This window comes from Actinocatenispora rupis (assembly GCF_016861975.1).
GTDB lineage: Bacteria > Actinomycetota > Actinomycetes > Mycobacteriales > Micromonosporaceae > Actinocatenispora > Actinocatenispora rupis.
The window spans coordinates 171,071-224,877 of sequence record NZ_BOMB01000031.1 but is presented as its reverse complement, the minus strand read 5'-3'; the positions used below and the strand labels follow the sequence as shown (position 1 = coordinate 224,877).

Here is a 53,807-nt window from a genome sequence, read left to right as displayed (position 1 = left end):
GACATCGTGACCCAGCAGCCCGTCGCCGCGGCAAGCGGCGAGTTCGCCCTCGGCGGGGACCTGACCGTGCGCCGGCTCGGCTTCGGCGCCATGCGCATCACCGGCCCCGGCATCTGGGGTCCGCCGGCCGACCACGACGAGGCGGTACGCGTGCTGCGCCGCGCCGTCGACCTCGGCGTGACGTTCATCGACACCGCCGACTCGTACGGGCCGTACGTGTCGGAGGAGCTGATCCGCGAGGCGCTGCACCCGTACCCGGAGGAGCTGGTGATCGCCACGAAGGGCGGCCTGCTGCGCACCGGGCCGAACGCGTGGCACCCGCTCGGCGACCCGGCGTACCTGCGGCAGGAGGTGGAGATGAGCCTGCGCCGGCTCGGTCAGGAGCGCATCGACCTCTACCAGCTGCACCGCATCGACGCGCGCGTGCCGCTGGCCGACCAGATCGGCGAGCTGCGCGCGCTCCAGCAGGAAGGCAAGATCAACAAGATCGGCCTGTCCGAGGTCGGCGTGGACGAGATCCGGCAGGCGCGCGAGATCGCCGGCATCGTCTCGGTGCAGAACCTGTACAACCTGGTCGAGCGGCGTTCCGCCGACGTGCTGGCGTACTGCGAGCGGGAGGGCCTCGGCTTCATCCCGTGGTACCCGATCGCGGTGGCCGAACTGGCCGACGACGGCGGTCCGGTGCACGAGATCGCCGCGGCGCACGACGCGACGCCGTCCCAGGTGGCGCTGGCGTGGCTGCTCGCCAGTTCGCCGGCGATACTGCCGATCCCGGGCACCGGCTCGGTCGCGCACCTGGAGGAGAACACCGCGGCGGCCGCGCTGACGCTGACCGCGGACGAGGTCGGCAAGCTCAGCAGCCGCTGACAGGTCAGGTGGCGCCCGCGTCCCGGGCGGGCGCCACCGCACCGCGGCAAAACCCTCGGTATGCGCCGGAAACGGGCAGCGTGACCAGAGGATTACTCCGGAGGTCACGCACCAACAGTGCGCTCCTGCTGGCACATCCCGCGTACGGTGGGTAGCCGGTCGGCGTCCGTCGCCGGCCGCGACCCCCCGCTCCGGCGGGCGCGGACCCGCTCCGGCGGGTCGCTCCGCCGGGGCAGTACCCGACCCGGGAGACCTCCGCGATGCGTACGTACCGTGCCGTCCCCAGGCCACGCCCGGCACGACACGCCCTGACCGCCGTCGGTGCCCTGCTCGTCGCCGGGCTGGCGCTCACCGGCTGCTCCCGACTGGAGCATCCGACCGGCGACCCGACCCCCGCCGGGTCGGCCGCACCCACCGGCGTCGGCGTCTTCGGCGCGGCGCCGAGCCCGTCCGCCTCGCCCACCCCGGCGCAGCAGGCAGGCGGGACCTGCAAGCTCCTCGACTACGACAGCGTCGAGGCCGCCACCGGCACGCGCTTCCAGGTCGCCGCCGCCAGCACCGCCTCCGGCGCCCGTACGTGTGCGCTCCAGGTGCTCTACTCCGACTACCCGGACCTCACCCTCAGCGTGGTCGACACCAAGGCCGACGCGAAGGCGTTCGGGAAGGCCGCGCCCAGCGACGCCAGTACGGTCAAGGGGCTCGGCAGCGCCGCGTACAGCCGGGTGCTGGGCGCGGGCGACGGCGCCGGACCGGTCGTCGAGGTCACCTGGCTCGGCCAGCACAAGCAGATCGTCTCGCTGCGCTACACGTACCCGAAGGGCACGTCGGCGACCACGGCGGGCCGCTCGGTGTCCAAGCTCGTCCGGTACGCGGGATCCATCGAGGGCAAGCGCTAGCTCGGGTCCGTACAGGCCGGCTGCGCCGGGCCCGTTCGCCGCGTTGTCGACACGACGGTATGCGCACGCACCTCCGCCGTGCGAGACAACGAACGGACTCCGGCGCTGTGCAGACTCGCGCTAGTCGGCCGGCTGACCGTCCGGTCGGCCCGCCCAGCTCTGCAGCCGCGCCACGACCTCCGTCGGGTCCGGCACGCCCCACAGGCTCATCCGCGGGATCCAGCCGCCCGGACCGGGCACGCCGACGAGGATGTTGCCGACCCCCGGCCGCACCTCCTCGATCCGGTACGTCGACGGCGCCTGGTCCGTCGGCGCCAGATCGTCCGGCCCGTACGCCCGGCCGCTGCCGCGCGACGCCCGCACCACCAGTACGCGGCGGTCGGTGATCACGTACAAGAGGTCCGCCACCACGCGCGGTGGTGGCGGACAGGCCGGCTCGGGGATCAGCAGCGCCAACAGCCCGACGACGAGCAGCAGGATGGCGCCCGCCGCGACGAGACCCGCGACGAGCAGTACCGGCATCAGCCACGCGGTGACGTCCGAGCGGACGTCCGACAGCATCGGCAGCACGACCCAGAACGTCACCGCCGTCGCCACACCCGCCACCAACAGCGCCACCACCGGCCGCGTGAACCGGCGCGCCAGATAGCCGCGGCGGCTGCCGCCGGAACTCGGCCGCAACCACCACTGGATCTCTTCGTCCGGCTGGAAGAGGGTGCCGTCCGCCGGACGTACCGGTGCGCTCATCGCTTTCTGGGTACCACGCGGAACCGTTGGTAAAACCCGGATTCCGCGAAGTTGACGCGCACGGCGGATCGACTCGGATGGATGCCGCCGGCACCGTGCCCGGCTCTCGTCCACCGACCGTCCGTACGCCCGCCGGTGGGTCCTCCGCCCCCTTCTCACCCCGCGATCGCCGATCCGCCCGACGCCGGTCCGCGGCCCCGCCGTCGCCACGACACCGTCGTACGTCACCGGCCCGCCGCAGGTACGTGCGAACGCATCGCCCCGGTCGTGGCGCGCGCCGCCGACGGCACGGCGCTGGCGTACCAACGGATCAGAGGACGGTGGGGGGTGGGGAGCACGGCCGACAAGCGTCTGGGGGTGCTGGCGGGGCGAACGGCGCAGGTTTCCGGATACGCGAGCAGCGTGGGCGACCCGGGCGCTACGCGGGGCGTGCCGCCGGGTCGCCGCGGTCAGGTGGTGACGAAGACGCGGCTCGCGACGGACTGGGTGAGCCGCAGCTCCGCGCCGTCGTGGCTGATGGTGACGCTGTCGCCGTCCCGCTCGACGAGGACCTTGGCGCCCGGGTCGATGCCGGCGGTGTGCAGCTTCTCCAGCAGCGTGGCGTCGGTCTGCACGCTCTCGCAGATGCGCCCGACGGTGACCGCCCCGCGGACCTCGGGGTTGGTCAGGTTCCGCTCGGCGAGCTGCTCCTCGATGGTCGGCGCGTCCGGGTCGAACACGTCGAGGCCGGGGATGGGGTTCCCGTACGGCGAGTGGGTGGGACGGCCGAGCAGCTGGTACACCCGCTGCTCGACGTCGTCGCTCATCACGTGCTCCCACCGGCACGCCTCGTCGTGGGCCGCCTCGTACCGCATGCCGATGACGTTGATCAGCAGCAGCTCGGCGAGCCGGTGCTTGCGCATCACGGCGACGGCGTGCGCGCGGCCCTCGGCGGTCAGCGCCAGGTGACGGTCGCCCTCGACGGTCAGCAGCCCGTCGCGCTCCATCCGGGCGACGGTCTGGCTCACGGTGGGGCCGCTCTGGTGCAGGCGCTCCGCGATCCGGGCGCGCAGCGGCGCGACGCCCTCCTCCTCAAGTTCGAGGATCGTGCGGAGGTACATCTCAGTCGTGTCAACCAGGTCGTTCAACACACCCTCCCGGGGCACCATGCTACCTGAAAACGATTGCGGAACACTGGGGCCGTGACCGCGACGACGAACCCCGGACCGCTGGTCGGTCCCGACTGGCTGCGGGATGCGCTCCGGCAGCAGAATTCGTACCAGGAGCCCCTGACAGTTCTCGACGTACGGTGGCGTCTCGGACAGCCGTCGGCGCGCCCGGACTACCTGTCCGGGCACATTCCGGGCGCCGTGTTCCTCGACCTGTCGGCCGACCTGACGGGGGAGCACGGCGCGACCGGCGGCCGGCACCCGCTGCCCGATCCGGCCGACCTCCAGCGCGTACTCCGGGCCGCCGGCATCCGCGCCGACTCCCGCGTCGTGGCGTACGACGACGGCGACGGCCTGCCGGCGGCGCGTACCTGGTGGACGTTGCGGTGGGCCGGGCTCGCCGACGTGTCCGTGCTCGACGGCGGCTGGCGGGCGTGGACCGCGGCCGGCGGCGACACCGACACCGCGGTACCGGAGCGGGCGCCCGGCGACGTCACCGTACGACCCGGCCAGCTCCCCGTACTCGACGCGGACGGTGCGGCCCGGCTCGCCGCCGACGGCGTGCTGCTCGACGTCCGCGCGGCCGAGCGGTACCGCGGGGAGACCGAGCCGATCGACCCCGTCGCCGGGCACATCCCGGGCGCGGTCAACGTGCCCAAGACCGACACGACCGACGCGGACGGCCGGCTGCTGCCCGCCGACACCCTCCGCGCCACGTACGCCGCACACGGCGTCACCGCCGACACCGCGATCGGCGCGTACTGCGGGTCGGGGGTGACGGCGGCGCACACCGTACTGGCGCTGACCGTCGCCGGCTTCCACCCCGCGCTGTACGTCGGCTCGTGGAGCGACTGGGTCAGCGACCCGTCCCGCCCGGTCGCCACCGGCGACTGATCACTTCTTCGTACCGCCGCGGCGGGTCAGCCGGCTGGCCCGCCACGACTTGACCGTCGGCGCGACCGGCCGGTTCGGCACCCGGGCCCACCACTCCCGGCCGGTCTGCAGCGACCAGTTCCGCCCCTTCGGCAGCGTCCAGTTGTACCGGACGCTGAGCAGCCGCAGACCGGCCCCGAGCACGATCCCCGCCACCAGGCCCACCGTCGGCACACCCAGCTTCGTACAGGCCACGACGATGCCGCTGGCGGCCAGCGCGGCCGTCGCGTAGATGGTGCCACCGAAGATCGCCGGTACCTGCCGCATCATCACGTCCCGGGTGGCGCCGCCGCCGACCGCGGTGATCGTGCCGAGGAGTACCGCGGGGAGCCAGCCGAGGCCCACCTGCAACGTCTTCTGCGCGCCCGCCGCCGCCCAGAAACCGAGCGCGAGCGCGTCCGCGCCGAGCAGCGCCACGTTCCAGCCGCGGCCCTCGATCCGCAGCAGGAACGCCACGCCCGCGCCCGCGAGCGCCGTCAGCAGGTACGCGTAGTCGGTCAACGCGACCGGAGTGCCGTGCTGCAGCAGGGTGTCGCGGATCAGTCCGCCGCCGACACCCGAGATGACGGCCAGCGTGACGAACCCGATGACGTCGAGCCGTTCCCGCGCCGCCACGGCCCCGCCGAGGATCGCGCTGGCGAACACCCCGGCCAGGTCGATCGCCCGGGTGACCTCGCCGAGCGCCGTGGAGCCGACCAGCGCCATCCCCTCCCACCGCCGTCACCGGACCAGATACGAGTCTGCCCGCGACGGACGCGTCGCGGGCAGACTTCCGGGCGGAAAGGCGTCAGCGCGGCCCGTGCCCCTGCTGCTGCGTCTGCAGGTACTGCGCGCGGCGCGGGGTGCGCCCGTTGCCGTTGCTGCCGTTGGAGCCGCTGGCGTTGGAACCGTTGCCGGTTCCGTTGGTGCCGTTGCCGTTCGACCCGTTGGTCGACTCGGCCGGCAGCTGCGCGGTGCGGTCGGGATCCGGAGTGATCGGCTCCAGGATCGTGGTGCTGTCGGTGAGCGCCGCCGTCACGTCCGGGTCGGCCGGGTTCGCCGGAGTGGACTCCTCGGCCGCGGCCGGCGCCTCGGCCTGCGTCGCGGTCGGCTCGTCATCGTCGTCGTCGTCCAGCAGCGCCGCGCTGGCCCCGGTCAGCCGGGTCAGCGTCTCGCGCAGGTGGCCGATGTCCTTCTTGATCTGCCGCCGCCGCTCGTCCAGCTCGCCGACCTTGCGCCCGGCCTCGGCGACGACCCGGTCGGCCTGCGCCCGCGCCGTACCGAGAATGGCCTCGGCGTCCCGTCGGGCCGACTCGGCGGCCTGCCGCGCCGCCTCCTCCGCCTTGGTACGGATCGTGGTCGAGTGCTCCTCGGCGTCCTGCCGGAGCTGCTGCGCCGACAACTCCGCCTCGGTACGGACCTGCTCGGCGTACGAGTCGGCGTCCGACCGGGTCTTCTGCGCGTACGCGTCGGCGTCCCCGCGGACGTTGGCGTCGTGCGCGGCGACCTCGTGCCGGATCTGCTCCGCCTCGGTCTCCGCGGCCGTCTTCAGCTCGGCCGCGTGCTGCTCCGCCGCCGCCCGGGTCTGCTCGGCGATCTGCTCCGCCTCGGACCGCACCCGGTCCGCGTACGCCGTCGTCTCCTCCTTGAGCGTGCGCAGCTCCTCGGCGACCGCGGCCCGCTCCTGCTCGCCCTCGCTCCGCAGGGCGGCGACGTCCTGCTCGGTCTTCTCCCGGAGCTTCGCCGCGTACTCCTCGGTCGCGGTGCGCAGCGCCTGTGCCTGCGCCTCGGCGTCGGCGACGAGCTGGGTGGCGTAGTCGGACTTCTCCGCCAGCTCCGCGTCGACCTGCTCGCGCCGGGTCGCCTCGGCCTCCTCGGCCTCGGCCCGTCGCGCCGCCAGCGCCGTCTCGAAGTCCTTCCGGGCCTGCTCGGCCTTCTCGGTCGCCTCCGTGAGCAACCGCTCGGCCTCGGCCTTCTTCTCCGCGATCTCGGAGACCGCCGCCTCCCGGATCACCGCCGACTCCTCCTCGGCCAGGGTCAGGATCTGCTCGACCCGTGGCCCGAGGTGCCGGTACGACGGCTGCTCGTCGACGGCCGCCCGTCGACGCAGGTCGATGAGTTCGGCCTGCAACTGCTGGAGCTGGCCCGACGCCTGCTGCAACTGCGTGTACGCGTCGTTCCGCTCGGTCGCGAGCGCGGTCAGGTCGGCTTCGACCTGGGCAACGAAGCGGTCGACCTGTCGTCGGTCGTACCCCCGGAGCACCATCTCGAAGCTCGCCTCGCCGCGCGAGCTGCCGTCGTTCAAAGAGAAGAGACCCTGTTCCCCGCCTTGCGCCATGGTCCCATCCTCACACGTAACGGCCCGTCACACACGGAAGGCGCCCGGGTGACGGGGCTCGCGTTTTCTTGCCTCGTCACGAAATCGGCCGACAGGGAGCATCACCGTCGGCGCCGACCCGACGAGGGTACACACTTGGTCGGCCGATCGAACAACCGCACCGGACGGCGATCGCCGTCCGGTGCGGTTTCCGTTGTCCCGTAAGGGTTGTCAGCGCGCGGCCGGGATCGCCTGCGTCTGGTCGTCGCTGCCGGACTTCCCGTTGGACTTCGCCTTGCTGCCACTGTCCGACTTCGACGCGTCGTCGTCGGTGGCGGCGACCGCCGCGGCCACCGCCGGTGCGGCGGCACCGATGTTGGCCAGGCCGCCCAGCATCTCGCGGAGCTGACCGAGCTGCGCGGTGATCTGGTCGCGCTGCCGGGACAGGTCCTCCACCTCGCGGCGCGCGGTGGTGGTACTGATCTCGGCCTCGGACCGCGCCTCGGACGTCACCCGGGTCGCCTCGGCGCGCGCGTCCGTCACGGTCTTGTCGGCCAGCGCCTTCGCCTTGTCGACCGTCTCGTTCGCGGTACGCTCGGATTCGAGTCGACGCGCCTCGGCACGCTGCTCGATCTCCTTTGCCCGGTCCTCGGCGGCCCGCGCCCGCTGCTCGGCCTCGCTGACCAGCTTCTGCGTCTGGGCGACGGCGGCGTTGTGCCGCTCGGACTCCTCGCGCTCGGACTTCTCGCGCCGCTCGGCCAGCTCCAGGGCGAGCGCCTGCAGCTCCTTGTCGCGCTTGTCCTTCGCCTCGGCGAGCAGCTTCGCGGCCTCGGCGCGACGCTCCTCGGCCTCGCGCATCGCCTTCGCGCGCAGCTGGGTGATCTCCCGCTCGGCGGTGGCGCGCATGGTGGAGACCTCGCGCTCGGCGGTCGCCTTCAGCTCGGCGACCTCGTGCGCGGTCGCGGTACGCAGCTGCTTGGTCTCGCGCTCGGCGTCGGCACGCATGTTGTCGGACTCGCGACGGGCCTGCACGCGGGTCTCGGCGGCCTCGCGCTCGGCGGCGGTCTTGACGCCGCTGGCCTCACGCTCCGCGGTGGACTTGACGGCGGCCGACTCGGCGCGCGCCTTGTCGGTGATCTCGCGGGCCTCCAGACGGGCCGCGGACAGGATGCCCTCGGCCTCCCGCTTGGCCTCGGCCCGGTGCTCGTTGGCCTGCTCCTCGGCCAGCCGCAGGATGTGCTCGACCTTGGTACCGAGGCCGGACAGGGTCGGTCGGCTGTTCTCCTCCAGCTGCTTCGACTGGTCGCCGAGCTTCTGTTCGAGGGTGGCGTTGCGCTGCTCCGCCTGGCGCAGCCGACGCTGCGCGTCGTTCATTCGCTGCTCGGCCTCGCCCCGCGCGTTCTCGGACTGGCCGAGGGCGGCGTTCAGGCGTTGCACGAAGTCGTCGACCTGGGCCCGGTCGTATCCCCGCAGGACAACGGTGAAGTCGGGCTGGCTGTTGGCTTGTTCGAAGAAGTTCAGGGAGGGCTGCTGCTGGGCCATGGACACATCCTCGCAGACCCCCGGGCTGCCGGGTGGGGCCGCGAGTCCCGGTCCGAACGGGGAGGTCCGAACGGGGGGAGGACCACGACCACCGACACGCGGGGGGATGTCATTGTCGGTTTGCCGGTAATTGGGTGATGATCTGGGGCTTGATCCTACTCGCCCGGGTGCTGCCTACGTCGCGGTCGCGCCACCGCTCTCAGCCGACATAGTCTCCCAACGGTTCGGATGTCACCCCAGGCGGGTCAAGTGACCTTCGCCACTCTAGGTGCGACGCTCCGGTTCCTCCACCCGCCGCGGCCACGTACTCGGGTCGGAACGTGCTCGACCGACGGGTGTGCCACGGCGTACCGGAACGCCGGTGGCGCCCTGTCGCTGACAACGACCCAGCGGGCCGCAGGCCACGGCCGGACGCCGAGAACCCCGGGCCGGACGGCTCGTGACCGCACGGCCCCGTACCACGATGCCCGTTTCGTCCGGAGCGCTCAAGTCCTGTCGGGCGCGGGCGGTTGGACCAGCTCGACCAGGACACCGCCGGCGTCCTTCGGGTGGACGAAGTTGATCAGGGAGCCGCCGGTGCCGGTGCGGGGCTCGTCGTACAGCAGGCGGACGCCGCGGGCGCGCAGCGTGTCGGCCGCCGCCACCACGTCGGCCACCGTGTACGCGAGCTGCTGGAGGCCGGGGCCGCGGGTGTCGAGGAACCGCGCGATCGTCGAGTCGGGCCCGAGCGGCGCGATGAGCTGCAGCATCGTCTCGCCGTCGCCGGCCCGCAGCATGGCCTCGCGTACGCCCTGGTCGGGGTTGGTCTCGGTGTGCACGCAGGTCATCCCGAACGTGTCCGTCCAGTACGCGACGGCGGTGTCGAGGTCGGGGACGGCGAGGCCGACGTGGTCCACGCGCAGGACGCGCAGGCCCGTGGTGAGATGGGTGGCACGGCGGCTCTCGTCCGGACTGGGCATGTCGGTAGTCTGACGGGTGAACGGTCGTTAAGGCGAGGCGCCCCGTCGCCCCGCCCGGGAAGTACGTGGGAGGACATCGCGATGACCAGCGTGCTCGTGCACGGCGCCCGGACGCCGATGGGTCGACTGCTCGGCGGACTGAAGGACTTCCCGGCCACCGCGCTGGGCGGGCTCGCCATCTCGGCCGCGCTGCGCCGCGCCGGCGTGGCACCCGAGCAGGTGGAGTACGTGGCGTTGGGGCAGGTGCTGCAGGCCGGCGCCGGGCAGCTGCCCGCTCGGCAGGCCGCGGTGGCCGGCGGAATCCCGATGACCACGCCGGCCGTGACGATCAACAAGGTGTGCCTGTCCGGGCTGACCGCGATCGCGCACGCCGACCAGCTCATCCGGGCCGGCGAGTTCGACGTGGTGGTCGCCGGGGGCATGGAGTCGATGACCAACGCGCCGCACCTGCTCACCGGGCAGCGCGCCGGGTACAAGTACGGCGACGTGACGTTGCTCGACCACATGGCGTACGACGGGCTGACCGACGCGTACGACAGGGTGGCGATGGGGGAGTCGACGGAGCGGCACAACGGCCGGCTGGGGCTGACCCGGGCGGAGCAGGACGAGTTCGCGGCGCGCAGCCACCAGCGGGCCGCCGTCGCGCAGAAGAACGGCGTGTTCGCCGACGAGATCACCCCGGTGTCCGTACCGCGGCGCAAGGGTGACCCGGTGGTCGTCGCGGACGACGAGGGCATCCGGGCGGACACCACGGTCGAGACGCTGGCGCGGCTGCGCCCGGCGTTCGCGCCGGACGGCACCATCACGGCCGGTTCGGCGTCGCAGATCTCCGACGGCGCGTGCGCGGTCGTGGTGATGCGTAAGGAGAAGGCGCAGGAGCTGGGGCTCGACTGGCTCGCCGAGATCGGCCCGTACGGGACGGTCGCCGGCCCGGACAACTCGCTCCAGTCGCAGCCGGCGAACGCGATCGGGAAGGCGCTGGACCGGGCCGGCAGGAGCGTCGCCGACCTGGACCTGGTGGAGATCAACGAGGCGTTCGCCGCGGTGGCCGTGCAGTCCACCCGGGAGCTGGGCATCGACCCGGAGCGGGTCAACGTCAACGGCGGCGCCATCGCGCTCGGCCACCCGATCGGCATGTCCGGCGCCCGGCTGGCGCTGAGCCTGGCGCTGGAACTGCGCCGGCGCGGCGGAGGGCTCGGCGCGGCGGCGCTCTGCGGCGGCGGCGGTCAGGGCGACGCCCTGCTGCTCTCGGCGCCGGGGGCCTGAGTGCGGGGCACGGTCCCGGTACCGGATCTGGTCGAGCGGGCCAGGTCCGGTGACCCGCGGGCCGTGGCCCGGCTGATCACGCTGGTCGAGGACGACGCGCCGCAGTTGCGGGAGATCGCGGCGGCGCTCGCCCCGGTCACCGGGCAGGCCCGGGTCGTCGGGCTGACCGGTGCGCCCGGGGTCGGCAAGTCCACCACCACCTCCGCGCTGGTGGCCGCGCTGCGCCAGCGCGGCGAACGGGTCGGCGTCCTCGCCGTCGACCCGTCGTCACCGTTCACCGGCGGCGCGATCCTCGGCGACCGGGTACGGATGCAGGAGCACGCCACCGATCCCGGCGTGTACATCCGGTCGATGTCCTCGCGCGGCAACCTGGGCGGGCTGGCCGCCGCGACCCCGCAGGCGGTCCGGATCCTCGACGCGGCCGGCTGCGACACGGTCCTGGTGGAGACGGTCGGCGTGGGTCAGGCGGAGGTGGCCGTCGCGTCCCTCGCCGACACCACCCTGGTACTGACCGCGCCCGGCCTCGGTGACGCGATCCAGGCGGTCAAGGCCGGCATCCTGGAGATCGCGGACGTGTTCGTGGTGAACAAGGCGGACCGGGACGGGGCGGACGCGGCGGCCCGGGACCTGCGCGGCATGTTGGCGCTGGCCCGGCGCGAGCCGTACGAGTGGCGCCCGCCGGTACTGCGCTGCGTCGCGGCGCGCGGCGAGGGGATCGACGAGGTGGTCGAGGCGCTCGACAAGCACCGCGCGCACCTGGCCGAGCACGGGGAGCTGGCCCGCCGCCGGGCCGCCCGCGCGGCGGCCGAGATCCAGGCCATCGCGCTGGCGTCGCTGAGCCGCCGCATCGCGCCGCACGCCAGCGACGTGCTGGCCGACCGGGTCGTCACCGGCGCCCTCGATCCGTACGCGGCGGCCGACGAACTGCTGCGCACCCTGCACTGACCCTGTCCCGTACGCCGGTCGCCGAGTGCGGTGGCCGGCGTTCCGCGTGCCCACGCAACGGTTCGGTCACGGGGCTGAACCGCGCGCTGCCGTAGCGGGTCGAGACAGCAGGCGCGTACGAGCGGAGGAGGCACGGTGGCGGGGTGGCTGGTGACGGTCCGCGGCATCCGGTACCGGTCGGGGCGGTCGCTGGTGGTGTTCCTGCTGGCGGTCGTGGCGACGACGGCGGCGGTGCTGGCGCCGGCGTACACGGGGGCGGCGGAGCAGTCGGCGCTGACCGACACGTTGCGGGCGATGCCGGCGCAGACGTTGGGGTTGACCGTGACCGGCGCGTCCGCGTCCGACGTCGACGTGGCCTCGCTGCACAACCAGGCCCTCCCGCTGGTACGCGAGCGGACGGAGCTGTCCGCGGTGCTCGGCCGGCCGTACGAGGGGGCGACGGGGGCGGCGACGCTGTCGTCGCTGAGCGGTGCGCCGGCGAGCTTCGTGGTGTACCGGTCGGGGGTGTGCGGGCACGTCCGGCTGGTGGCGGGGGCGTGCCCGGCGGCGGGCGGCGACGAGGTGCTGGTGCACGCGGACGTGGCGCGGCGGTTCCACCTGGCGGTCGGCGACCGGCTGGACTTCCGGTCCGGCACGCCGCACCGGATCGCCGGCATCTACCGGGTCCGCGACACCGGCGAGCGGTACTGGTGGGGCGGCGGCCGGTTCGGTACGGACCCGGGCAGCGACTCCGACCCGCAGGAACGCGTACAACCGTTGCTCAGCAACGATCCTGCCGCGGCGGGCTGGAAGGGCGTCGGGTCCGGGCAGTACGAGCTGGACTTCCCGGTGGACGTCGGCGCGGTACGGCTGGCCGCGGTGCCCGCGCTGCGCGCCCAGCTCCGTTCGCTGGACCCGGCGCTGTCCGACGTGTCGATGCGCTCCGGCACCGGGCTGCCGGACGCGTTCACCACCGCGCAGCGCGAGCAGGACGCCGTCACCGGCTCGGTACCGGTGGTCGCGGTGCCGCTGGTGCTGCTGTGCTGGTTCGTGCTGTACCTGATGGTCGCGTCGCTGACGGAGGAGCGCGGGCCGGAGATCGCGCTGGCCAAGCTGCGTGGTTTCCGCGGCCCGGCGACCGTACGGTTCGGACTCGGTGAGGCGCTGGCGCTGATCGTGCTGGCCGCGCCGGTCGGCGTACTCGTCGGGTTGGCCGTGGTGGAGGTGATGGCCGACGTGGCGCTGGCGGACGGGACGCACGTCGCGCCGACCGCGTCGGTGGCGTACGTGGCGCTGGTGGCGCTGGCGGGGGCGGCACTGGCGGCGGCGCTGGCCGCGCGCCGGACGATGGCGTTGCCGGTGATGGCTCTGTTGCGCCGGGTTCCGGCCCGTGGCCGCTGGCGCGCGACGGTCGTGGAGGGCGGTGTGGTGGCGCTGGCCGCGGCCGCGCTCTACCAGGCGCTGTCCGATCCGACGTCCCGGCTGGGGCTGGTCGCGCCGCCGCTGCTGGCGCTGGTCGCAGGCCTGGTTGCGGCCCGGCTGCTCGGCCTGACCGCGGGCCGGCGGCTGCGCTGGTCCCGCGGTCGGCTGCGCCCGCCGGCGTTGCTGGCGGCGGCCCGGCTCGCCCGCCGGCCGCTGACGCAGCGGATCGTGGTGGCGGTGACGGTGGCCGTGTCGCTGCTGTCGTTCGCCGCCGCGGCCTGGGACGTCGCCGGCCACAACCGGGTACGCGTCGCGCAGGACCAGGTCGGCGCGGCCTCGGTGTACACGGTGGACGCGGCGGGGCCGCAGGCGCTGCGCGACGCGGTGGCGAGGGCCGACCCGGCCGGCCGGTACCTGATGCCGGCGATGCAGAGCCAGGTGCACTACGGCGACGGCAACGTGACCGTACTGGCGGTGGATCCGGCGCGGTTGCCGGCGGTCGCGGCCTGGTCGGGGCTGTCCACCGACCGGGTCCGCGCCCTCGCCCGTACGTTGCCGGGAAGGCCGGCGCCGACGCTCACCGTGCACGGCCCGCTGTCGGTACGGCTGACGGCGGGGCACATCACCACGCACCGCCCGGTACAGGTGGTGGCGCTGGTGGCGCGCGCCGACGCCGGCCCGCGCGAGGTACCGCTGGGCACGTTGCGCGCCGGCGACCGGACGTACGCGGCGGCGCTGCCGGGGTGTGGCGGTGGCTGCACGCTGACCGGGCTCGGCCTGTCCCGGTACCCGGGGGACTTCGGCCACCTCGCCGCGACGCTGCGGGTGACGGCCGTGTCGGACGCCGGGCACGCGCTCGACGCCGGGCTCACCGCGCCGGGCCGCTGGCGCAACGGGACCGCCGGCGCGCAGGCGAGCGTCACCCTGACCACCGACGGCGGGCTCGGGATCGCCTGCACCAGCGACGATCCGGCCGACCTGGTCGTCACGTACCACGGGGAGCCGGAGCGGCTGCCGGCGGTGCTGTCCGGTGCGGCACCGGCCGACGACGCGCGCGCCACGCGGTTCGAGTTCCCGGCGTTCGGCGGGACACCGCTGCCGTTCACGGTGACCGGGCGTACCGACGTGGTGCCGCGGGCGGGGCGGCACGCGCTGCTGGTCGACCTGGCGAACGTGCAGCGCGTCCAGGCCACGCAGGTCGACCCGCAGGAGTCCGACACCGGCCCCACGTACCAGGTGTGGGCGGCGGCGGGGACACCGGCCGGCGTACTGGCCAGGCTCGGGGTTCCGGTGCTGCACACCGATTCCCTCGCCGCGGTACTCGACCGGCTGGGCCGGCAGGCGCCCGCGCTCGCGCTGCGGCTGTACCTGGTGGCCGGCGTGGCGGCGCTGCTGCTGTCGCTCGGCGCGGTGCTGCTCACCGCGTACGTCGGGGTCGACGCCCGGCTGTACGAGCTGGCCGCGCTGCGCGTGGTGGGCCTGAGCCAGGCGGACCTGACCGCCGCGGTACGCCGGGAGTACCGGGTGCTGCTGGGGGTGCCGCTGGTGGCGGGGCTCGTGGCGGGCGCGGCCGGCGCGGTGCTGATGCTGCCGGTGATCCGGCTCGTCACGTCCTCCGACGCCGGCGTGCACCGGGTGTACGCGCTGGGGCCGTGGTGGGTGCCGGGCGCCGTGCTGGTGACCGTGGCCGGGCTCGTCGCCGTCGCGTACGGCGTGGCCCGGATGTTCGGCCACGCCCGGCCGGAGTCGCTGCGCGAGGGGGCACGCTGATGCGCCGCACACTGTCGGACACCGCATCCGCGGTCCGCCTCGCCGTCGCCGGCCTCCGGTACCGGGGGACGCGCTCGGCCGTCGTCGGGGTGCTCGCGGTACTCGCGACGGCCGCCGCGGTCCTCGGCCCCGCGTACTCCCGGGCGGCGGAGCAGTCGACGCTGCTGGACCACCTGCGCGCCGCGCCGAGCTGGCTGACCGGGTTCAGCGTGTCGTCGACCGGGGTGGCGGGCGACAACACGCCGGCCGCGGTCGCCGGCGCCCGCGGGCCGTCGCCGACCTCGGACGCGCTCGCCCGGATCCCCGTCGACTACCTGACCCGCAACGCGGCCCGCACCATGCTCGCCGACCGGTACTACGGCGCGCCCGTCGGCGGCGTGCAGTCCACGGTGGCGCTGCCCAGCATCGACGGCGACGTGACGACCGGCCGGCTCGTCTACCGCCAGGGGTACTGCCAGCGGCTGCGTCCCGTCGAGGGCCGCTGCCCGCAACACACCGGGGAGGTGCTGGCGAGCACGCGCTCGCCGTACAAGGTGGGTGCGCGGGTGGTGGTGACCGCCTCGGCGCAGATCGACCCGCAGGTCGGCGATGCCGGGCGCACCACCGTCACCGTCGTCGGCCGGTACGCCGTGCCCCGCGACACCGCCGGCGGCTACTGGTTCAACCACGGGTACTTCGACGCCGCGGTGTTCATGAAGCAGAACGCGGAGTACCGGCGGATCGACAGCTTCTTCGGCAGCGAACGGACGGTGCACGCGCTCGGCGTCGCCGAGTACACGACGATGGCGGACTTCCCGCTGCGCGTCGAGTCGGTACGGCTGGACGACGTGGCGACGCTGCGCGCCGAGCTGTCCGCCGGGCGCAGGCAGGTCGACGCGGCCGGGCTGTCGGTCAGCAGTCCGCTCACCGGCGTACTGTCCGATGTGGACAGTGAGCGGGACCAGGTGACGGTGGCCGCGCTGCTGGTCGCCGTGCAGCTGGTACTGCTGTGCTGGTTCGTGCTGTTCGGCGTGGTACGCGGGGCGACCGACGAGCGCGGCCCCGAACTCGGCCTCGCCAAGCTGCGCGGCCTGTCCGGCTGGCGGGTCGCCGGCTTCGGCCTGACCGAGATCGGGCTGCTCGTCCTCGCCGCCACCCCGGTCGGCGTCGCCGTCGGCCTCGCCGGTACGCAGGTGGTGGCGTGGCTCGGGCTCGCCGCCGGCGTCCACGCCGAACTCCGCCTGCCGGTACTCGTCGCCGCCGTCGCCGCGTTCGCCGGCGCGCTGGTGGCCGCCGCCCTCGCCGTCCGGCGTACCGTGACCGGCCCGGTGATCGACCTGCTGCGCCGGGTACCCGTCCGGGCGCACCGGCTGCGCGCCGGCGTCACCGAGGGCGTCCTGGTGGCCGCCGCCCTGGCCGCCTGCTACGAGCTGCTCACCGGTGCCGGCGGGCGGCTCGGCCTGCTCGCCGGCGGACTCGTCGCGGTCGTCGCCGGGGTGGTCGCCGGCCGGCTGCTGCCGCTCGCGCTGCGCCGAGCCGTGCGTACGGCGGGGCGGCGGGGCCGGGTGCCCGCCCTGCTCGCCGCGGCCCGGCTGTCCCGGCGCGGTCAGGTACCGCGGACCGTCGCGCTGGTCACCGTCGCCGTCGCGCTGCTCTGCTACGGCGTGGTCACCTGGGACGTGGCGGGCCGCAACGAGGCGCAGCGGGCCGGCACCGCGCTCGGCGCCGCCACCGTCTACTCGGTCGGCGCGGAGACCGCCACCGACCTGCGCGCCGCCGTACGCAAGGCCGATCCGTCCGGTACGCAGGCGATGGCCGTCGCCCGCGGCCTGTACGGCAGCGGCGACGGCACCAGCGAGATCCTCGCCGTCGACAGCGACCGCCTCGCCCGGGTCGGGTACTGGCAGTCGTCGTTCGCGGACGTCGCGCCGGACACGCTCGCCCGGCGGCTGCGGCCGACCGCGCCCGCACCGGTCACCGTGGCCAGCGGCCCGCTCGCGGTCACCGTCGACGTCGGCTCCGCCAGCCCCGGACTGGCCCTCGTCGCGCTGCTGTCCGATCCGCACCGCCAGGAACAGGTCGTACGGCTGGGTCGGCTCACCGCCGGCAGGCACACCCTGACCGGCACCGTCGACTGCACCGGCTGCCGGCTCGTCGGCTTCGACCTGTACCGCGGGCCGGACACCCCGGCGGCGATCCGCGGGTCGTACACGCTGGTGTCGGTGCGGCAGCGCGGCGCGGACCTGGTCGGCTTCGCCGGTGGCTGGCGCGCGGTGGAGTCCACGCTCGGCCAGCCGGTGAGCGCGGTGTCCACGTCCGCGAAGGGCGCCGCCGTACGGTTCGACTCGCCCGGCGGCGAGGACCTGCGCGTGCTGTACGGCGACACCCCGTACCCGCTGCCGGCGGTGACCACGGGTCGGCTCGCCACCCGGCACGGCACGTTCCGCGGCCCCGGCCTGTACGGGCTCGACCAGGCGTACCGGGTGGTCGGCTCGGCGCGCACGCTGCCCGCCATCGGCACCGGCGTCATGGTCGACCTGACGTACGCCGACCGGGTGGCGTCGTTCGGCGAGTCGCTGGACACGCCGCTGCGGTTCCAGGTGTGGGCGGCGCCGGACGCGCCGGCGTCGCTGCGGCAGCGGCTCACCGCCGCCGGGCTGACCGTGACCGGCGTCGACAGCATCGCCGCGCGCCGCGACCGGCTCGCCCGGCAGGGCCCCGCGCTCGCCCTGCGGCTGTACCTGATCGCCGCCGTCGCCGCGCTGCTGCTCGCGGCCGGCACCGTCCTCGTCACCGCGTACCTGACGGCCCGGCCCGTCCTGTACGAGGTGGCCGCGCTGCGCGCCGCCGGGGTGTCGCCGCGCCTGGTACGCCGGGCCGGGTGGCGGGAGTACGGGCTGCTGCTCGGGGTGGCGGTGGTGGCGGGCGCGCTGGCCGGTGGCGTCGGCGCGGCGCTGGCGGTACCGCACCTGCCGCAGCTCGCGTCGTCCGGCGGGCCGCCGCCGCTGTGGTGGCCGGGCCCGTGGTGGCCGCTCGGCGCCGTCGCCGGCTCGGCCGTACTGCTCGCCGCGGTGACGGCGGCACTCGTCGGCACCCTCGTACGCCGGGGAGTACCCGGTCGGCTGCGGGGCCCCCAGTGAACGACAGGGAGACAGGCATGACGGTGACCGAGACGGCGGCCCGGGCCGAGGTGGGCATCGGGGTGACGTGTCGCGGGCTGGTCTACATCTACCGGCTGGAGGGCTACGACGTGGTCGCCCTGTCCGGGGTGGACCTCGACATCGAGCCGGGCGAGTCGGTGGCGCTGCTCGGGCCGTCCGGCTCGGGCAAGTCGACGCTGCTGTCGCTGCTGGCCGGGCTGCTGCGGCCGGCCGCGGGACGGCTGCACGTCGGCGAGCACGACGTGGCGCGGGCGACGCCGGCCGAACTGGCCGTGATGCGCTCCACCGACGTCGGCGTGATGCTGCAGGGCGCGATGCGCAACCTCCTGCCGTACGTGTCGGCGACGGAGAACATCCACTTCGCGCAGTCCGGGGTGGCGCCGGCCCGGCGGGACGCGCTGATGACCCCGGACGAGCTGCTCGACCTCGTCGGGCTCGCCGGCAAGGGCCGGCAGCGACCGCCCGACCTGGCACCCGGCGAGCGGCAGCGGCTCGCCGTCGCGTGCGCCGTCGCCAACGGCGCCGGGCTGCTGCTCGCCGACGAGCCCACCAGCCAGCTCGACACGCACGCCCGCGACCAGGTACTCGACGTCCTCGCCGAGGTACGCCGCACCGGCCGTACGGTCGTCGTGGTCACCCACGACCCGGACGTCGGGCTGCGCATGGGCCGCACCGTCACCATCCGGGACGGGCGCGTCGGCGCCGAGGGCCGCCGCGGCGAGGAGTACTCGGTGGTCGGCCGGGACGGCGCCGTGCACCTGCCGCCGGACGTACTCGCCGAGGTCGCCCCGGGCACGCTGCTGCGGGTCGAACTCACCGACGAGGGCGCGGTCCGCCTCGTACCAACCGACGACCCGACGAAGGAGGACCGGTGACCGAGCAGGTAGTCGCCGTCGAGGACCTGACCGTCGCGTACGACGGGCACGCGGTGCTCACCGACATCGTGGTGGCCGCCGAACCGGGCCGGGTGCTCGCCGTGACCGGTCCGTCCGGCGCGGGCAAGACCACGCTGCTGTGGGCGATGGCCGGGCTGATCCGCCCCGCGTCCGGCGCCGTCCGGCTCGGCGACGCCGAGGTACGCGACCGGGACCAGACCGTCGCCGCCGGCGTCGCCCTGGTACCGCAGGACAACGGGCTCGCCGCGATCCTCACCGCCGAGGAGAACGTGATGGTCGCGCTGCTCGCGGCTGGCGTACCGGCCGACGAGGCCGCCGAGCGCACCGCGACCGTACTTGAACAGCTGGGTCTGGCGGGGCAGGCCGACCAGCTCGTCGAGGAACTGTCCGGCGGGCAGCAGCAGCGGGTGGCGATCGCCCGCGGCCTCGCCCAGCGCGGCACCGTCCTGCTCGCCGACGAGGTCACCAGCGAACTCGACGCGCAGAACCGCAAGCTCGTCGTCGAACTGCTCCAGGCCGAGGCGTGGCGCGGCGCCACCGTCGTGTTCGCCACCCACGACCCGGAGGCGGCCGCCGCGTGCGACGCGGAGCTGCACCTGCGGGACGGGCGCGGCGAACTGGTCCGTGCCTGACGTGCCGGGGCCGCGTCCCCGGCACACCGTGACCTGCCGCGGAACCGTGCGCCGATCGGGGGAGCACGGCTCCGCGGCAATTGGTGATCTCCACGGCACGGCCAACCCGGGCGCTGCGTCGTTGGACAGGGCGAACGCGTGGGTGTGTCGGCGGAGTCACGCCAGGACCTCGCCGCCGGGCCGGCACGGCTCGTTGGGCCGCTGTGCCCGGCCCGGTACCCTCGCCTTCGCGTACCACCGGGCCGAGAGGCCGGGTCGAGATCTCCAGGAGAGGGCATGACCGAGACCGAAGCTGGGCGTAACGCGGGATCTCATGCGGGTTCGCGCGGGGGGAAGCCGGCGCACGCCGCGGACGAGCCGGGGCGGCGGGTGAACGGGTCGGCGACGGCGGTCGCCGAGCCGAGCGCGCTGGACTCGACCACGATCATCCCGCGCATCCCGGCCGAGGGTGACGTACCGGTGCCGGTGGCCGCGCCGGTGCCGGCGCCGCGCCCCGGCCGCGCGACCACCCGTACCGCCGCGTCGGAGCAGTCCGGCGACGACCGTCCGGCGCGCCTGCGCGGCACGACGGCCATCGCGGGTGACGTGGTGGAGAAGGTCGCCGCGTTCGCCGCCGAGCAGGTGGACGGCGTGTTCGACCTGGGCGGCGACGTGGCCCGCGCGATCAGTACGGTGCGGGAGCCGATCGACATCGGCGAGGGCACCTCGCGCCGGGGCGTACACGTGGAGCTGTCGGGGCGGCAGGCGCGCATCACGCTGACCCTGGTCGTGCAGTTCGGCCACCCGGCGATGCAGGTCGCCGGCCAGGTCCGGGAGAACGTCATCGCCGCGGTCGAGACGATGATGGAGCTGGACGTCGGCGAGTGCAACGTGATCATCGACGACATCCACGTCGAGGACTGAGCGGTGTCGGTGCTGGTGGCGTTCTCGGTGGCGCCGAGCGGCGTCGAGGGTTCGGTGGCGGACATCGTGGCCGAGGCGGTGCGGGTGGTCCGCGAGTCCGGCCTGCCGAACCGTACGGACGCGATGTTCACCACGATCGAGGGCGAGTCCTGGGACGAGGTGATGGACGTCGTGCAGCGCGCCACCGACGCGGTGCGCGCCCGGTCGTCCCGCGTCTCGCTGGTGTTGAAGGCGGACATCCGGGAGGGTGTCAGCGGCGCGCTGGAGTCGAAGGTGGCGCGGATCGAGGAGCGCCTCTCCGGCGACTGACCGGCGGGCGCCCCCGCTACCGTGAGGGGCGTGGGGAAAGAGCTGAGGCTGCCGTTCGACCCGATCGAGCAGGCCGGCGCGCGGTGGAGCGACGAGTTCGGGCCGAGCCGGGCGATGGCCGTGGCCACCTCAGTGATGCGGGTGCAGCAGCTGCTGCTCGCCGGTTACGACGCCCTCCTCAAGCCGTACGATCTGACGTTCGCGCGGTACGAGGCGCTCGTGCTGCTGTCGTTCAGCCGGCGCGGTGAGCTGCCGATGCGGGTGGTGGGCGAGCGGCTGATGGTGCACCCGACGAGCGCCACGAACATCGTCGACCGGTTGGTACGGCAGGGTCTGGTGACCCGCCGGCGCAACCCGGCGGACGGCCGCGGCGTGCTGGCCGCGATCACCGACGAGGGCCGTACGGTCGCGGCGGACGCCACGCGGGACCTGATGGCCGCCGGGTTCGGGTTGGACGCGCTGGACGACGCGGACTGCGACGCGCTGTTCGCCCTGCTGCGCCGGGTACGGTTGGCGGCCGGTGACTTCACCGAGGCGCCGGTGGCTCAGGACGGCTGAAGCAGCGACCCGATCCGCTCGCGTACGAGCTGGCGGGCGAGGGTGCCGCGGTGCCGGCGCTGCGCCCAGGTGAGCCGGGCGGGATCGCCGTACCGGCGGCGGCGGATGTCGGCGCAGAGTTCGGCGGGCGCACCGCTCGCGGCCAGTACGTCGAGGGCTTCGCCCTTGCTGAGCAGCCGGCCGTCGGCGAGGGTGACGGCGGCGCGGGTGACGGTCAGCGGGCCGGCGTCGACCCACACGTCCCGCAGCCACCAGGTCGGGTGCCGGGTCGCGGGCAGCCACACGGCGGCGAGGTCGGCCCGGACGAAGTCGGCGAGTACGGCGTCGGTGACGTCGGCGACCAGGTCGGCGGGTGGCGGGCCGAGCAGCGTACGGCCGCCGAGCGCGAGTTCGCGCCGCGTCACGGGCGTGACAGTACGGTCGAACAGCCGCCGGTGCGCCCACGTCGGGTGCCGCCGGTCCACGTCCGCCAGCCCGTCGCGCACCAGGTACGAGCAGTGCAGGCCCGCCGCGTACGGCCCGGTGCGGTCGATCCGGCGGTGCAGCGCGCGCAGCCGGTCGCGGTCCGGCGGGGTGTCGAGGACGGCGAGCAGGTCCAGGTCGGACCGTCCCGGCCGGAAGTCGCCGAGCGCGAGCGAGCCGTGCGCCCACACCGCGACCGGCGCCAGGGTCTCCCGCAGGTCCGCGACGAACGTGTCGAGCAGCTCCTGTACCGGTTCGGTGGACATGCGCCGAAGCATGGCACGGCGGCGCGCGACACGGGCGGGGGAGCGCACGGCGACCGGCACCGCCCCGTACTGTCGGTGGTGTGTGGCGTCGATCGGCGGTCCGGCTGCCGCGGACCGAGCGTCCGCCGCTGCGTGAGGTGGCGCGCCGGGTCCTGCTCGCGGTCCTGCTGTTGTTCGCGTCCGCGGTGGTGGTGTGGCTGGACGGGAGCGGTTACCGGGACTCGGCCGGCGGCCCGCTGTCGTTCCTCGACGCGCTCTACTACGCGACCGTCAGCCTCACCACCACCGGGTACGGCGACATCGTCCCGGTGACGCCGGGCGCGCGGCTGCTCACCATCCTGCTCATCACGCCGCTGCGCATCCTGTTCCTGGTCATCCTGGTCAGTACCACTTTGGCGGTGCTGACCGAGCGGGGCCGGGAGCAGCTGCGCGTGGCCCGCTGGAGGTCGTCGGTGCGGGGACACGTCATCATCTGCGGTTTCGGTACGAAGGGGCAGGCCGCGGCGCGCGCCATGCTCGCCGACGGTACGGACCCGCGGCGGATCGTCGCGGTGGACCCGCGGGCGGAGGCGGTGGGCGTGGCGACGGCGATGGGCCTGGCCGCGGTGCAGGCGAACGCGGAGCGTTCGGACACGTTGCGCGAGGCCGAGGTGGCCAACGCCGACCAGGTGCTCGTCACCGTGCACGACGACAACAGCGCGGTGCTGATCACGCTGACCGCCCGCCAGCTCAACGCGACCGTCGACGTCTGCGCCTCGGTACGCGAGGAGGAGAACGCGGCGCTGCTGCGCCAGAGCGGCGCCCGTACGGTGATCACCTCGTCGGAGACGGCGGGCCGGCTGGTCGGGCTGTCGGCGTGCAAGCCGTCGGTGGCGTCCGTCGCGCAGGACCTCTTCTCGTACGGGCACGGGCTGGATCTGGTGCAGCGTCCGGTGACCGGTGCCGAGGTCGGTCGGCCGGTGTCCGCGCTGTCCGAGGTCGTCCTGGCGGTGGTGCGCCGCGGCGACGACACCCCGGTACCGCTGCCCGCGGCGACGGCGCCGCTGGCCGCCGGCGACCAGGTCGTGTACGTCCGCTTCCCGTCCTGACCGGCCCGCCTGACCCGCGGCGTCCCGTGGTCGTTTCGTACCTGGGTGGCGGGTTCGCTGGGAAGTCCGTCTTCGTTCCTTTCCGGGGCCCGCTGGGCACGGGTAGTTGGGCGTCCTAGTATTGGCTGATCGATCGTTAAGGTCAGCTGGGAGGTCCGATGGACGCGGCGGGGATCGGGGCGGGACGCGAGCGCTGGCAGCGCCGGTACGACGCGGCCCGCAAGCGGGAGGCCGACTTCACCACGCTGTCCGGCGACGACCTCGACCCGGTGTACGGTCCGCCGCCCGGTGTCGAGGTCCCCGGCTTCGACCGCATCGGCTGGCCCGGCGAGTTCCCGTACACGCGCGGGCTCCACCCGACCGGGTACCGCGGGCGGGCGTGGACGATCCGGCAGTTCTCCGGCTTCGGCAACGCCAAGCAGACCAACGAGCGGTACAAGATGCTCCTCGGCGCGGGCGGTGGCGGGCTGTCCGTGGCGTTCGACATGCCGACGCTGATGGGTCGCGACTCGGACGACCCGCGCTCGCTCGGCGAGGTCGGGCACTGCGGTGTCGCGATCGACTCGGCCGCGGACATGGACGTGCTGTTCGAGGGCATCCCGCTGGCCGACGTGACCACGTCGATGACGATCTCCGGCCCGGCCGTGCCGGTCTTCTGCATGTACCTGGTGGCCGCGGAGCGGCAGGGCGCCGATCTGTCCACATTGGACGGCACGCTGCAGACGGACATCTTCAAGGAGTACATCGCGCAGAAGGAGTGGCTGTTCGCGCCCGAGCCGCACCTGCGCCTGATCGGCGACCTGATGGCCTACTGCAACGCCGAGATCCCGCGGTACAAGCCGCTCTCGGTGTCCGGCTACCACATCCGCGAGGCCGGGTCGACGGCCGCGCAGGAGCTGGCGTTCACCCTCGCCGACGGCTTCGCGTACGTGGAGCTGGGGCTCTCGCGCGGGCTGGACGTGAACACGTTCGCGCCCGGCCTGTCGTTCTTCTTCGACTCGCACGTCGACTTCTTCGAGGAGATCGCGAAGTTCCGGGCGGCGCGGCGGATCTGGGCCCGCTGGCTGCGCGACGAGTACGGTGCGACGTCCGAACGCGCGCTGTGGCTGCGTTTCCACACCCAGACCGCCGGCGTCTCGCTCACCGCCCAACAGCCCTACAACAACGTGGTACGCACCGCGGTGGAGGCGCTCGCCGCCGTACTCGGCGGGACGAACTCCTTGCACACCAACGCCCTGGACGAGACGCTCGCGCTGCCGACCGAGGAGTCCGCCGAGATCGCGCTGCGTACCCAGGCGGTGCTGATGGAGGAGACGGGCGTGACGAACGTGGCCGACCCGCTCGGCGGCTCGTGGTACGTGGAGGCGCTGACCGACCGGATCGAGGCGCAGGCCGAGGAGATCTTCGCGCGGATCCGCCGGATGGGCGAGGCGCGCACCGAGCCGTCCACCGCCTCCGCGGAGGGAAGTGCGTCGGCGGGACACCCGATCGGCCCGATGACCGCCGGGATCCTGCGCGGCATCGAGGACGGCTGGTTCACCGGCGAGATCGCCGAGGCGGCCTTCCGGTACCAGCAGGCGTTGGAGAAGGGCGAGAAGCGGATCGTGGGCGTCAACTGCCACACCGCCACGGTCAGCCGGGAACTGGACATCCTGCGCGTGTCGCACGAGGTGGAGACCGAGCAGCGGGACCTGCTCGCCGCCCGCCGTACGGCGCGGGACGAGGCGGCCGTGACCGCCGCGCTGGGCGAGCTGGTGGCGGTCGCGCGGGGCGACGGCAACCTGGTCCCGCCGATGCTGGCGGCCTGCCGGGTCGAGGCCACTCTCGGCGAGATCTGCGGCGCGTTGCGCGACGAATGGGGCGCCTACACCGAACCCGCACGCTTCTGAGGCTTGGCTCGCCGGCGCTTGCTACCGTGTGCCGCGGCCCGGCTTTTCCGACCGGGCCGGCGCGCGAGGGGGTTCTGCGGTGGGACTGATCGACAAGATCAAGGGCGAGTTCATCGACATCGTCGAGTGGCTCGACCAGAGTCGCGACACGATCGTGTGGCGCTTCCCGCGGTACGACAACGAGATCAAGATGGGCGCCAAGCTCGTCGTGCGCGAGTCGCAGGTCGCGGTCTTCGTCAACGAGGGCCGCATCGCCGACGCGTACGGTCCGGGCACGTACGAGCTGCAGACCCAGAACATGCCGATCCTGTCCACCCTCAAGGGCTGGAAGTACGGTTTCCACTCACCGTTCAAGGCCGAGGTGTACTTCGTCAACACCCGGCAGTTCACCGACATGAAGTGGGGCACGCAGAACCCCGTCATCGTCCGGGACGCCGAGTTCGGCATGGTCCGCCTGCGCGCCTTCGGTGCGTACTCGATGCGCGTGGTCGAGCCGCGCCGGCTGCTCACCGAGCTGGTCGGCACCGACCCGCAGTTCCGCACCGAGGAGGTCGCGGAGTACCTGCGGCAGATGGTGGTGGGGCGGCTGGGCAGCGCGCTGGCCACCGCCGAGGTGCCGATGCTGGACCTCGCCGCGCACCAGATGTCCATCGGCAACAAGCTCGCCGGCGCCCTCAGCCAGGAGCTGGCCGAGGTCGGCATCGCGATCCCCAAGTTCATCATCGAGAACATCTCGGTCCCGCCGGAGGTCGAGGCGGCGCTCGACAAGCGCACCCAGATGGGTGTGGTCGGCGACATGGACAAGTACACCCAGTTCCAGACGGCGAACGCGATCCAGGACGCGGCGAACAACCAGGGCGGCGCCGGCGAGGGCATCGGCATCGGCCTCGGCATGGCCGCCGGGCAGCGCCTCGCGCAGGGCTTCGGTCAGCCGCAGCAGGGCTACCAGCAGGCGCCGCAGGGGTACCAGCAGCAGGGCTATCAGCAGCAGGCGCCGCAGGGCGGTCCGCAGGGTGGGCCGCCGCCGCTGCCCCCGCAGCAGCAGTGGTACATCGGGGTCGGCGGGGCGCAGCAGGGCCCGTTCGACCAGGCGGGTCTGGCGCAGCAGGCCGCGAGCGGCGCGCTCACCGCGAACACCCTGGTGTGGCGGCAGGGCATGGCGCAGTGGACGCCGGCGCAGCAGGTGCCGGAGCTGGCCGCCGTGCTCGGCAGCACCCCGCCGCCGCTTCCGCCGCAGTCCTGACGGGAACCCCTGATGACCGACCAGGCCGCGTCGCAACAGGCGCCGTCGAGCTACCCGTGTGAGAGCTGCGGGGCGCGGGTCGAGTTCGCGCCCGGCACCAACGTGCTGCGCTGCCCGTACTGCGGGCACGAGCAGCAGATCGCCATCGCCCAGCGGTACGTGCAGGAGCACCGCATCGAGGAGCTGGCGACGCTTCCGCGCAAGCCGGTCGCGCAGCTCACCGCGCACCAGTACGTGTGCCAGAAGTGCGGCGCGCGGACGCAGAGCATGAGCCTGTCCGAGGCGTGCCAGTTCTGCGGTGCGCCGCTGGTCGCGGATCCGCGCGCCACCGGGCAGGTCGTGCCGGAGGCGGTGCTGCCGTTCGCGCTGGACAACCGGGCCGCGCGCGACGCGCTGCGCAAGTGGATCTCGTCGCGCTGGTTCGCGCCGAGTTCGCTGAAGAAGGTCACCGACGCGGAGTCCACCAAGGGCACCTACCTGCCGCACTGGACGTACGACTCGCACACGGCGACGCGCTACACCGGCGCCCGCGGCGAGTACTACTACGTGTCCGAGTCGTACACGGACTCGAACGGGAACCGGCAGACCCGGCAGGTGCGGCGCACCCGGTGGTACCCGGCGGCCGGCGAGGTGCGGCGGTTCTTCGACGACGTGCTCGTGCCGGCCACGCCGCGGCTCGGTGCGAAGCAGCTCGACCAGCTGGCGCCGTGGCCGCTGCACCAGTCGGTGCCGTACCAGCCGGCGTTCCTCGCCGGCTACCACACCCTGCGGTACGAGATCGAGCCCGAGCAGGGGCTGAACATCGCCAAGGGCAAGATGGCCGAGGTGATCCGCGGCGACATCCGGCGCGACATCGGCGGCGACGAGCAGCGCATCAACTGGTCCGACACGCAGTACGCCGAGATCATGTACAAGCTGATGCTGCTGCCGGTGTGGCTGGCGAACTACCTGCACGGCGCGAAGACGTACCAGGTGATGATCAACGCGCGCAGCGGCGAGGTGATCGGTCAGCGGCCGTACAGCGGGGCGAAGATCGCGGCGGCGATCACCGCGGGCGTGCTGCTGCTCGCCGCGATCATCACGCTCATCGTCATCGCCCGCCAGCACTGACCCGGTCGCGCCGGCCCGCGCGGATCCGGGCCGGTACAAGGGATCGCGGGCGTGGGGGTACGGTCGCGGGCGTGGCGGAGTACGAGATCAGGGCGTTGCGGGCGGACGACCCGGTGGTGATCGCGGCGGCGTTCACGGCGCTCGGCTGGGACAAGCCGATGACGCAGTACGAGCGGTACCTGGCGGAGCAGGCGCGCGGCGTCCGCGACGTGCTGGTGGCGACGGTCGGCGGGCGCTTCGCCGGATACCTGACGGTGTGGTGGGAGTCGGGGTACGAGCCGTTCGGCGGGATCCCGGAGATCCAGGACTTCAACGTGCTGCCGGAGTTCCGGCGGCGGGGTGTCGGCGGCGCGCTGATGGACGCGGCCGAGGCGCGGGTGGCGGAGCGGTCGCCGGTGGTCGGCCTCGGCGTCGGCCTGTACGCGGATTACGGTGCGGCGCAACGGATGTACGTCCGGCGCGGCTACCTGCCCGACGGCCGCGGCGTGCAGTACGGCGGGCGTCCGGTGGTGCCCGGGTCGTCGATCCCGATCGACGACGACGCGGTGCTGATGTTCACCAAGCGGCTGCGCTGACGGCGGGGCTCAGATCCAGCCGCGGTGCGCGGCGGCGACACCGGCCTGGAACCGGTTGGCGGCGCCGAGCAGGTCGTGCAGCCGGCGCATCCGCCGCCGCATCGTACGGACGGACCAGCCGAGCTGGCGCGCGATCGCCTCGTCCTTGAGACCGCTGACGAGCAGGGTGAGCAGCGCGCGGTCGTCGTCGTCCAGCGGGTCGGCGGCCGGCTCGGCGGGGCGGTCGCCGACGGCGGGCACGGGCACCGCGCGCGCCCAGTACGAGTCGAAGAGGTCGAGCAGGCCGGCGAGCAGCGTGGACTCGCGGATGAGCGCGGCGCGGACCTGCCGGAAGTCGAGGGTGAGCGGGAGCAGGGCGACGCGCCGGTCGGCGATGCTCATCTTGAGCGCGAGGCCGGGCAGTACGCGGGCCTGCTCGCCGCGGGCGGTCAGGTCGGCGAGTTCGGCGAGGTCCTCGGCGGTGGCGAGCGCCTCGGGCGCGTAGATGGTGCGGAACGCGACGCCGCGGGCGAGGATCTGCGGCTGCACCGGGTTGGAGTCGGCCAGCGCGTACGGCGGGCGGTCGAGGGACAGCACCTCCTCGCGCGCCTCCTGTTGCAGCCGGACGAACCAGTGGCCGAGCGCCTCCCGCCCGGTGAGCAGCTCGACCGCGCCGCCGCCACCGGTGTCCGAGCCGTGCGCCTCGAACAGCGTGACCAGCTCGTCGACCGCCGCGCGCGCCGCGTCCAACTCGTCGGTACGGGCGGACAGCAGCCCGGCCATCCCGGTACGCGGGTGGACGGCGGTGTACCGGCGGCGGCGCCCGGCGAGGCGGTTGACGAGGCCGGCGGCGCGTAACCGGTCGAGCGCGCGGACCACGGCCGGCGCGGCGGTACCGGTCGCGTCGGCGACGTCGCCCGGGGTGGCGGTGCCGGCCGCGAGGACCGCCCGGTACACGCGCTCGTCGAAGCCGCCGACCCCGGCGCCGGCCAGTGCTCCCACCTCGTCCGTCACGCGGCAGATCGTGGCCCATCCGTGCCAGCGTCCGCAATGGGCCAGCACACTCCCTTGCCCCGCGACCCCGCCCGCCACTGGAATCGCGTCGGTGGACGCGGCCCGGCCGACCGGTCGCGTACGCCGGATCCCCGGACGAAGGAGCGGACGATGGGACAGCGAAGAACGGTCGTCGCGACCGTACTGGCGGCGGCGCTGGGCGTCACCGCCCTGGCCGGTACGCCGGCGGGAGCGGCGCCGAGCGGCCCGGCGAGGCGGGTCATCGTCGAGCTGACCGGCGCGCCGTCGGCGGGGCAGCGTACGGCGCTCGGCGCCCGGCACCGCGACCTGGTGTCCGACGCGCGCGCGGCCGGGCTGCACCCGAGCGGGCAGCGCTCGTTCACCACGCTGACGAACGCAGTGGCGATGCGCGTACCGGCGGGTGAGGTGGCGCGGCTGCGCGGCCTGCCGGGCGTACGGCGGGTGGTGCCGGACGTACCGGTGCATGCGGCGGCGGCGGACGACAACGTCGAGGTGATCGGCGCGCCGAGCGTGTGGCGGCAAACCGACGGGCACGGGAATCCGTTGCGCGGCAAGGGGATCACGGTCGCGATCCTGGACACCGGGGTGGCGTACGGGCACCCGGACCTGGGCGGCGGCTTCGGCCCCGGCCACAAGGTCGTCGCCGGGTACGACGTGGTGAACGGCGACGACGACCCGGCCGACGACAACGGGCACGGCAGCCACGTGGCCGGCATCATCGCCGGCTCCGGCGGCGTGACCGGGGTGGCGCCGGACGCGACGCTCACCGCGTACAAGGTGCTGAACTCGGCGGGCGACGGCTACGAGTCGGACATCATCGCCGGCCTGGAACGTGCCGTCGACCCGGCGAACCCGCACCGCGCGGACGTCGTGAACCTGAGCCTGGGCGGCGTCGGCGACGGTCACGACCCGCTCGGCGAGGCCGCCACCGCCGCGGTACGCGCGGGCGTCGTGGTGGTCGCCGCCGCCGGCAACGCGGGCCCCGGCGCCGGCACGGTCGGCACGCCGGCCGCCGCCGACGGTGTCATCGCGGTCGGCGCCTCCACCACCGGCGTACGGCTGCCGACGCTGACGCGGGACGGCGAGAAGGTCCAGGTGTACCGGTCGCCGCTGTCCGCGAACCCACCGGCCGCACCGACCACCGCCGAGTTCGTCGACGTGGGCAACGGTACGGAGGCCGACTACGCGAAGGCCGGTGACGTCCGCGGCAAGCTGGTGCTGACCACCGGCACGATGCCGGCGAGCAGCGACCGGATCACCGCGTCCACCCTGGCGTCGGCGCGGCGGGCCGAACAGCACGGCGCGCTCGCCCTCGTCGGGCACGCGTCCGGCGGCGGACCGCAGCTCGCCGGCACGTACGCGGGGGCCGCGCACGGCCTGGAGTCCGGTGACAGCCTGCGCATGGACTCCGTCGTCGTACTCGGCATGGACGCCGACCAGTACGCGGAACTGGTGCGGCTGGCGAAGGACGGCCCGGTCCGGGCGACGCTCGGTTCGGTGGACGCCACCGACCGGCTCGCCGACTTCTCCTCGCGCGGCCCGACGAGCCGGTACACGCTGAAGCCGGACCTGGTCGCCCCCGGCGTCGAGATCCGCTCCACCGTGCCGACCGACCTGTACGGGCCCGGCGTGTACCGGATGTCGGGTACGAGCATGGCCGCGCCGCACGTGGCCGGCGCCGCCGCGCTGGTACGGCAGGCGCACCCGGACCGGGACGCGGCGACGGTGGGCGCGGCGCTGATCGGTTCGGCGCACGGGCTGGCAGACCTTGGCCCCGCGGCGCAGGGCGCCGGGCGGCTCGACGTGGCCGCCGCGGTCTCCGCCGACCTGACGGCGAGCCCCGCGACCCTGTCGCTCGGCCTGGCCGACCAGTCCGCCCGTACGGTGTCCGGCTCGGCACGGTTGACGCTGCACAACGCGTCGCGGCAGGCCGTACGCACGACGCTGGCGGCGAAGCCCGCACCGGACTCGCCGGGACGGGTCACCGTCACCCCGCCGTCGGTCCGGGTACCGGCGGGCGGCAGCGCCACCGTGACCGTCACGGTCCGCGCCGACACCGACGTCACCGGCGACGCGGACCTGGCCGGCTGGGTGACGGCGGGCGCGCTGCGCGTCCCGTACCTGCTGGCGGAGCGGCCGTTGCTGGTGCGCGCCTCGCCGGACCCGAGTACCGGCAGCAGCACCGCGTTCGTGTACAGCCCGACGCCGCTGGCCGCGCCGCCGGTGGTGACCGTGACGCCGCCGCGCGGGCGGCCCACCGCGGTGACCGCCGTCCTCGACCACGACACCTGGTACCGGGCGCCGCTGTCGGGTGCGGTGCCCGGCGCGTACACGCTGTCGGTGCGGGCGCGGACCGCGGCCGGACCGGTACTGGCCGGGACCGGGTCGTTCGAGGTGACCGCGCCGGACGCGGGCGGCGCCTGGCGACCGGTCGGGCCGAACTCCGACGCGCTGCGCCTGACGACCGACCCGTACCACGACGGGCGGGGGGCGGCGCTCGCCTCGACGTCGCCGGCGGTGTGGCTGACCGACGACCGGGGCGCGCACTGGCGGCGTTCCGGGCGGCTCCCGGTCGCCGACGGCGGCGCCGGCTCCCTCGCGTACGGCCGGGACGCGCTCTACTACGCGGTCAACGGTGCCGGCGGCGGCTCGTTCGGCAGCGTCTACGACCCGACGTACCAGGGGCGGATCCTGCGCTCCACGGACCGCGGCGCCACCTGGACCACCGTGCCGTTCCCCGACACCCACGTGTACTCGGTGGCCACGGCGGGCAGCCGGCTCGTCGCGGTGACCTCCGCCGGGTACGCGGTCAGCGACGACCGCGGCTCCACGTGGACCACGTACCCGCAGACCTGGGGTGACGAGCCGGCCGACGTGGCGCTCGGCTCCGCGGACCTGTTCGTCGCCACCGGCACCGGCGTGTGGGTCGTCCACGACGTCACCGGTACTCCCGGGCCGGCGCAGCGCTCGTACACGGCGCGGGACACGCAGCTGGTGGCGCTCGCCGCGGACGGCGACACGGCGCTGGCGACGCTGCTCGATGGGTCGGTGCTGACCTCCGCCGACGGCGGCCGCACCTGGACCGTCCGGTACGACCTGGGCTCGTCGTACCCGGTGTCGGCGGCGGTGCTCGGCGACCGCCTGTACGTCGGCGCGACCGGCACCGACTTCGCCAGTACGGACGGCGGGGCGAGCTGGTCGAAGCAGCCGAAGCCGGTCAGCGGCACCGTGGACACCGGGTTCGCGGCGTGGCCGGGCGACGACGCGGTCGTCGTGTCGGCCGAACGCGGCGGCCTGTTCCGTACCGCCGACGCGGGCGCGACGTTCCACCGCATCGGCGTACCGGGGCTGACCGTGGACTCGCTCGCGGTGACCTCCGCCGGCGGTACGCCACGGCTCGTCGCCGGCACCGAGTCGGACACGTACGCGACGGACCTGCCGGCCGGTGACCTCACGCCGGACACGCTGGAGTGGGGCCGCGCGCGGGAGGGCCTGATCCAGTCCCAGCCGCAGCTGCTCGCCGTCGACCCGACCGACCCGGCCGTGGTGTGGAAGACGCTCGACTTCCCGTTCGTCGACTCGTACGAGCTGCAACGCAGCACCGACGGCGGCGGCCACTTCACCCGGGTCGACCGCACCCAGGAGAAGGCGTACGCGGTGCTGGTGCACCCGGCCGACCCGAAACGCGTGCTGGTGTCGATGTTCGCCCCGAGCCGCGGGTACGCCCTGCGCCGCACCGTGGACGGCGGCGCCACCTGGAAGAACCTGTACCAGGACCGGAAGTACACGGCGCTGGCCGGTGACCCGGCCGATCCGGACCGGCTGTGGCTCGGCGCCGCCGACGGGCTGTACCGCTCGGACGACGGCGGCGCCACGGTGACCCGGGTGGCCACCGGCGCCGTCACCGCGATCGACGTGTCCGCCGGCCGGATCGTCGTCGGCGGGGACACGATCCGGGTGTCGACCGACGGCGGCCGGCACTTCACCACCGGTTCGGTCGGCGGGCTGCCCGTCCGGGTCTCCGCCCTGGCCGCGACGCACGGCGCGCTCTACGCCGCCACCACCGCGTACTCGGCGAACGGGTTGCCGGTCGGTGGACGCGGCGTGCTCCGCAGCACCGACGGCGGGCGTACCTGGCGGTCGGTGTCCGGCGGGCTGACCGCACCGGACGTGACGAGCCTGGCGGTCGCCCCGGACGGCCACTGGCTGTTCGCCGGTACGAAGGGCGGCGGCGTCTACCGGATGCCGCTGTAACGCACCGGCGGGCGGTCGTACCCGGGCTCCGGGCGCGACCGCCCGCCGCGCCGTCCGTACCGTCGTGTCCGCGCTGTCCGGGTGGCCCCCGGCGGTCGGGCAAGTGTGTCGCCGCCGGAGGAATGCCGCAATCGGGGTGAGGGGTCCGGTAGCGGCACGCCGGGCGGCGGTACGTCGGGGCGGGGTGGAAGACTAGGGGCATGAGTCAGCTCGACCCCCGTTCGATTCCGTCGACGTTCACCCGTGGTGCGGTGGACCTCGGCGCGCTGCGGCCGGCACCCCCGCCGAGCCGGCCGAGCCCGGCGCCGCAGCCGGCACAGCAGACCGCGGCAACGCCCGCGGCCGAGATCATCGAAGTGACCGAGGCCAACTTCCAGGCCGAGGTATTGCAGCGCAGCCTCCAGGTACCGGTCGTCGTGGACTTCTGGGCCGAGTGGTGCGGGCCGTGCAAGCAGCTCTCGCCGATGCTGGAGAAGCTGGCCGCGGAGGCCAACGGCAGCTGGGTGCTCGCCACCGTCGACGTGGACGCCAACCAGGGTCTCGCCGCGGCGTTCCGGGTCCAGTCCATCCCGACGGTGTACGCGGTGGTCGGCGGTCAGCCCGTCGACGGGTTCACCGGCGTCATCCCGGAACAGCAGCTCCGGCAGTGGATCGACGCGGTCCGTGCCGCGGGCGGCTCCGCGCCGGCGGAGCCGGAGGTCGACCAGCGGATCGTCGACGCCGACGACAACCTGGCCGCCGGCGACCTCGACGGCGCCGAGGAACTGTTCCGTGAGGTACTGCGGGAGCGGCCGAGCGAGCAGCTCGCCACGTCCGGTCTGGCGCAGGTGGCGCTGATGCGCCGGGTGCAGGGCGCCGACGCGCGCCGCGCGCTCGCCGACGCGCAGGCCCGCCCGGACGACCCGCGGGCGCAGGCGCTGGCCGCCGACGTCGAGGTGATGAACGGCCGCGCCGAGGAGGCGTACGCGCGGCTCGTCGACGCGGTGCGCCGGATGCGCGGCGACGACCGCGACCTCGTCCGACGGCACCTGCTGGAGCTGTTCGACGTGGCCGGGCCGGACGACCCGGCGGTGTCGGCGGCCCGGCGCGACCTGGCCTCGGCGCTGTTCTGATCGCATGACGGCGGACAACGGGGGAGTACGCCGGATCGCGGTGCTCGACGCGCCGTCCAACCTCGGGCTCCAACCGCCCACCCCGGGATCCGTCCCGGGGTGCGCGAAGGCGCCCGGAGCCCTGCGGGACCACGGCCTGGTCGCGCGGCTCGGCGCGGCCGACGCCGGCTGCGTCACCGCCCCGCGGTACGACCCGGGTGACTGGGCGCCGGGTGACGGGGTGTGCCAGGCCGGCGACATCGTCGCCTACTCGCGCACCCTGGCCGACCGGCTGGAGGGTCTGCTCGCCGCCGACCACTTCCCGGTCGTACTCGGCGGCGACTGTTCGGTCCTGCTCGGGTCCGCGCTGGCACTGCGCCGGCGCGGGGCCGCCACCGGCCACCGGTACGGGCTGGTCTTCATCGACGGGCACACCGACTTCCGCCACCCGGGCAACGCGGAGTTCGTGGGCGCCGCGGCCGGCGAGGACCTGGCGCTGGTGACCGGCCGCGGCCAGCCGGTGCTCACCGACATGGACAGCCTCCGCCCGTACTTCCACGCCTCGGACGTCGTGGTGCTGGGCATCCGCGAGAGCGACGAGTACAAGATGGACATCACGGCGGCGGGGATCCCGAGCCGCACGGTGCCGGTGCTGCGCGCCGAGGGCGCACCCCGCACCGCGGCGTGGGCCGCGCGGATGCTGTCCGACACCGCCGGCTTCTGGGTCCACCTCGACACCGACGTCCTCGACCCCACGGTACTGCCCGCCGTGGACGCGCCGAGCGACGGCGGCATCGGGTACGGGGAGCTGGAGACGCTGCTCGCCGACCTCGTCGCCGCACCCAACTGCCTCGGCGTCGAGGTGACCGTCTTCGACCCCGACTACGACCCCACCGGCCGGTACGCGCGGGAGCTGGCCGACGCGCTCGTCGCCGGGCTGCGTCCACTGTGGACCCGGTGGGCGGACGCCCGGCCCCGCGCCACCTCGGTGTCCGGCGCCGTCGCCGCCCGCCCCACCGTCACCCTCCCGGTACCGGACGCGCCGGTGCCGCTGCGCCCGCTCGCCGACGCGCACCGGCTGCTACGAGCCGTCGCGGATCCGTACCGCCACACGGATCCCGCACACTCCACTGTGGACCCGGACGCCGCCGTACCGGTCCCGGCGTCCGCTGTCGCCACGTCCGCCGCGGATCCGGACGCCACTGCGAAGCCGGACGCCACTGTCGGACCGGACGCACCTGTTGAACCGGACGCCACCGTGGACGCGGACAGCGACGGCGCGGGGTCCGGCGCGGGTGGTACCGACGGTGCCGGACCGCTGGCGTCCACTGTGGACGCCGCGTCGGACGGGCCGCCCGCGGACGACGCCGCATCGCCCTCCGTGGCCGACGAATCCGCCGCCGACGCCGCTTCCCCTTCCGCGGCCGGTGAATCGGCGGACGATGCCGGTTCGTTTTCCGCGGCGCGTGAATCGGCGGACGAGGCGGGCGCCGCGGACGAGGCGGACGGCGCGGCCGACTCCGACGAGCCGGGCGCGGCCGGCGGGTCCACCGCGGCGGACGTACGCCGGGGGACGCCGTTGGGCTGGCCGGAGTCCGAGTCGGCGGCGCGGCTGGACCGCGGCACGGCGACCGGCCTCGGCTGGCCCTCCTGACGTACGGGCGGGTGTCCGGCGTCCGCCGCGACTCCGACCGGCTGCCCGGCCTGATGCGGGCGGTCGTTGCCGGTGATGGAGGTGGCGGTCCCGCCGCGCGGTCGCGAGCCTGGGTGGGCGATGACGATCCGGCGACGGGCTTCGGCGTGCCGCGCCGGCTGATCGCGCGGTGAGCACTCGACCGGTCGCGTGGTGAGCACTCCGGACCGGCTCGTCCGGTCGCGCGGCGAGTGCTCTCGGGCTGGCTTGACCGTTCTCGCGGCGCCGCACGAAGGCGCGCGAGTGCTCCGATCAGCTCGGCCGGTCGCGTGGCGAGTGCTTCGGGCGGGCTCGACCGTTCGCGTGGTGGGTACTCCGGGCCGGCTCGACCGTGGTGCGCGGTCCCGGCGGGTGTGGCTGGTCGCATGGTGGGTGCTCCCGGGCAGCCCGCGGCGGGAGGCTGCGCGGGTCGTCCGCCACGACGAGACGGCGCGGTCGTGACGGCTGGCGCGGGGTGGTCGTCCCGCCTGCTACGGCGTCACTCTCGGCATCTGGGACCGCTCCTGTGGCCTTGGTCTCCACCCGCGATGCGGTGTGTCACCTGACGGCTGACGCATCGTGACCTCCCCGGTCGTACGCGGTTGGGTACGGCGGCGGATCCGTGCCCGCGCCAACGGATTCACCGGGTCATCCGGCGGGGTGTAGTCGGACCGGTACCTGGCGCGTCGGGTTGCCTCCGCGTGGTTCGGTACGGCCGGGAGGTCATAGGGTGGAGGCGAATGACCCACAGCGTGGTGGGCGAGGGGAGTGGCACCCATGAATCGCCGTTCGTCGGCCGATGTCGCGGCAGGCAGCGAGTCGGACGAGGTTTCCGGGGACATGCCGGACGTGCCGGTTGAGGTGGACGATCCGTCCGGGGCGCGGCGGGACGCGACCGCCGTCACCCACGGTGAGGCGGGGCTCGACGACAGTGGTGTCGACGACGCCGGTCTGCAGGACGCGGTGGAGAACCGCGAGGTGCTGCTCGCCGAGGCGGCGTCGAGGGCCGGCGCGGACACCGAGCTGGCCGACCTCGTCAAGCTGTACTGGCGGCTCGTGCCGGACGAGGAGCTCGTCGGCCGCACCGCGGCGGAGCTGTTCGAGACGACGTGCCAGCACCGGAAGCTGGCGGCGCAGCGGGACGCCGGCGAGCTGCGGGTCGAGCTGCGCAATCCCGCGGACGAGGGGCACACCGTGCTGTCCATCGTCGTCGACGACATGCCGTTCCTGGTCGATTCGGTGACGGCGGCGCTCGCCTCCCGCGGCCTGGAGATCCATCTGGTGGTGCACCCGCAGGTGGTGGTGCGGCGCGATCCGGCCGGCCGGCTCGTAGCGATCCGCCCGGAGGTCGAGGCGGACGACGCGACGTCCGAGGACACGGTCGAGAGCTGGATGACCTTCGAGGTGGACCGGCAGCAGGACCCGTCCGCCGTGGAGGACCTGCGCGCGGACATCCGCCGGGTGCTCACCGACGTCCGCGAGGTGGCCGAGGACTGGCCGCGGATGCTGGAGCGCGCCCGCGAGCTGTCCGTCGCGCTGCGCGACGCGTCCCTGCCGGTACCGGAGTCCGACGTCACCGATGCCGTCGACCTGCTGAAGTGGCTCACCAACGACCATTTCACGTTCCTGGGGTACCGGGAGTACGAGCTGACGAGCGACGGTGGGGAGCAGATGCTCGCCGCGGTGGACGGGTCGGGCCTGGGCATCCTGCGGGCGGACCGGACGCAGCCGCGGAGCCTGTCGTCGATGGCGCCCGAGGCGTACGCGAAGGCGTTGGAGAAGCGCCTGCTCACCATCACGAAGGCGAACTCGCGGGCCACCGTGCACCGCAACGCGTACCTGGACTACATCGGGATCAAGACGTTCGACGCCGCGGGCAACGTGGTGGGGGAGAAGCGGTTCCTCGGCCTGTTCACCTCCGCGGCGTACGTGCAGTCCGTGCGGGACCTGCCGGTGGTGCGGCGGAAGGTGGCGACGGTGCTGCGCCGGTCGGGGCTGTCGCCGCGCAGCCACTCGGGCCGCGACCTGATGGACATCCTGGAGACGTACCCGCGGGACGAGCTGTTCCAGATCTCGACCGACGAGCTGTTCCGCACGGTGATGGGCGTGCTGCGGCTGGCCGGGCGCCGGCAACTGCGGCTGTTCGCGCGCCGCGACGCGTACGGGCGGTTCATCTCGTGCCTGGTGTACCTGCCGCGGGACCGGTTCTCGACGCGGAACCGGCTGCGGATCCAGGAGATCCTGCTGGAGCGGCTGAACGGGGTGGGTCTGGACTACTCGACCCGCGTCACCGAGGGGCAGCTGGCCCGCATCCACGTCACGGTGCGTACCGATCCGACGAACCCGCCGGCCGACGTGGACGTGGACGCGATCCAGCACGAGCTGGCCGAGGCGACCCGGTTGTGGGACGACGACTTCCGTGTCCTGCTGGACCGCAAGCTCGGTGACGAGCAGGCCCGCTACCTCTACGACCGGTACGCGGACGCGTTGCCGCAGACGTACAAGGACGAGCACAACCCGTACGAGGCGTCGAAGGACCTGGCGAAGCTGGAGCTGCTGGACGAGCCCGGCGAGCTGGCGATGCATCTGTACCGGCGCCGGAAGAACGACGACGACCTGCGGTTCAAGGTGTTCCGGCTGGGCGAGCCGATGATGCTGTCGGCGCTGCTGCCGGTGCTGCACTCGCTCGGGGTGAAGGTCGCCGACGAGCGGCCGTACGAGATCGCCCGCGCCGACGGCACCGTCTACCTGTACGACTTCGGCCTGCGTCCGCCGGCCGACGCGCTGGACATGGGCACCGTGCGGGCCAAGGTGGAGAACGCGTTCTCCGCGGTGTGGCGCGGCGAGTCCGAGGTCGACGGCCTCAACCAGCTGGTACTCCGGGCCGGGCTGACCTGGCGCCAGATCGTCGTCCTGCGCGGGTACGCGAAGTACCTGCGGCAGGCGGGCACGGTGTTCAGCCAGGAGTACATGGAATCGACGTTCATGGCGTACCCGGGGATCGCGACGCTGCTGGTCGCGTTGTTCGAGACGCGCTTCGACCCGCGGATCCAGCTGTCCGACGAGGGGCGCGAGCAGCACGCCGAGCACCTCGTCGAGGCGATCAACGAGCAGCTCGACGACGTCACGTCGCTCGACCAGGACCGGATCCTGCGCAACTTCCTGACGCTGATCCTGGCCACCCTGCGCACGTCGTTCTTCCAGCGCGCCACCGCCGGCCGGCCGAAGCCGTACGTGGCGTTCAAGCTCGACCCGCAACGCATCCCGGTGCTGCCCAAGCCCCGCCCCAAGTTCGAGATCTTCGTGTACTCGCCGCGCTTCGAGGGCGTACACCTGCGGTTCGGTGCGGTCGCGCGCGGCGGGCTGCGCTGGTCGGACCGTCGGGAGGACTTCCGTACCGAGATCCTGGGCCTGGTCAAGGCGCAGATGGTCAAGAACGCCGTGATCGTGCCGGTCGGCGCGAAGGGCGGCTTCGTGTTGAAGCAGGCGCCGCCGCCAACGGACCGCGAAGCGTACCAGGCCGAGGGCGTGGCCTGCTACCAGATGTTCATCTCGGCCCTGCTGGACATCACGGACAACATCGACCCGGACGGCGCGGTCCTGCACCCGACCGACGTGGTACGCCACGACGCCGACGACACGTACCTGGTGGTCGCGGCGGACAAGGGCACCGCGACGTTCTCCGACATCGCCAACCAGATCGCCATCGACTACGGCTACTGGCTGGGCGACGCGTTCGCGTCCGGCGGTTCGGTCGGCTACGACCACAAGAAGATGGGCATCACCGCCCGCGGCGCGTGGGAGTCGGTGAAGCGGCACTTCCGCGAGCTGGGCGTGGACTGCCAGACGGAGGAGTTCACCGCGGTCGGCGTCGGCGACATGTCCGGCGACGTGTTCGGCAACGGCATGCTGTGCAGCGAGACGACGCGGCTGGTCGCGGCGTTCGACCACCGGCACGTGTTCGTCGACCCGGACCCGGACGCCGCCGTGTCGTACGCGGAGCGCCGGCGGATGTTCGACCTGCCGCGGTCGAGCTGGGCCGACTACGACACGTCGACGATCTCCGCGGGCGGCGGCGTGTGGCCGCGGGACGCGAAGGCGATCCCGGTGTCCGCGCCGATGCGCGCGGCCCTCGGCATCGACGACGGGGTGGAGACGATGTCCCCGCCGGAGCTGATCCGGGCGATCCTGACCGCGCCGGTCGACCTGCTGTGGAACGGCGGCATCGGCACGTACGTCAAGGCGACCACCGAGTCCAATGTGGACGTCGGCGACAAGGCCAACGACCCGGTCCGGGTCAACGGCTCCGACCTGCGGTGCAAGGTCGTCGGCGAGGGCGGCAACCTGGGCCTGACGCAGCTCGGCCGGGTCGAGTTCGCGCTGGCCGGCGGCCACATCAACACCGACTTCATCGACAACTCGGCGGGCGTGGACACGTCCGACCACGAGGTCAACATCAAGGTACTGCTGAACCGGGCGAAGGCGGCCGGCGAGCTGACCGAGGACGAGCGCCGCGCGGTGCTCGCGTCGATGACCGAGGAGATCGGCCAGCACGTCCTGCTCGACAACTACGACCAGAACACCGCGCTCGGCTGCGCCCGCTCCCAGTCGCACCCGCTGCTGCCGGTGCACTGCCGGCTCATCACCGACATGGAGAAGTCCGGCCGGCTGGACCGTGCGCTGGAGGGCCTCCCCACCGACAAGGAACTGGCGGCCCGCGCGGCCGACGGCGGCGGCCTCTGCTCGCCGGAGTTCTCCGTCGTCCTGGCGTACGTGAAGATCGCGCTGGAGGACGAGCTGCTCGACTCGGCCCTCCCGGACGAGCCGTGGACGCACGACACGCTGGTCGACTACTTCCCGACCGCGCTGCGCGAGAAGTACGAGACGGCCATGGCCGACCACCCGCTGCACCGCGAGATCGTCACCACGATGCTGGTCAACGAGACCGTCAACCGTGGCGGCACCTCCTTCGTGTACCGGGCGGTCGAGGAGACGGGGGCGACGGCGCCCGACGTGCTCCGGGCGTACGTGATCACGCGTGAGGTGTTCGGGCTCGGTGAGCTGTGGCGCGACCTGGAGGCGCTGGACAACAAGGTGGCGACGGCGGCACAGACCGACGCGCTGCTGCGGACCCGGCGGGCGCTCGACCGGGCGGTCCGCTGGATCGTGCAGAACCGGCGCAGCCCGCTGTCGGTGACCGACGAGATCGACCGGTTCCGGCCGGGCGTGTCGGCGCTGCTGCCGAAGGTCGGCGAACTCTACCGCGGCTCCGAGCACGAGGCGTACGACAAGCACCGGGACCTGCTGGTCGCCGAGGGCATCCCGGCGGAGCTGGCGGACCGGGCCACCCGGGTGCTGTGGGGCTTCGGCCTGCTCGACGTGGTCGAGGTCGCGCACCACATCGACCGGGACGTCACCGAGGTCGCCGACATGTACTACGCGATGTCGGAGCGGTTCCGGGTGGACGAGATCCTCGACCGGATCTCCGAGCTGCCGCGCGAGGACCGCTGGCAGACCCAGGCCCGCCAGGCCCTCCGGTACGACCTGTACGCGGCGCTCTCCGCACTCACCGCCGAGGCCCTGGTCGGTACGGATCCCGGCCTCCCCGCCACCGCCCGCGTCGACGCCTGGGCGGAGGAGAACGCGACGACGATCGGCCGCGCGCTCAACGCGATCGGCGAGTTCGGCGGTTCCCGGGCCGACCTGGCCGCCCTCTCCGTACTCCTGCGCCAGATCCGTACGGTGGTGCGGACCTCGGCGCTCGCCGCGACCTGACCCGAACCCCCGCGTCCGGGAGATTCCCGGACGCGGGAACCGGGGTCGGTGCGGCATGCTGGACCGATGCGGACCGACACGATCGACGCGCACCTGCGCGCCCTGGCCGCGGTACTTCCCGGCCCGGCGCGCGCCCGCGCCAGCCTGCTCGGCGAGGCGCGGGACGGTCTCGTCGACGCGGCCACCGCGTACCGGGCGGCGGGGATGCCGGCCGACGAGGCCGAAGCGCGCGCCGTCGCCGACTTCGGCACCGTCCGCGAGCTGGCCGCCGAGTACCGGGGGGAGCTGGCGCTGTCGCAGGGGCGCCGCACGCTGCTCGTCACGCTCGGCGCGCAGCTCGGCGTGTGGCTGTGCTCCGAGGTGTCGTGGCGGCTCGGCCGGGACGAGCTGTGGGCCGGCACGACCCCGTCCGAGTCGTACCGGATGCTGGCGCGGGTGGTGGACGCGGCGCAGCTGGTGCCCGCCTGCGCGGCCGTACTCGCCGTGGCGCTGGCGTTCACCTGGGGGCAGCGGTTCTTCGCGCGGGCCGACCTGCTGGCGCGGATGTCCGGCATGTTCGGGCTCGGCGTGGCCGCGCTGATGCTCGCGTCGTGCGCGGTGATGTCGGTGGCGACCCCCGGCCTGGCGACGGTCGGGTCGGTGGCGGGATCGCTGCTGCTGTCCGCCGTACCGGCGGGGTTGATCGCGATGAGCGCCCGCCGGTGCCTCGTCGCCGCCCGCCCCTGCTGACCCCGACGCGCCCGTCCCTGCCGGGTTCACCGGGCCGCAAAACCCTTGCGTACCAAGCGGATCCGTCGCTGACGCCGCGTGGAAACCAGCGCCCGACCGCAGGGCGGCAGTCTCCGTGGGGCGCTGGGGGGTCAGGGGGTGCCGAGGACGCCTTCGATGGCGGCGCTGAAGTCGCGCCAGTCGGCGCGTTCGGCGGCGAGGAAGCGGGCGCCGGCGTCGGTGAGCCAGTACGTGCGGCGCTTGCGGCCGGCGACGGTGGCCCACTCGCTGCGCACGTACCCGGCGCGTTCGAGGCGGCGGAGGGCGGGGTAGAGGGTGCCGGTGGGCATGGCGACGGCGCCGCCGCTGCGGGTCGCCAGCGCTTCGGCGATCGCGTACCCGTGGCGGGGGCCGTCGTCGAGGACGGCGAGGACGAGCGCGTCGAGGTGCCCGCGTAGCCGGTCCGCCTTCATGCCGTCAACCTACCCATCCAGTGCCGGCGCCGCCCAGCGGCTCCGGGACATCCCGGGGTTGCATGTCGCTTATCTACATGTAGCCTGTCTACACGTAGAGAGTCAACGCAGTGGAGGCGTCCGTGACCGCCGTCGACCTGGCCCGGGTGCAGTTCGCGCTCACCGCGAACGTGCACTTCCTGTTCGTCGTGCTCACCCTCGGCCTGACCCCGCTGATCGCCGTCATGCAGACGCGGTACGTGCTGACCGGCCGCGCCGTGCACCTCGCCATGACCCGCTACTGGGGCCAGCTGTACGTGGTGAACTACGGGCTCGGCATCGTCACCGGGCTGGTGATGGAGTTCCAGTTCGGGCTCGCCTGGACCGGGGTGAACCGGGTCGCCGGGCAGGTGTTCGGCGCCCCGCTGGCGATGGAGACGATGGTCGCGTTCTTCGCCGAGGCGACGTTCCTGGGCATCTGGATCTTCGGTTGGGGCACCCTGCCGAAGGTCGTGCACCTCGCGTCGTTCTACCTGGTCACGATCACCGCGTACGCGTCGGCGGTCTTCGTACTGGTGGCCAACGGCTTCCTGCAGCACCCCGTCGGGTACGTCATGCGGGGCGGCGAGGCGCGGATCACCGACTTGGGCGCGCTGTTCGCCAACCCGGAGGCGGTCGGCGCGTTGCGGCACCTGCTGCCGGCGGCGCTGATGCTGGGCGGGATGGTGGTGGCCGGGATCAGCGCCTGGCACCTGCGGAAGCGACCGGACGACACCGACGTGTTCCTGCGGTCGTGGCGGATCGGCGTGGTGGTGGGGCTGGTCGGCGCGTTCCTGACGTTCATGTTCGGGTGGGCGCAGCTCGACTACCTCAAGCTGGACCAGCCGGGCAAGGTCGACGCGATCATGCCGTCGAAGGGCGGGGCGCCGGTGGCGGACCGGCCGCCGGGTTGGCTCGGGGTGCCCTTCTCGATCATGCAGCAGTTCGGGGAGTACTCGACGTATCTGGGGTTGTTCCTGCTGCCGTTCCTGATCCGGCGGTGGGTGGTACGCCGGCGGATCCTGCTGCGGGTGATGACGTGGTGGATCCCGCTGCCGTTCGTCGCGGTGGTGTGCGGCTGGCTGGTACGCGAGGTCGGCCGGCAGCCGTGGGTGATCTACGGCGTGCTGCGTACGGCGGACGCGACCTCGCTGTCCACCGGGCAGGTGGCGGTGTCGCTGGCGCTGTTCGGCACGCTCGTCGTCGGCCTCGCCGTCACGAACTGGTGCGTACTGCTGACGCTCGCGCGCCGTGGCCCGCGCCGGATGGCGCTCGGCCGCACGCTCGCGGCCGACGAGCCCGCCCCTGTCGTACCCGCCGTCGTCTGAAGGAGTGTCCACAGTGGACGTTGCGCTGTCCGCCCTGCTGGTGTTCCTGCTCGCCGGCTGGTTCGTGCTCGACGGGTACGCCCTGGGCGCCGGGATCCTGCTGCACCGACTCGCCCCGCCCGGCTGGCCGCGTCGCCGGGTACTCACCGGCGTCGGCCAGGTCGTCCTCGCCACCGAGATGTGGCTGGTCGCCGCGGGCGGGCTGCTGGCGGGCGAGTTCCCGGCCGCCGAGCACGTGCTCGCCGCGGCGTACCCGGCGGTGGTGCCCGGTCTCGCCGCCTGGGTGCTGCGCGACGCGGGCCTCTGGCTGCGCGGCCGGCGCGACTCGGCCCGCTGGCGCGCCGGCTGGGAGTCCGCGTACGCCGTCGGCAGCCTCGTCTTCGCGTTCTGCTGGGGCATGCTGCTGGGCGACCTCGCGCTGGGCCTGCCGCCCGCCGCCGGGCTCACCGACCCGCTGCTGGCCTGGTTCCCGCCCGCCTGCGGTGCCGCCCTCGTCCTGGTACTCGCGGCGCACGGGGCCGCGGTGACCGCCGTCCGGGTGCCCGCGGCCGCCGACGCCGCCGTACGGCTCGCGCACCGGCTCACCGTGCCCGCCGCCGTGGTGACCGCCGTCGTGGCGTGCGCCGCCCCGGCCCTGCCCGCGGTACGCGCGCACCTCGCCCCGCCCGCCGCCCTCGTCCTGCTCGCCCCGGCCGGGCTGCTCGCCGCCCGCCGCGCGCTGACCACCGGGCGCCGGCGTACCGCGGTGGTGGGGACCGCGGTGGCCGCCGCCGCGCCGGTACTCGCCGTCGCCGGCTGCGCCGCGCCCACCCTGGCCCGCCTCGCCGGCGACTCCACCGCCGTCGGCACCGTACTGCTGGCCGCGGTGCCGGTCGTGCTCGTACACCAGGGGCTGCTGTGGTGGCTGTTCCGGCGACCCGTCACCGACGCCACCGTGGCCTTCTTCTGATGCGCCGCCACGGAAAGCGACTCACCGCCCTGCCCGGGGTACGCCGCGGCCTCGGCTGGGGTCGGGTCACCGCCGTCGCCCTCGCCGTCCTGCTGGTCGGGCAGCTCGACCTGCTCGCCCGGCTGATCGTCGCGGTCCTGTCCCGATCCCCCGCGGTACTCCCGCTCGCCGTCGCGCTCGCCGCCGTCTCCGTCGCCCGCGCCGTCCTCGCCGGATGCCGCGAGGCGTCGGCCGGGCGTACGGCGGCGCGGGCCACCGCCGCGCTGCGGTACCGGATCCTCGCTGCGGCGCAGGCGCTCGGGCCGCGCTGGATCGCCGGGCGCCCCGTCGGCGAACTGGTCACGCTCGCCGACCGCGGCGTCGACGGCCTCACCCCGTACCTGCGGGACCACCAGCCCGCCGTCGCGCTCGCCGCCGCCGTACCGGTCTGCGTGCTGGTCCGGCTCTGCTGGGCCGATCCGGCCTCCGCGCTGACCGTCGCCGCGACCCTGCCGTTGGTACCGCTGTTCGGCGCGCTCGCCGGCCGGCACGCCCGCGCCGCCACCCGCCGCCAGTGGCGCCGCCTGTCCGTACTCGGCGGGCACTTCCTCGACACCGTCCTCGGCCTGCCCACCCTGCGCGCCTTCGGCCGCGCCGACACCCACGCCGTACGCCTGCGCCGCGTCGCCGACGACCACCGCCGCGCCACCATGTCCGCGCTGCGCGTCGCGTTCCTCACCGCCCTCGCCCTCGAACTCGTCGCCGCGCTGTCGCTCGCGCTCGTCGCCGTACCGGTCGGGCTGCGGCTGCTGGCCGGCCGGCTCGACCTCACCACCGGGCTCACCGTGCTGCTGCTCGCGCCGCAGGCGTACCTGCCGCTGCGGGCGCTCGCCACCCACTTCCACGCCGCCGCCCCCGGCCTCGCCGCCGCCGACGACGCCCTCGCCGTACTCGACGCCGCCCGCGCCGCCACCCGCAAACCCGCCGCGTCCGGCGAACCCGCGGTCACCGGCGAACCTGCCGCCTCCGGTGAACCGGTCGCCTTCGGTGAACCCGTCGCCTCCGGTGAACCCGCCGCCTCCGGTGAACCCGCCGCCTTCGGTGAACCTGCCGCCTCCGGCAAACCCGCCGCCTCCGGTGAACCTGCCGGCGCAGGCGAGCCGGCGGCTACCGGTGGGACCGGTGTCGCGGCCGGAACCCTTGCGCCGCAGGCGAATCCGCGGCTTCGGACGGGGATGGGCGAGGCGGGGTCGGGGCGGCGCCGGGTGCTGCTGCGGTTCGAGGGCGTGACGGTGCGGTACCCGGGGCGGGACGTGCCGGCGCTGTGCGGGTTCGACCTGACCGTGGCGGTGGGGGAGCGGGTGGTGCTGACCGGGCCGAGCGGCGCGGGCAAGAGCACCGTACTGGCGCTGGCGCTGGGTTTCCTGCGGCCGACGGCGGGCCGGGTGTGGCTGGACGGTACGGATCTCGCCGACGCGGACGGGGCGGCGCTCGCGGCGTGGCGTACCCGGATCGGGTGGGTGCCGCAGCGGCCGCGACTGTTCGCCGGCACGCTCGCGGACAACGTCAGGCTGGGCGCGCCGGGCGCCGACGATGCGCGGATCCGTTGCGCCATCGGCGATGCGGCGCTCACCGAGGTGGTCGCCGCGCTGCCGGACGGGCCGGCCACGGTCCTCGGCGAGAACGGCCACGGGCTGTCCGCCGGGCAGCGGCAACGCGTCGCGCTCGCCCGCGCGCTGTGCCGGGACGCGCCGCTGCTGCTGCTCGACGAGCCCACCGCGCGGCTCGACCCCGCCACCGAGTCGGCGGTACTCGCGGCCACCCGCCGGCTCGCCGCGGACCGTACGGTGCTGGCGGTGGCGCACCGTCCGGCGCTGGTCGCTGCAGCGCGCGCAGTCCCGCTCGCTCCAGCCCGAGCGTTGGTGCCGGCATGACCACGGCCGCGGTCGAGAAGCCTTGCGCCGCAACGGATCAGGTTCGGACGGTGCATCGTCCGTCGCTGGTCGCTGCGGCCCGCGCGGTCCCGCTCGCTCCCGCCCGGGTGATGGTGTCGGCATGACCACAGCTATGGTCGGTAATCCTTGCGCCGCAACGGATCCGGTTCGTCAGGTAGGGCGGCCGGTGGTGTTCGCCGCGGCCCGGGCGGCCCCGCTCGCTCCCGCCCGAGGTGGTGTCGGAATGACCAAAGCCATGGTCGGGAACCTTTGCGCCGTAACGGATCCGGTCCGTACGGTGCGCCGTCCGGCGATGGTCGCCGCGGCCCGTGCGGTCCCGGTCGCTGCTGCCCGAGCGGTGGTGCCGGCATGACCACAGCAACGGTCGAGAAGCCTTGCGTCGTAACGGATCCGGTTCGTACGGTGCGCCGTCCGTCGCTGGTCGCCGCAGCCCGCGCTGTCCCGCTCGCTGCCACCCGAGCGTTGGTGCCGGCATGACCACGGCCGCGGTCGAGAAGCCTTGCGCCGCAACGGATCCGGTCCGTACGGTGCGCCGTCCGGTGGTGGTCGCCGCGGTGGCGGGCGCCGCCGCGGACCTGGCCGGTACGGCGCTGCTCGCCACCGCGGCGTGGCTGCTGGCGCGTGCCGCGGAACGGCCGGGCCTCGCCGCGCTGTCCGTCGCGATCGTCGGGGTACGCGCGTTCGCGCTGCTGCGCGGCACCCTCCGGTACGCGGAGCGGGTGACCGGGCACGGCGCGGCGCTGCGGGCGCTCGCCGACCTGCGCGCCCGGGTGTACGCGGGGCTGGTGCCGCTGGCGCCCGGTGGACTGCCGGCGTGGCGCCGCGCGGAGCTGCTGCACCGGATGGTCGCGGACACCGCGGCGGTGCAGGACCTGGTGGTGCGCTGCGCGGTGCCGGCGGCGGGCGCGGTGGTCGCGGGCGGCGCCGGGCTGCTGCTGGTCGCCCTGCTGGCCCCGCCCGCGGCGGTGCCGCTGGCGCTGGCGCTCCTCACCTCCGCGGTACTGCTGCCGGCGCTCGCCGCCCGGCACCGTCGACGTACCGCGGCGGTGGACGACACGGCGGTGGCGGTGACGGCGGCCGACCTGCTCGACGGTGCCGCCGAGCTCGCCGCGTACTCCGCGACCGGCGCCGCGCTCGCCACCGCTGGCGCCGCGCACGCCGACCGGGCCGCCCGGGAACGCGCCGAGTCGCGTACCGCCGGGCTGCTCACCGCGTTCGGCCTCGCCGTGCAGGGCCTCGCCGCCGTCGCCGCGACCGTGCTGGCCGGGCCGGTGGGTGGGCCGGCGGTGGCCGTGGTGGGGCTGACGACGCTGGTGGCGCTCGAACCGGCGCTGGCGCTGCCCGCCGCCGCCCGCCGGTACGCCGACGCCCGCGCCGCGCTGGCCCGGGTCCGCGCCGTCCTGGCCGCGCCGCCACCCGTACCGGAGCCGGCGGTGCCGCTGCCCGCCCCGACCGGTCCGGTACGCATCGAGGTCCGCGACCTGACCGTCCGGTACCGGGCGGGTGGCGCGGCGGCCGTGGCGGGCCTGTCCGTCGACGTACCGGCGGGCACCCGGCTGGTGGTGACCGGGCCGAGCGGCTCCGGCAAGAGCACCCTGCTCGCCGTACTCCGCCGGTTCGTGGCGCCGTCCGCCGGCACCGTGCGGCTCGCCGGCCACCCGATCGACGCGTACGCGGGGGCAGACGTGCGGCGGGTGGTCGGCGGGGTCGGCGAGGAGGCGTGGCTGTTCGACACGACGCTCGCGGCGAACCTGCGGCTCGGCCGGGCGGGCGCGACCGACGGCGACCTGCGCGCCGTACTCGACCGGGTGGGGCTGGGCGACGTGCTCGGCCTCGACACCCCGGTCGGTACGGACGGCGCGGCCCTGTCCGGCGGCCAGCGGCAGCGCGTCCTGCTGGCTCGCGCCCTGCTCGCCGACCCGCCCGTACTGCTGCTGGACGAGCCGACCGAGGGGCTCGCCGCCGACGACGCGGACCGGCTGCTCGCGGACGTCCTGGCCGCGACCGCCGGGCGTACGACGATCCTGGTGACGCACGACCCGGCCGCCCTCCGGTACGCGGACCGGGTGCTGGACCTGGGCGCCTGAGTCCGTCAGTCGTCGGTGTCGCGGCGGAGCTTCTTGATGTCGCCGCGGCGGCGCTTGGCGTTGAGCCGGCGGGTGACGGAGCCGCGGGACGGCTTCGTCGGCCGGCGCGGTGGCGGCGGTGGCGCCACCGCCTCCCGTACGAGGGTGGCGAGGCGGTCGGCGGCGGCGCGCCGGTTGTCGAGCTGCGCCCGGTGTTCGGAGGCGGCGACGGTGAGGACGCCGTCGACGAGCCGTCCGCCGAGCCGGTCGACCGCGCGCCGCTTGAGCGCGGGGGACAGGACCGTGGAGCCGGCGAGGTCCCAGGACAGCTCGACCCGCGAGTCGGCCGTGTTGACGCCCTGGCCGCCCGGTCCGCCGGACCGGGAGAAGCGCCAGTGCAGCTCGGCCCCGGGGATCGAGATCGAGCGCGTCACGGCCAGTACGTCGGGCATCGGTCCAGCCTAGCCAACGGGGCATCGACGCACGTCACGGTGGTGCCGGCGGGTCCGCAGGTCACGGCGCGGCAAGGCCGGACCGTCGGGCGCGTGCCGCTACCGGCCGGGAGCGTCCACCGTGGCGCGCGTTCCGCCGCCGGCCCGGAAAGTCCACTGTGGACGGACAAAGGGTTCACCGGCCGTTCCGGTAGAGGACGCGGAAGCCGAGATGGTCGGCGAACGCGGCGAACCGCGCGGACCGCATGGTCGACTCGGCGGAGTCGACGCGCTTGCCGTTGACGAGCCGGTCGAGCAGCACCGTCTCGAACGCGGCGGCCTCCACCCAGTCCACCGTCTTCGTGTACCCGCAGATCAGCGCGGCGCCGGTGCGGTCGAGGAAGTCGCGCAGGGCCCGGTCGGGCGCCTTGAGCACGGCGCAGCTGCCGAAGAACAGCCGCCGACCGGTGCACTTGCCGGCGAGGATCTCGCCCACCTCGTCCAGCTCGATGGTGTTGTCGTGGTGGTTGAACTCGGTGAGCAGCAGCCGCTGCGGCTCGCCGTGCAGCGCGAAGAACCCGACGTTGTAGTCGTCGTACTGCTTGAGGGTCCAGCGGTCCAGGTAGTACTCCAGCTCCTGGGCGGTGGCGACGTCCTTGTGGATGTACCGGAGGCTCTGGATGCGCTCCAGCAGCTCCAGGGTCGGCAGCACCGACCCCTTGCTGGTCAGATCGCGCGCCCACTGACCTTCGACGCAGAACACCCCACCCCGCGACATACCACACCAGCCCTTCCGGCGACAGCCCAGCGGAGTCTAAGAGCAGCCCCCGACAACGACCCAGCGGTACCACCCCTCCGGGTGGAGCCGCGCCGCGCGCCGTCACCGGGCGTACCGGGGTGGTCGCGGCGGGGTCGGGCGGCGGGGCATTGACAGGGGTGGTGTGGAGGGGGTGACATGTCGGTTTGACACCGTTGTCAGGCATCCTGCCGGCATCGACCCGTTCGGAGGCGTTCATGGCGTCCAGACCCCTGCGGCTCGCCCTCGGTGGCGTACTCGCCGCGACCCTGCTCGTCCCGCCCGCCGCGGCCACCGCCGCCCCCGTCCACCCGCACGCCGCCGTGTGCGACAAGTACTGCGACGCGCGCGATCCCGCGCTGGCGGCGGGCGACCGTACTCCGGTGTCGGCGACCGTGTGGTCCCGGCAGATCGTGCTGCACGCCGACGACGCCGACGACATGATGTGGGCCAGCATCGACAACGGCGACCCCGGCGACGAGGTGTGGCTGGACCGGTCCTGGGACGGCGGGCGTACCTGGTCGTCCGGCTCGAAACTCGGCGACACGAGCGTGCCGGACGGTTCCCGCGGCTGGCGCACGCTGATGTACAACGCGGACGACTGGGGCGCGAAGTCCATCGGTGCGCTGCGCGCCTGCGGCAAGGCCGGCAACCGCCCCGAGATCGCCTGCACCCCGTGGGCCCGCACCACCTGGAACGCCGCGGACCGGCGCCGCGCCGCCGCCACCGCGCTGATGGCCTTCTACGACAACGGAACCGGCCTGTTCGACACCACCGGCTGGTGGAACTCCGCGAACGCGCTGACCGCCGTCATCGACAACATCCGCACCTCCGGCATGGCCAGCTACCAGTACGCGATCGCGACCACGTACGACAGGAACGTCAACGCGCAGGGTGGCAACTTCACCAACGACTACATCGACGACACGGGGTGGTGGGGCCTCGCCTGGGTCGACGCGTACGACCTGACCGGCGACCCGCGCTACCTCGACACCGCCCGCGCCGACGCCGACCACATGGCCCGGTACTGGGACTCCACCTGCGGCGGCGGCGTCTGGTGGAGCACCGCGAGGACGTACAAGAACGCCATCCCGAACGAGCTGTACCTGCGGCTCACCGCGGCGCTGCACAACCGGATCCCCGGCGACACCACGTACCTGACGCGGGCGAAGGACGAGTGGAGCTGGTTCCAGCAGTCCGGCATGATCAACGGCTCGCACCTCGTCAACGACGGGCTCACCGCCGGCTGCGCCAACAACGGCCAGACCACCTGGTCGTACAACCAGGGCGTGGTGCTCGGTGGGCTCGCCGAGCTGTACCGGGCCACGAACGACGCCTCGCTGCTGACCGCCGGGCGCAGCCTCGCCGACGCCTCCACCACCGCGACCGCGCTCAACCCCAACGGAATCCTCGCCGAACCCGGTGAGGCCGGCACCGACGGCGGCGGCGACGGACCCTCCTTCAAGGGCGCGTACGTCCGCGGCCTCGGCGCGCTGAACGCGGCGCTGGGCGACCACCCGTACAGCGGATACCTGACGCGCCAAGCGAACGCGGTCTACACCGACGACCGCAATGCCTTCGACCAGTACGGCTTCCACTGGGCCGGCCCCCTCGACACGACCGACGCCGCCCGCCAGCAGTCCGCCCTCGACCTCCTCAACATCACCGGCTGACCCAGCGTGTATCCGACAGTGACGTCCCGTTGCGGCGGAGTACCATCTGGCCGTTCGCAACGGGGCGACACCGAGAGGTCCACAATGGACACCGACCCGGCACCACCCGAGACAGTCCGCGACTACTTCGTCCACGAACTCCGCCGCCGACGACGGCTGGCCGGGCTCAGCCAGGCCGATCTGGCCCGCCAGATGAACTACTCGCCCGCGCTGATCGGCATGGTCGAGACGCACCAACGCCCGCCCACACACGAGTTCCTGGCGGTCTGCGACCGGGTCCTCGGCTGCGACGGCGCACTGCTCGGCCTCTGGCCGCTCCTCGCGCACGACGTCCACCCGCACTGGTTCCGCTCGTTCGTGGCACTGGAAGCCGAGGCCGTCGCGCTGAACGAGTTCGAGGTCCTGGCGATCCCAGGGCTGCTACAGACCGAGGATTATGCCCGGGCGAACTTGGTCGTCGGCTGGCCGCCGAAGCCGGCGGCCGAAATCGAGACGTCGATCGCGGCGAGACTCCGGCGTCAACAGATCCTGGAACGTGACGACCCTCCACTGCTCTGGTTCGTGATCGATGAGTCCGTGCTGTTCCGTCCCTTCGGTAGCAGGCAGATCATGGTGGACCAGTTGTGGCATCTGGTGAGAGCCACCCAGCGTCCGTTCATCCGGCTCTCGGTGCTACCAATGGCGAGCAGCAGCCACATCGGCGTGGACGGTGCCTTCGCGCTCATGGAACTGCCGCGGCAGGAGCGCATCGCCTACATCGAGGGGCCGGCCGCCGGACAGGTCATTTCCGACCCAGTTGCTGTGGAACGGTGCCGGCTGGCGTTCGACGCGATTCGCGGGCAGGCCCTGTCCGTGGAAGAGTCGGTCGAGCTGATCGTCCGCACGATTGGAGAGCGGTATGAGAGCCCCTGAGCATCTGAGATGGTGGAAGAGCAGCCGCAGCACCAGCCAGGGCGGGAATTGCATCGAGGTCGCGGTCGACACGCTCGACTGGCGTACGAGTAGCCGGAGCACCGGCCAGGGCGGGCAGTGCGCGGAGGTCGCTGAGCGTGGGGCGACCTGGTACGTGCGGGATTCGAAGGACCGGCAGGGGCCGGTGTTGAGTATGGCCGGCGCCGCGTGGGCGGCGTTCACCGACGCGGTACGAGGAAATCGCCTCGGCTGAGGACAGGAGAGCGCTATGAGTGTGAGCTGGTGGACGAGCAGTCGCAGCAGTACCCAGGGCGGTAACTGCGTCGAGGTCGGGTTCGACCTGTTGGCGTGGCGCAAGAGCAGCCGCAGTGGATCGCAGGGCGGGCAGTGCGTGGAGGTCGCTGAGCGTGGGGCGACCTGGTACGTGCGGGATTCGAAGGACCGGCGGGGGCCGGTGTTGAGCGTGAACGGTGCCGCGTGGGCCGCGTTCACCGACGCGGTACGCCGGGGCCGCATCGGCTGATCCGCTTGCGTACCAACCGAAGGGCTCCGGTCCACTGTGGACCGGAGCCCGTCGCCGTCAGTCGTCCAGGACGGTGAGGTCGAGGCCGGCGAGCCGGTCGGGGTCGGCGAGGATCGTGATGGCGGTGATCCGGTCGTCGACGACGGTGAAGGCCAGCAGCGAGGTGGGCCGGCCGTCGACCCAGGACATGGTGCCGACGGCGCCGTTGACGAGGACGCGCCGGTGGACGCCTTCGGTGGCGGTGCGGCGGAACATGAGCGCGGAGCCGGCGACGGCGTCGGCGCCGTGCAGTTCCTTGGAGAGCTGCGGGCGGGAGAGGCCACCGTCGGCGCGGAGTACGACGTCGGGG

The 53,807-nt window shown here is 74.0% G+C and carries 42 protein-coding genes (1 of these 42 cut by a window edge); 30 read left to right on the top strand and 12 right to left on the bottom strand.

Annotation, left to right across the window (positions count from 1 at the left end; all coding sequences use genetic code 11):
• Positions 1–3: 3 nt before the first annotated feature.
• Together Aru02nite_RS26905 and Aru02nite_RS26900 are read left to right on the top strand one after the other, a co-directional pair.
• On the top strand, positions 4–867 hold the full coding sequence (locus Aru02nite_RS26905) for an aldo/keto reductase (protein ID WP_203662364.1): 864 nt from the start codon (positions 4–6) through the stop codon (positions 865–867).
• Positions 868–1,127: 260 nt separating this feature from the next.
• Complete coding sequence (locus Aru02nite_RS26900) at positions 1,128–1,763, top strand: DUF3558 domain-containing protein (protein WP_203662342.1); 636 nt, start codon at positions 1,128–1,130, stop codon at positions 1,761–1,763.
• 120 nt (positions 1,764–1,883) lie between these two features.
• On the opposite strand, the gene Aru02nite_RS26895 is transcribed toward Aru02nite_RS26900, so the two are convergent.
• Together Aru02nite_RS26895 and Aru02nite_RS26890 are read right to left on the bottom strand one after the other, a co-directional pair.
• The gene (locus tag Aru02nite_RS26895; protein WP_203662341.1) at positions 1,884–2,510 is read right to left on the bottom strand and encodes a hypothetical protein; all 627 of its coding nucleotides are present in this window, start codon (positions 2,508–2,510) and stop codon (positions 1,884–1,886) included.
• A 449-nt stretch (positions 2,511–2,959) separates the two neighbouring features.
• Positions 2,960–3,658, bottom strand: a complete 699-nt coding sequence (locus tag Aru02nite_RS26890; protein ID WP_203662340.1) for an iron-dependent transcriptional repressor DtxR — start codon at positions 3,656–3,658, stop codon at positions 2,960–2,962.
• Between the two features lie 33 nt (positions 3,659–3,691).
• Between Aru02nite_RS26890 and Aru02nite_RS26885 the strand changes: the two genes are divergently transcribed.
• The gene (locus Aru02nite_RS26885; protein WP_203662339.1) at positions 3,692–4,552 is read left to right on the top strand and encodes a sulfurtransferase; all 861 of its coding nucleotides are present in this window, start codon (positions 3,692–3,694) and stop codon (positions 4,550–4,552) included.
• Here the strand turns inward: Aru02nite_RS26885 and Aru02nite_RS26880 are convergent, their stop codons facing one another.
• The 4 genes from Aru02nite_RS26880 to mce all read right to left on the bottom strand — a co-directional run bounded on the left by Aru02nite_RS26880 (position 4,553) and on the right by mce (position 9,388).
• Positions 4,553–5,296 (bottom strand): trimeric intracellular cation channel family protein, encoded by a 744-nt coding sequence (locus tag Aru02nite_RS26880; protein ID WP_203662338.1) that lies wholly within the window; start codon positions 5,294–5,296, stop codon positions 4,553–4,555. It lies immediately after the preceding gene.
• A gap of 82 nt (positions 5,297–5,378) precedes the next feature.
• Positions 5,379–6,875 (bottom strand): DivIVA domain-containing protein, encoded by a 1,497-nt coding sequence (locus Aru02nite_RS26875; RefSeq protein ID WP_203662337.1) that lies wholly within the window; start codon positions 6,873–6,875, stop codon positions 5,379–5,381.
• 243 nt (positions 6,876–7,118) lie between these two features.
• Positions 7,119–8,429, bottom strand: coding sequence for a DivIVA domain-containing protein (locus Aru02nite_RS26870; RefSeq protein WP_203662336.1), 1,311 nt, complete (start codon positions 8,427–8,429; stop codon positions 7,119–7,121).
• A gap of 485 nt (positions 8,430–8,914) precedes the next feature.
• A complete protein-coding gene (gene mce / locus Aru02nite_RS26865) occupies positions 8,915–9,388 on the bottom strand; it encodes a methylmalonyl-CoA epimerase (RefSeq protein WP_203662335.1) in 474 nt (157 codons plus the stop codon).
• Positions 9,389–9,469: 81 nt separating this feature from the next.
• Between mce and Aru02nite_RS26860 the strand changes: the two genes are divergently transcribed.
• The 9 genes from Aru02nite_RS26860 (at position 9,470) to Aru02nite_RS26820 (ending at position 21,208) form a co-directional block, all read left to right on the top strand.
• A complete protein-coding gene (locus Aru02nite_RS26860; protein ID WP_203662334.1) occupies positions 9,470–10,654 on the top strand; it encodes an acetyl-CoA C-acetyltransferase in 1,185 nt (394 codons plus the stop codon).
• On the top strand, positions 10,655–11,599 hold the full coding sequence (meaB, locus tag Aru02nite_RS26855) for a methylmalonyl Co-A mutase-associated GTPase MeaB (protein ID WP_203662333.1): 945 nt from the start codon (positions 10,655–10,657) through the stop codon (positions 11,597–11,599).
• A 135-nt stretch (positions 11,600–11,734) separates the two neighbouring features.
• On the top strand, positions 11,735–14,770 hold the full coding sequence (locus Aru02nite_RS26850; protein ID WP_203662332.1) for an FtsX-like permease family protein: 3,036 nt from the start codon (positions 11,735–11,737) through the stop codon (positions 14,768–14,770).
• The gene (locus tag Aru02nite_RS26845; protein ID WP_203662331.1) at positions 14,770–17,889 is read left to right on the top strand and encodes a hypothetical protein; all 3,120 of its coding nucleotides are present in this window, start codon (positions 14,770–14,772) and stop codon (positions 17,887–17,889) included. Before Aru02nite_RS26850 ends, Aru02nite_RS26845 begins: the two co-directional genes overlap by 1 nt.
• Positions 17,890–17,906: 17 nt before the next feature.
• Positions 17,907–18,785, top strand: a complete 879-nt coding sequence (locus tag Aru02nite_RS26840) for an ABC transporter ATP-binding protein (protein ID WP_203662330.1) — start codon at positions 17,907–17,909, stop codon at positions 18,783–18,785.
• Complete coding sequence (locus Aru02nite_RS26835) at positions 18,782–19,438, top strand: ATP-binding cassette domain-containing protein (protein ID WP_203662329.1); 657 nt, start codon at positions 18,782–18,784, stop codon at positions 19,436–19,438. The genes Aru02nite_RS26840 and Aru02nite_RS26835 overlap by 4 nt, the downstream gene beginning before the upstream one ends.
• Before the next feature lie 276 nt (positions 19,439–19,714).
• Entirely contained in the window at positions 19,715–20,341 is a 627-nt protein-coding gene (locus tag Aru02nite_RS26830) for an Asp23/Gls24 family envelope stress response protein (protein ID WP_203662328.1), read from the top strand.
• A gap of 3 nt (positions 20,342–20,344) precedes the next feature.
• On the top strand, positions 20,345–20,650 hold the full coding sequence (locus Aru02nite_RS26825; RefSeq protein WP_275408722.1) for a thiamine-binding protein: 306 nt from the start codon (positions 20,345–20,347) through the stop codon (positions 20,648–20,650).
• A 30-nt stretch (positions 20,651–20,680) separates the two neighbouring features.
• A complete protein-coding gene (locus Aru02nite_RS26820; protein ID WP_203662327.1) occupies positions 20,681–21,208 on the top strand; it encodes a MarR family winged helix-turn-helix transcriptional regulator in 528 nt (175 codons plus the stop codon).
• On the opposite strand, the gene Aru02nite_RS26815 is transcribed toward Aru02nite_RS26820, so the two are convergent.
• The gene (locus Aru02nite_RS26815; protein ID WP_203662326.1) at positions 21,196–21,936 is read right to left on the bottom strand and encodes a nucleotidyltransferase domain-containing protein; all 741 of its coding nucleotides are present in this window, start codon (positions 21,934–21,936) and stop codon (positions 21,196–21,198) included. The genes Aru02nite_RS26820 and Aru02nite_RS26815 overlap by 13 nt on opposite strands.
• A gap of 80 nt (positions 21,937–22,016) precedes the next feature.
• On the opposite strand from Aru02nite_RS26815, the gene Aru02nite_RS26810 reads away from it, so the two are divergent.
• The 5 genes from Aru02nite_RS26810 (at position 22,017) to Aru02nite_RS26790 (ending at position 27,841) form a co-directional block, all read left to right on the top strand.
• Complete coding sequence (locus Aru02nite_RS26810; protein ID WP_203662325.1) at positions 22,017–23,024, top strand: potassium channel family protein; 1,008 nt, start codon at positions 22,017–22,019, stop codon at positions 23,022–23,024.
• 158 nt (positions 23,025–23,182) lie between these two features.
• A complete protein-coding gene (icmA, locus tag Aru02nite_RS26805; protein ID WP_203662324.1) occupies positions 23,183–24,913 on the top strand; it encodes a coenzyme B12-dependent isobutyryl-CoA mutase large subunit in 1,731 nt (576 codons plus the stop codon).
• Between the two features lie 79 nt (positions 24,914–24,992).
• A complete protein-coding gene (locus Aru02nite_RS26800) occupies positions 24,993–26,156 on the top strand; it encodes an SPFH domain-containing protein (protein ID WP_203662323.1) in 1,164 nt (387 codons plus the stop codon).
• A 12-nt stretch (positions 26,157–26,168) separates the two neighbouring features.
• Positions 26,169–27,266, top strand: coding sequence for a TFIIB-type zinc ribbon-containing protein (locus Aru02nite_RS26795; RefSeq protein WP_203662322.1), 1,098 nt, complete (start codon positions 26,169–26,171; stop codon positions 27,264–27,266).
• A gap of 71 nt (positions 27,267–27,337) precedes the next feature.
• Entirely contained in the window at positions 27,338–27,841 is a 504-nt protein-coding gene (locus Aru02nite_RS26790) for a GNAT family N-acetyltransferase (protein ID WP_239076970.1), read from the top strand.
• A 9-nt stretch (positions 27,842–27,850) separates the two neighbouring features.
• On the opposite strand, the gene Aru02nite_RS26785 is transcribed toward Aru02nite_RS26790, so the two are convergent.
• Complete coding sequence (locus Aru02nite_RS26785; protein ID WP_203662321.1) at positions 27,851–28,834, bottom strand: TrmB family transcriptional regulator; 984 nt, start codon at positions 28,832–28,834, stop codon at positions 27,851–27,853.
• A 150-nt stretch (positions 28,835–28,984) separates the two neighbouring features.
• Between Aru02nite_RS26785 and Aru02nite_RS26780 the strand changes: the two genes are divergently transcribed.
• The 5 genes from Aru02nite_RS26780 (at position 28,985) to Aru02nite_RS26760 (ending at position 42,376) form a co-directional block, all read left to right on the top strand.
• Positions 28,985–33,109: a S8 family serine peptidase gene (locus Aru02nite_RS26780; protein WP_203662320.1), complete on the top strand. Its 4,125-nt coding sequence runs from the start codon at positions 28,985–28,987 to the stop codon at positions 33,107–33,109.
• 200 nt (positions 33,110–33,309) lie between these two features.
• Positions 33,310–34,221: a tetratricopeptide repeat protein gene (locus Aru02nite_RS26775; protein WP_203662319.1), complete on the top strand. Its 912-nt coding sequence runs from the start codon at positions 33,310–33,312 to the stop codon at positions 34,219–34,221.
• Positions 34,222–34,225: 4 nt separating this feature from the next.
• Positions 34,226–35,854 carry an arginase family protein gene (locus Aru02nite_RS37495; protein ID WP_203662318.1) on the top strand — a complete coding sequence of 543 codons (1,629 nt, stop codon included), beginning with the start codon at positions 34,226–34,228 and terminating at the stop codon, positions 35,852–35,854.
• Positions 35,855–36,649: 795 nt separating this feature from the next.
• A complete protein-coding gene (locus Aru02nite_RS26765) occupies positions 36,650–41,647 on the top strand; it encodes an NAD-glutamate dehydrogenase (protein WP_203662317.1) in 4,998 nt (1,665 codons plus the stop codon).
• A gap of 66 nt (positions 41,648–41,713) precedes the next feature.
• Positions 41,714–42,376, top strand: a complete 663-nt coding sequence (locus tag Aru02nite_RS26760) for a permease prefix domain 1-containing protein (RefSeq protein WP_203662316.1) — start codon at positions 41,714–41,716, stop codon at positions 42,374–42,376.
• A 131-nt stretch (positions 42,377–42,507) separates the two neighbouring features.
• On the opposite strand, the gene Aru02nite_RS26755 is transcribed toward Aru02nite_RS26760, so the two are convergent.
• Positions 42,508–42,828, bottom strand: coding sequence for a PadR family transcriptional regulator (locus Aru02nite_RS26755; protein WP_203662315.1), 321 nt, complete (start codon positions 42,826–42,828; stop codon positions 42,508–42,510).
• Between the two features lie 122 nt (positions 42,829–42,950).
• On the opposite strand from Aru02nite_RS26755, the gene Aru02nite_RS26750 reads away from it, so the two are divergent.
• The 4 genes from Aru02nite_RS26750 (at position 42,951) to cydC (ending at position 49,144) form a co-directional block, all read left to right on the top strand.
• Positions 42,951–44,174 (top strand): cytochrome ubiquinol oxidase subunit I, encoded by a 1,224-nt coding sequence (locus Aru02nite_RS26750; RefSeq protein ID WP_203662314.1) that lies wholly within the window; start codon positions 42,951–42,953, stop codon positions 44,172–44,174.
• Positions 44,175–44,187: 13 nt separating this feature from the next.
• Positions 44,188–45,123, top strand: coding sequence for a cytochrome d ubiquinol oxidase subunit II (locus tag Aru02nite_RS26745; RefSeq protein WP_203662313.1), 936 nt, complete (start codon positions 44,188–44,190; stop codon positions 45,121–45,123).
• Positions 45,123–47,036: an ABC transporter ATP-binding protein/permease gene (locus tag Aru02nite_RS26740; RefSeq protein ID WP_203662312.1), complete on the top strand. Its 1,914-nt coding sequence runs from the start codon at positions 45,123–45,125 to the stop codon at positions 47,034–47,036. The genes Aru02nite_RS26745 and Aru02nite_RS26740 overlap by 1 nt, the downstream gene beginning before the upstream one ends.
• 494 nt (positions 47,037–47,530) lie before the next feature.
• Positions 47,531–49,144: a thiol reductant ABC exporter subunit CydC gene (cydC, locus tag Aru02nite_RS26735; protein ID WP_203662311.1), complete on the top strand. Its 1,614-nt coding sequence runs from the start codon at positions 47,531–47,533 to the stop codon at positions 49,142–49,144.
• A gap of 5 nt (positions 49,145–49,149) precedes the next feature.
• On the opposite strand, the gene arfB is transcribed toward cydC, so the two are convergent.
• On the bottom strand, positions 49,150–49,575 hold the full coding sequence (arfB, locus tag Aru02nite_RS26730) for an alternative ribosome rescue aminoacyl-tRNA hydrolase ArfB (protein WP_203662310.1): 426 nt from the start codon (positions 49,573–49,575) through the stop codon (positions 49,150–49,152).
• Between the two features lie 175 nt (positions 49,576–49,750).
• Complete coding sequence (locus Aru02nite_RS26725) at positions 49,751–50,332, bottom strand: DUF6642 family protein (RefSeq protein ID WP_203662309.1); 582 nt, start codon at positions 50,330–50,332, stop codon at positions 49,751–49,753.
• A gap of 236 nt (positions 50,333–50,568) precedes the next feature.
• On the opposite strand from Aru02nite_RS26725, the gene Aru02nite_RS26720 reads away from it, so the two are divergent.
• The 4 genes from Aru02nite_RS26720 to Aru02nite_RS26705 all read left to right on the top strand — a co-directional run bounded on the left by Aru02nite_RS26720 (position 50,569) and on the right by Aru02nite_RS26705 (position 53,458).
• Positions 50,569–52,023, top strand: a complete 1,455-nt coding sequence (locus Aru02nite_RS26720) for a glycoside hydrolase family 76 protein (protein ID WP_203662308.1) — start codon at positions 50,569–50,571, stop codon at positions 52,021–52,023.
• An 84-nt stretch (positions 52,024–52,107) separates the two neighbouring features.
• The gene (locus Aru02nite_RS26715) at positions 52,108–52,935 is read left to right on the top strand and encodes a helix-turn-helix domain-containing protein (RefSeq protein ID WP_203662307.1); all 828 of its coding nucleotides are present in this window, start codon (positions 52,108–52,110) and stop codon (positions 52,933–52,935) included.
• On the top strand, positions 52,922–53,188 hold the full coding sequence (locus Aru02nite_RS26710; RefSeq protein ID WP_203662306.1) for a DUF397 domain-containing protein: 267 nt from the start codon (positions 52,922–52,924) through the stop codon (positions 53,186–53,188). Before Aru02nite_RS26715 ends, Aru02nite_RS26710 begins: the two co-directional genes overlap by 14 nt.
• A gap of 15 nt (positions 53,189–53,203) precedes the next feature.
• A complete protein-coding gene (locus tag Aru02nite_RS26705) occupies positions 53,204–53,458 on the top strand; it encodes a DUF397 domain-containing protein (RefSeq protein WP_203662305.1) in 255 nt (84 codons plus the stop codon).
• Positions 53,459–53,515: 57 nt separating this feature from the next.
• Here the strand turns inward: Aru02nite_RS26705 and sigJ are convergent, their stop codons facing one another.
• Positions 53,516–53,807, bottom strand: the end of a protein-coding gene (sigJ, locus tag Aru02nite_RS26700) for an RNA polymerase sigma factor SigJ (protein WP_203662304.1). It continues 599 nt past the right edge of the window; the window shows 292 of its 891 coding nt (coding positions 600–891); its start codon lies off the right edge, out of view; it ends in the stop codon at positions 53,516–53,518.

Bases quoted from the DNA above. Each gene is read 5' to 3' on its own strand.
- Aru02nite_RS26900 (WP_203662342.1), top strand. From the start codon at position 1,128: ATGCGTACGTACCGTGCCGTCCCCAGGCCACGCCCGGCACGACACGCC.
- Aru02nite_RS26895 (WP_203662341.1), bottom strand. From the start codon at position 2,510: ATGAGCGCACCGGTACGTCCGGCGGACGGCACCCTCTTCCAGCCGGAC.
- Aru02nite_RS26890 (WP_203662340.1), bottom strand. From the start codon at position 3,658: ATGGTGCCCCGGGAGGGTGTGTTGAACGACCTGGTTGACACGACTGAG.
- Aru02nite_RS26880 (WP_203662338.1), bottom strand. From the start codon at position 5,296: ATGGCGCTGGTCGGCTCCACGGCGCTCGGCGAGGTCACCCGGGCGATC.
- Aru02nite_RS26870 (WP_203662336.1), bottom strand. From the start codon at position 8,429: ATGGCCCAGCAGCAGCCCTCCCTGAACTTCTTCGAACAAGCCAACAGC.
- mce (WP_203662335.1), bottom strand. From the start codon at position 9,388: ATGCCCAGTCCGGACGAGAGCCGCCGTGCCACCCATCTCACCACGGGC.
- Aru02nite_RS26860 (WP_203662334.1), top strand. From the start codon at position 9,470: ATGACCAGCGTGCTCGTGCACGGCGCCCGGACGCCGATGGGTCGACTG.
- Aru02nite_RS26845 (WP_203662331.1), top strand. From the start codon at position 14,770: ATGCGCCGCACACTGTCGGACACCGCATCCGCGGTCCGCCTCGCCGTC.
- Aru02nite_RS26840 (WP_203662330.1), top strand. From the start codon at position 17,907: ATGACGGTGACCGAGACGGCGGCCCGGGCCGAGGTGGGCATCGGGGTG.
- Aru02nite_RS26830 (WP_203662328.1), top strand. From the start codon at position 19,715: ATGACCGAGACCGAAGCTGGGCGTAACGCGGGATCTCATGCGGGTTCG.
- Aru02nite_RS26815 (WP_203662326.1), bottom strand. From the start codon at position 21,936: ATGTCCACCGAACCGGTACAGGAGCTGCTCGACACGTTCGTCGCGGAC.
- icmA (WP_203662324.1), top strand. From the start codon at position 23,183: ATGGACGCGGCGGGGATCGGGGCGGGACGCGAGCGCTGGCAGCGCCGG.
- Aru02nite_RS26795 (WP_203662322.1), top strand. From the start codon at position 26,169: ATGACCGACCAGGCCGCGTCGCAACAGGCGCCGTCGAGCTACCCGTGT.
- Aru02nite_RS26780 (WP_203662320.1), top strand. From the start codon at position 28,985: ATGGGACAGCGAAGAACGGTCGTCGCGACCGTACTGGCGGCGGCGCTG.
- Aru02nite_RS26775 (WP_203662319.1), top strand. From the start codon at position 33,310: ATGAGTCAGCTCGACCCCCGTTCGATTCCGTCGACGTTCACCCGTGGT.
- Aru02nite_RS37495 (WP_203662318.1), top strand. From the start codon at position 34,226: ATGACGGCGGACAACGGGGGAGTACGCCGGATCGCGGTGCTCGACGCG.
- Aru02nite_RS26765 (WP_203662317.1), top strand. From the start codon at position 36,650: ATGAATCGCCGTTCGTCGGCCGATGTCGCGGCAGGCAGCGAGTCGGAC.
- Aru02nite_RS26760 (WP_203662316.1), top strand. From the start codon at position 41,714: ATGCGGACCGACACGATCGACGCGCACCTGCGCGCCCTGGCCGCGGTA.
- Aru02nite_RS26755 (WP_203662315.1), bottom strand. From the start codon at position 42,828: ATGAAGGCGGACCGGCTACGCGGGCACCTCGACGCGCTCGTCCTCGCC.
- Aru02nite_RS26740 (WP_203662312.1), top strand. From the start codon at position 45,123: ATGCGCCGCCACGGAAAGCGACTCACCGCCCTGCCCGGGGTACGCCGC.
- cydC (WP_203662311.1), top strand. From the start codon at position 47,531: ATGACCACGGCCGCGGTCGAGAAGCCTTGCGCCGCAACGGATCCGGTC.
- arfB (WP_203662310.1), bottom strand. From the start codon at position 49,575: ATGCCCGACGTACTGGCCGTGACGCGCTCGATCTCGATCCCCGGGGCC.
- Aru02nite_RS26725 (WP_203662309.1), bottom strand. From the start codon at position 50,332: ATGTCGCGGGGTGGGGTGTTCTGCGTCGAAGGTCAGTGGGCGCGCGAT.
- Aru02nite_RS26720 (WP_203662308.1), top strand. From the start codon at position 50,569: ATGGCGTCCAGACCCCTGCGGCTCGCCCTCGGTGGCGTACTCGCCGCG.
- Aru02nite_RS26715 (WP_203662307.1), top strand. From the start codon at position 52,108: ATGGACACCGACCCGGCACCACCCGAGACAGTCCGCGACTACTTCGTC.
- Aru02nite_RS26710 (WP_203662306.1), top strand. From the start codon at position 52,922: ATGAGAGCCCCTGAGCATCTGAGATGGTGGAAGAGCAGCCGCAGCACC.
- Aru02nite_RS26705 (WP_203662305.1), top strand. From the start codon at position 53,204: ATGAGTGTGAGCTGGTGGACGAGCAGTCGCAGCAGTACCCAGGGCGGT.